The sequence below is a fragment of the uncultured Empedobacter sp. genome, assembly GCF_937930195.1.
Classification (GTDB): Bacteria; Bacteroidota; Bacteroidia; order Flavobacteriales; family Weeksellaceae; genus Empedobacter; species Empedobacter stercoris.
Map to the genome: position 1 here is coordinate 1 of NZ_CALGVK010000078.1, position 57671 is coordinate 57671.

The 57671-nt window shown below is 31.3% G+C and carries 54 protein-coding genes (1 of these 54 running past the window's edge); 34 read left to right on the forward strand and 20 right to left on the reverse strand.

Annotated features, from left to right (window positions below; genetic code table 11):
• The first annotated feature begins 92 nt into the window (after positions 1-92).
• The 4 genes from Q0616_RS04785 to Q0616_RS04800 all read left to right on the forward strand — a co-directional run bounded on the left by Q0616_RS04785 (position 93) and on the right by Q0616_RS04800 (position 5472).
• Positions 93-1502, forward strand: a complete 1410-nt coding sequence (locus Q0616_RS04785; RefSeq protein ID WP_298775497.1) for an aldehyde dehydrogenase family protein — start codon at positions 93-95, stop codon at positions 1500-1502.
• A gap of 77 nt (positions 1503-1579) precedes the next feature.
• Positions 1580-1987 carry an Rrf2 family transcriptional regulator gene (locus tag Q0616_RS04790; protein WP_225541888.1) on the forward strand — a complete coding sequence of 136 codons (408 nt, stop codon included), beginning with the start codon at positions 1580-1582 and terminating at the stop codon, positions 1985-1987.
• 111 nt (positions 1988-2098) lie between these two features.
• Positions 2099-3406 carry a tRNA lysidine(34) synthetase TilS gene (gene tilS / locus Q0616_RS04795; RefSeq protein ID WP_260543251.1) on the forward strand — a complete coding sequence of 436 codons (1308 nt, stop codon included), beginning with the start codon at positions 2099-2101 and terminating at the stop codon, positions 3404-3406.
• Positions 3400-5472, forward strand: a complete 2073-nt coding sequence (locus Q0616_RS04800) for a cytochrome c biogenesis protein CcdA (RefSeq protein ID WP_298775502.1) — start codon at positions 3400-3402, stop codon at positions 5470-5472. The genes tilS and Q0616_RS04800 overlap by 7 nt, the downstream gene beginning before the upstream one ends.
• A 52-nt stretch (positions 5473-5524) precedes the next feature.
• On the opposite strand, the gene Q0616_RS04805 is transcribed toward Q0616_RS04800, so the two are convergent.
• From Q0616_RS04805 to Q0616_RS04820, 4 genes are all read right to left on the reverse strand, one after another.
• Positions 5525-6136 carry a hypothetical protein gene (locus Q0616_RS04805; protein ID WP_284583728.1) on the reverse strand — a complete coding sequence of 204 codons (612 nt, stop codon included), beginning with the start codon at positions 6134-6136 and terminating at the stop codon, positions 5525-5527.
• A 104-nt stretch (positions 6137-6240) separates the two neighbouring features.
• Complete coding sequence (locus Q0616_RS04810) at positions 6241-6996, reverse strand: DUF4241 domain-containing protein (protein ID WP_284583727.1); 756 nt, start codon at positions 6994-6996, stop codon at positions 6241-6243.
• A gap of 69 nt (positions 6997-7065) precedes the next feature.
• On the reverse strand, positions 7066-7665 hold the full coding sequence (locus tag Q0616_RS04815; RefSeq protein WP_260543244.1) for a hypothetical protein: 600 nt from the start codon (positions 7663-7665) through the stop codon (positions 7066-7068).
• Complete coding sequence (locus tag Q0616_RS04820) at positions 7658-8233, reverse strand: Crp/Fnr family transcriptional regulator (protein ID WP_260543243.1); 576 nt, start codon at positions 8231-8233, stop codon at positions 7658-7660. Before Q0616_RS04820 ends, Q0616_RS04815 begins: the two co-directional genes overlap by 8 nt.
• 108 nt (positions 8234-8341) lie before the next feature.
• Here Q0616_RS04820 and Q0616_RS04825 point away from each other — a divergent pair, with 108 nt between their 5' ends.
• From Q0616_RS04825 to Q0616_RS04835, 3 genes are all read left to right on the forward strand, one after another.
• On the forward strand, positions 8342-8749 hold the full coding sequence (locus Q0616_RS04825) for an Rrf2 family transcriptional regulator (protein ID WP_171622038.1): 408 nt from the start codon (positions 8342-8344) through the stop codon (positions 8747-8749).
• Between the two features lie 67 nt (positions 8750-8816).
• Complete coding sequence (locus Q0616_RS04830) at positions 8817-9473, forward strand: NAD(P)-dependent oxidoreductase (RefSeq protein WP_260543242.1); 657 nt, start codon at positions 8817-8819, stop codon at positions 9471-9473.
• Between the two features lie 222 nt (positions 9474-9695).
• Positions 9696-9998, forward strand: coding sequence for a hypothetical protein (locus tag Q0616_RS04835; protein WP_171622040.1), 303 nt, complete (start codon positions 9696-9698; stop codon positions 9996-9998).
• A 59-nt stretch (positions 9999-10057) separates the two neighbouring features.
• Here Q0616_RS04835 and Q0616_RS04840 read toward each other — a convergent pair whose 3' ends face one another.
• Positions 10058-10423: a methylglyoxal synthase gene (locus tag Q0616_RS04840; protein ID WP_171622041.1), complete on the reverse strand. Its 366-nt coding sequence runs from the start codon at positions 10421-10423 to the stop codon at positions 10058-10060.
• 100 nt (positions 10424-10523) lie between these two features.
• Between Q0616_RS04840 and Q0616_RS04845 the strand changes: the two genes are divergently transcribed.
• Positions 10524-11573, forward strand: a complete 1050-nt coding sequence (locus Q0616_RS04845; protein ID WP_188319992.1) for a 2Fe-2S iron-sulfur cluster-binding protein — start codon at positions 10524-10526, stop codon at positions 11571-11573.
• 60 nt (positions 11574-11633) lie between these two features.
• Here the strand turns inward: Q0616_RS04845 and Q0616_RS04850 are convergent, their stop codons facing one another.
• The gene (locus tag Q0616_RS04850; RefSeq protein WP_225539446.1) at positions 11634-12956 is read right to left on the reverse strand and encodes a solute carrier family 23 protein; all 1323 of its coding nucleotides are present in this window, start codon (positions 12954-12956) and stop codon (positions 11634-11636) included.
• A 148-nt stretch (positions 12957-13104) separates the two neighbouring features.
• Here Q0616_RS04850 and Q0616_RS04855 point away from each other — a divergent pair, with 148 nt between their 5' ends.
• The 3 genes from Q0616_RS04855 to Q0616_RS04865 all read left to right on the forward strand — a co-directional run bounded on the left by Q0616_RS04855 (position 13105) and on the right by Q0616_RS04865 (position 14515).
• The gene (locus Q0616_RS04855) at positions 13105-13326 is read left to right on the forward strand and encodes a hypothetical protein (protein ID WP_188320204.1); all 222 of its coding nucleotides are present in this window, start codon (positions 13105-13107) and stop codon (positions 13324-13326) included.
• Between the two features lie 158 nt (positions 13327-13484).
• Positions 13485-14045 carry a hypothetical protein gene (locus Q0616_RS04860; RefSeq protein WP_171622045.1) on the forward strand — a complete coding sequence of 187 codons (561 nt, stop codon included), beginning with the start codon at positions 13485-13487 and terminating at the stop codon, positions 14043-14045.
• On the forward strand, positions 14045-14515 hold the full coding sequence (locus tag Q0616_RS04865; RefSeq protein WP_188319994.1) for a hypothetical protein: 471 nt from the start codon (positions 14045-14047) through the stop codon (positions 14513-14515). Before Q0616_RS04860 ends, Q0616_RS04865 begins: the two co-directional genes overlap by 1 nt.
• Before the next feature lie 45 nt (positions 14516-14560).
• Here the strand turns inward: Q0616_RS04865 and Q0616_RS04870 are convergent, their stop codons facing one another.
• Entirely contained in the window at positions 14561-15133 is a 573-nt protein-coding gene (locus Q0616_RS04870; protein WP_171622047.1) for a TMEM175 family protein, read from the reverse strand.
• 137 nt (positions 15134-15270) lie between these two features.
• Here Q0616_RS04870 and Q0616_RS04875 point away from each other — a divergent pair, with 137 nt between their 5' ends.
• Complete coding sequence (locus Q0616_RS04875) at positions 15271-15822, forward strand: DUF1697 domain-containing protein (RefSeq protein WP_286496764.1); 552 nt, start codon at positions 15271-15273, stop codon at positions 15820-15822.
• A 71-nt stretch (positions 15823-15893) separates the two neighbouring features.
• Here Q0616_RS04875 and Q0616_RS04880 read toward each other — a convergent pair whose 3' ends face one another.
• Positions 15894-16454: a TlpA disulfide reductase family protein gene (locus Q0616_RS04880; RefSeq protein WP_171622049.1), complete on the reverse strand. Its 561-nt coding sequence runs from the start codon at positions 16452-16454 to the stop codon at positions 15894-15896.
• Positions 16455-16522: 68 nt separating this feature from the next.
• A complete protein-coding gene (locus Q0616_RS04885) occupies positions 16523-17116 on the reverse strand; it encodes a thioredoxin family protein (RefSeq protein WP_286496763.1) in 594 nt (197 codons plus the stop codon).
• A 111-nt stretch (positions 17117-17227) separates the two neighbouring features.
• Here Q0616_RS04885 and recG point away from each other — a divergent pair, with 111 nt between their 5' ends.
• The 4 genes from recG to Q0616_RS04905 all read left to right on the forward strand — a co-directional run bounded on the left by recG (position 17228) and on the right by Q0616_RS04905 (position 22033).
• Positions 17228-19333: an ATP-dependent DNA helicase RecG gene (gene recG, locus Q0616_RS04890; RefSeq protein WP_298775513.1), complete on the forward strand. Its 2106-nt coding sequence runs from the start codon at positions 17228-17230 to the stop codon at positions 19331-19333.
• Positions 19334-19514: 181 nt separating this feature from the next.
• Entirely contained in the window at positions 19515-19679 is a 165-nt protein-coding gene (locus Q0616_RS04895) for a hypothetical protein (protein WP_188319997.1), read from the forward strand.
• 251 nt (positions 19680-19930) lie between these two features.
• A complete protein-coding gene (locus Q0616_RS04900; protein ID WP_260543223.1) occupies positions 19931-21454 on the forward strand; it encodes a catalase in 1524 nt (507 codons plus the stop codon).
• A gap of 60 nt (positions 21455-21514) precedes the next feature.
• Positions 21515-22033, forward strand: coding sequence for an ankyrin repeat domain-containing protein (locus tag Q0616_RS04905; protein WP_260543221.1), 519 nt, complete (start codon positions 21515-21517; stop codon positions 22031-22033).
• Positions 22034-22106: 73 nt separating this feature from the next.
• On the opposite strand, the gene Q0616_RS04910 is transcribed toward Q0616_RS04905, so the two are convergent.
• Positions 22107-24014, reverse strand: coding sequence for an AMP-binding protein (locus Q0616_RS04910; RefSeq protein ID WP_298775516.1), 1908 nt, complete (start codon positions 24012-24014; stop codon positions 22107-22109).
• Between the two features lie 372 nt (positions 24015-24386).
• Here Q0616_RS04910 and Q0616_RS04915 point away from each other — a divergent pair, with 372 nt between their 5' ends.
• The 4 genes from Q0616_RS04915 (at position 24387) to ctlX (ending at position 29719) form a co-directional block, all read left to right on the forward strand.
• Entirely contained in the window at positions 24387-26618 is a 2232-nt protein-coding gene (locus Q0616_RS04915; protein WP_225539454.1) for a RelA/SpoT family protein, read from the forward strand.
• A gap of 190 nt (positions 26619-26808) precedes the next feature.
• On the forward strand, positions 26809-27786 hold the full coding sequence (locus tag Q0616_RS04920) for an amidohydrolase family protein (RefSeq protein ID WP_188320001.1): 978 nt from the start codon (positions 26809-26811) through the stop codon (positions 27784-27786).
• A gap of 78 nt (positions 27787-27864) precedes the next feature.
• Positions 27865-28779: a dimethylarginine dimethylaminohydrolase family protein gene (locus Q0616_RS04925; protein WP_171622058.1), complete on the forward strand. Its 915-nt coding sequence runs from the start codon at positions 27865-27867 to the stop codon at positions 28777-28779.
• Position 28780: 1 nt separating this feature from the next.
• Positions 28781-29719, forward strand: coding sequence for a citrulline utilization hydrolase CtlX (gene ctlX, locus Q0616_RS04930; protein WP_284583717.1), 939 nt, complete (start codon positions 28781-28783; stop codon positions 29717-29719).
• A gap of 31 nt (positions 29720-29750) precedes the next feature.
• Here the strand turns inward: ctlX and Q0616_RS04935 are convergent, their stop codons facing one another.
• From Q0616_RS04935 to Q0616_RS04950, 4 genes are all read right to left on the reverse strand, one after another.
• The gene (locus tag Q0616_RS04935; RefSeq protein WP_260543214.1) at positions 29751-30512 is read right to left on the reverse strand and encodes a TIGR03915 family putative DNA repair protein; all 762 of its coding nucleotides are present in this window, start codon (positions 30510-30512) and stop codon (positions 29751-29753) included.
• Complete coding sequence (locus Q0616_RS04940) at positions 30512-31777, reverse strand: putative DNA modification/repair radical SAM protein (RefSeq protein ID WP_298775520.1); 1266 nt, start codon at positions 31775-31777, stop codon at positions 30512-30514. The genes Q0616_RS04935 and Q0616_RS04940 overlap by 1 nt, the downstream gene beginning before the upstream one ends.
• A 69-nt stretch (positions 31778-31846) precedes the next feature.
• Complete coding sequence (locus Q0616_RS04945) at positions 31847-32275, reverse strand: hypothetical protein (RefSeq protein ID WP_188320004.1); 429 nt, start codon at positions 32273-32275, stop codon at positions 31847-31849.
• 93 nt (positions 32276-32368) lie between these two features.
• The gene (locus Q0616_RS04950) at positions 32369-33187 is read right to left on the reverse strand and encodes a hypothetical protein (RefSeq protein ID WP_286496761.1); all 819 of its coding nucleotides are present in this window, start codon (positions 33185-33187) and stop codon (positions 32369-32371) included.
• A gap of 125 nt (positions 33188-33312) precedes the next feature.
• Here Q0616_RS04950 and Q0616_RS04955 point away from each other — a divergent pair, with 125 nt between their 5' ends.
• The 7 genes from Q0616_RS04955 to Q0616_RS04985 all read left to right on the forward strand — a co-directional run bounded on the left by Q0616_RS04955 (position 33313) and on the right by Q0616_RS04985 (position 41901).
• Positions 33313-33726: a DoxX family protein gene (locus Q0616_RS04955; RefSeq protein ID WP_171622064.1), complete on the forward strand. Its 414-nt coding sequence runs from the start codon at positions 33313-33315 to the stop codon at positions 33724-33726.
• Positions 33723-34424, forward strand: a complete 702-nt coding sequence (gene def / locus Q0616_RS04960) for a peptide deformylase (protein WP_286483914.1) — start codon at positions 33723-33725, stop codon at positions 34422-34424. Before Q0616_RS04955 ends, def begins: the two co-directional genes overlap by 4 nt.
• A 78-nt stretch (positions 34425-34502) precedes the next feature.
• A complete protein-coding gene (locus tag Q0616_RS04965) occupies positions 34503-35288 on the forward strand; it encodes an alpha/beta hydrolase (RefSeq protein WP_171622066.1) in 786 nt (261 codons plus the stop codon).
• Between the two features lie 296 nt (positions 35289-35584).
• The gene (locus tag Q0616_RS04970) at positions 35585-36079 is read left to right on the forward strand and encodes a hypothetical protein (RefSeq protein WP_171622067.1); all 495 of its coding nucleotides are present in this window, start codon (positions 35585-35587) and stop codon (positions 36077-36079) included.
• Positions 36080-36086: 7 nt separating this feature from the next.
• Entirely contained in the window at positions 36087-37325 is a 1239-nt protein-coding gene (locus Q0616_RS04975) for an efflux RND transporter periplasmic adaptor subunit (RefSeq protein WP_260543202.1), read from the forward strand.
• 11 nt (positions 37326-37336) lie between these two features.
• Positions 37337-40492 carry an efflux RND transporter permease subunit gene (locus Q0616_RS04980; protein ID WP_298775528.1) on the forward strand — a complete coding sequence of 1052 codons (3156 nt, stop codon included), beginning with the start codon at positions 37337-37339 and terminating at the stop codon, positions 40490-40492.
• Positions 40493-40494: 2 nt separating this feature from the next.
• Positions 40495-41901: an efflux transporter outer membrane subunit gene (locus Q0616_RS04985; protein ID WP_171622070.1), complete on the forward strand. Its 1407-nt coding sequence runs from the start codon at positions 40495-40497 to the stop codon at positions 41899-41901.
• 63 nt (positions 41902-41964) lie between these two features.
• Here the strand turns inward: Q0616_RS04985 and Q0616_RS04990 are convergent, their stop codons facing one another.
• From Q0616_RS04990 to Q0616_RS05015, 6 genes are all read right to left on the reverse strand, one after another.
• On the reverse strand, positions 41965-42318 hold the full coding sequence (locus tag Q0616_RS04990; RefSeq protein WP_171622071.1) for a hypothetical protein: 354 nt from the start codon (positions 42316-42318) through the stop codon (positions 41965-41967).
• Between the two features lie 21 nt (positions 42319-42339).
• Positions 42340-44028, reverse strand: a complete 1689-nt coding sequence (locus Q0616_RS04995) for an RluA family pseudouridine synthase (protein WP_298775531.1) — start codon at positions 44026-44028, stop codon at positions 42340-42342.
• Between the two features lie 98 nt (positions 44029-44126).
• The gene (locus tag Q0616_RS05000; protein ID WP_225539465.1) at positions 44127-44954 is read right to left on the reverse strand and encodes a hypothetical protein; all 828 of its coding nucleotides are present in this window, start codon (positions 44952-44954) and stop codon (positions 44127-44129) included.
• 110 nt (positions 44955-45064) lie between these two features.
• A complete protein-coding gene (locus Q0616_RS05005; protein WP_286496754.1) occupies positions 45065-45826 on the reverse strand; it encodes a hypothetical protein in 762 nt (253 codons plus the stop codon).
• Positions 45827-45833: 7 nt separating this feature from the next.
• Positions 45834-46721, reverse strand: a complete 888-nt coding sequence (locus Q0616_RS05010; RefSeq protein WP_260543189.1) for a glycosyltransferase family 2 protein — start codon at positions 46719-46721, stop codon at positions 45834-45836.
• Positions 46681-47214 (reverse strand): class I SAM-dependent methyltransferase, encoded by a 534-nt coding sequence (locus Q0616_RS05015; protein ID WP_260543187.1) that lies wholly within the window; start codon positions 47212-47214, stop codon positions 46681-46683. Before Q0616_RS05015 ends, Q0616_RS05010 begins: the two co-directional genes overlap by 41 nt.
• 89 nt (positions 47215-47303) lie before the next feature.
• On the opposite strand from Q0616_RS05015, the gene Q0616_RS05020 reads away from it, so the two are divergent.
• From Q0616_RS05020 to Q0616_RS05050, 7 genes are all read left to right on the forward strand, one after another.
• Positions 47304-47702, forward strand: a complete 399-nt coding sequence (locus tag Q0616_RS05020; protein ID WP_284583705.1) for a hypothetical protein — start codon at positions 47304-47306, stop codon at positions 47700-47702.
• A 60-nt stretch (positions 47703-47762) separates the two neighbouring features.
• The gene (locus tag Q0616_RS05025; RefSeq protein ID WP_171622077.1) at positions 47763-47921 is read left to right on the forward strand and encodes a lmo0937 family membrane protein; all 159 of its coding nucleotides are present in this window, start codon (positions 47763-47765) and stop codon (positions 47919-47921) included.
• A gap of 131 nt (positions 47922-48052) precedes the next feature.
• Entirely contained in the window at positions 48053-49657 is a 1605-nt protein-coding gene (locus Q0616_RS05030; RefSeq protein ID WP_260543183.1) for a histidine kinase, read from the forward strand.
• A gap of 157 nt (positions 49658-49814) precedes the next feature.
• Entirely contained in the window at positions 49815-52337 is a 2523-nt protein-coding gene (locus Q0616_RS05035; RefSeq protein ID WP_260544539.1) for a zinc-dependent metalloprotease, read from the forward strand.
• A gap of 9 nt (positions 52338-52346) precedes the next feature.
• Entirely contained in the window at positions 52347-55688 is a 3342-nt protein-coding gene (locus tag Q0616_RS05040; protein ID WP_298775536.1) for a SusC/RagA family TonB-linked outer membrane protein, read from the forward strand.
• 13 nt (positions 55689-55701) lie between these two features.
• A complete protein-coding gene (locus Q0616_RS05045) occupies positions 55702-57021 on the forward strand; it encodes a RagB/SusD family nutrient uptake outer membrane protein (RefSeq protein ID WP_260543179.1) in 1320 nt (439 codons plus the stop codon).
• A 56-nt stretch (positions 57022-57077) separates the two neighbouring features.
• A protein-coding gene (locus Q0616_RS05050) for a LytTR family DNA-binding domain-containing protein (RefSeq protein ID WP_260543178.1) crosses the window boundary here: on the forward strand, positions 57078-57671 show its 5' portion. Its footprint extends 168 nt past the window's final position; 594 of the gene's 762 nt are visible here — the first part of the coding sequence; its start codon is at positions 57078-57080; its stop codon lies off the right edge, out of view.

Consider the following 57671-nt stretch of genomic DNA (forward strand, 5'->3'; position numbering starts at 1 on the left):
ATGATTTAATTTGAGTTGCACTTATTTGTTGAACTTAAATAAACTTAAATTCCAAAAAAAATCATTAAATTAACATTTCTAAAATGTTTAAAATGTCTGATTTTAAAACGGAAATTGATAAGATTTACGAACTGCAATTCAAGAATAAATCAACTATTCGAAATTTAACTATTGCTCAACGCAAAGTATTTTTGCTAAAATTAGAACAATCAATTCTTAATCACCGAATTGAAATTGAGCAAGCATTGTTTATTGATTTAAGAAAATCAAAAGTTGAATCAGATTCAACTGAAATTTTCCCTGTTTTATCAGAAATTAGGTTATTTCGAAAAAAGTTGAATCGCTGGTCGAAAATAAAATCTGTTTCTAATAATCTTCTTTTTTTTGGTTCGAAAGCAAAAATTCAGCCCGAAGCTTTAGGTAATTGTTTGATTATTTCGCCATGGAATTATCCTTTTCAGTTATGTTTACTACATCTTGTAGCATGTATTTCAGCTGGAAACACAGCCATATTGAAGCCTTCAGAATTTTGTCCAAATGTTTCTAAACTACTTGATAAAATTATATCCGAAGTTTTTGAACAAAATCATGTTGCAGTTATTGAAGGGCAAGTTGATGAAACCACCTATTTATTAGCCAAAAAATTTGACCATATTCATTTTACAGGATCTCCGAAAGTTGGTAAAATTGTAATGCAAGCAGGAGCTAAGCATCTTTCTTCTGTGACATTAGAATTAGGAGGTAAATCGCCTTTGATTATTGATGGTTCAATTCCGATGCAAGAAGTGGTAGAGAAAGTTGTTTGGGGTAAATTGATCAATTTGGGACAGACTTGCATTGCGCCAGATTATATAGTGATTAAAGAAGAGTTCAGCGATCAATTTGTAGATGCTTTTATTACACATGTCGAAAATATTTTTGGAAAAAATCCTTCTCAATCAGAGGATTTGGCTCGAATAGTAAATCTTCAAAATTACAATCGATTAAAAAATTTGATCACCGATGCTTTAGAAAAAGGTGCGAAATGCCCGTTTGGAAATGAATATAAAGAGGATGAACTATACATTAAACCAACTTTATTAATTGATATACCGAAAGATGCTTTAATAGAAAATGAAGAAATTTTTGGTCCAATACTTCCTATCTATACATTTAAAGAGATTAATGAAGTAATTGAGTATATTAATTTGAAAGAAAAGCCTTTAGCTTTATATTTATTTTCTAATAACTTGGTTTTTATTGAAGAAGTTAAAAATCAAACATCTTCAGGATCTGTCGTAATAAATGAAACTTTAGTTCATATTTTACATCCGAATTTACCATTTGGAGGAGTTAATCATTCAGGAATTGGTGCGTCAACTGGTTATGAAGGGTTTAAAGATTTTTCACACATGAAGCCAGTCTTACACGTAAATCGTATTTTATCGCCATCCAAATTTCTTAATTATCCGTATACTTCTACAACCCAAAAGGTAATTGATTTTTTGATGAAATATTTTTAAAATCATTTCAACCGTTTTAATCTTATATTTGTTTTATACAACTATCAACGTTATTTTTGTAATTAAATCATATAAAATTGTTATCAAAAAAAACAAAATACGGACTAAAAGCGATGGCTCATTTGGCCAGACAAGAAAGTAGTAAGCCAGTATTGATTGGGCAAATTTCTGAAAAGGAAGTTATCCCTAAAAAATTCTTGGAAGCAATTTTATTGGATTTAAAAAAAATGGGATTTGTCAATTCAAAACAAGGAAAAGGTGGTGGCTATTATTTAGCAAAAGAAGCAAAGGATATTAGTTTAGCCTCTTTGATTCGTGTTTTAGAAGGTCCAATTGCGCTTTTACCCTGTGTTAGTAAAAATTATTACGAAAAATGCGACGATTGCCCCAACGAAGGCGTTTGCACTTTGAATAAGGTAATGGTAGAATTAAGAGATTCGACATTAGAAATCCTTGAAAATAAATCATTAGAAAGTTTAAAATAAATTTTGCCTGAAATTTTTCAGGTTTTTTTTATTGGTAAATTTTATAAGAACAAGGAAAAATAGTGTAACACTATTTCAGGAATAATTTCTAATTTCGAACATTTGTATTTCATGAAAAATAAATCCATTCAACAAGAGTTTAACTTACTTTTAAATCAACACGATTTTAACACACATGGCTATCTATTAGCTGTAAGTGGGGGAGTTGATAGTATGATTTTGTTGGATTTATTTCGTCAAACTTCTGCAAATTTTCAAGTGGCTCATTGTAATTTTCAATTGCGTGGAGTAGATGCAGATAAAGATGAGGCATTAGTGAGAGAATATTGTGGAAAATTGAATATTCCCTTTCATTCGGTTCGTTTTGACGTTGCAGCTTATCAAAAAACAGGTAATTATTCGGTAGAAATGGCTTGCCGAAATTTGCGTTATGATTGGTTTGAGCAAGTTCAGCAACAAAATCATTTGGATATTTTGGTTACCGCGCATCATTTGGATGATAATATCGAAACGTTTTTGATTAATCTATCTCGTGGAACAGGTTTGAAAGGTTTGATTGGAATGCAAACTGATAATGGAAAAATATTCCGTCCGCTTTTAAACTTTACAAAAAATGAGTTGTTAGTATATGCAGAAGCAAATGAAATTAGTTGGCGAGAAGATTACACAAATGCGACAGATGAATATACCAGAAATAAAATTCGTCATCATATTACACCTGTTTTAAAAGAACTTCATCCTCAGTTTGATGAGAATTTTTTGGCAAGTTTAAGTCATATCAATGATAATTATCAAATTATACAAAATAAAGTAGAAGAAGTCAGAACTGATTTATTTTCAGGAGATAATCCAATAAAGATTGAAATTAATCCATTAAAATCACTTCAACCTTTAGAAACTTTTTTGTATTATTTATTCGAAAAATATGGTTTTTATTCGAGTAAAGAACTTCTGAAATTTTTGGATGCGGAAACGGGAAGTGAAATAAAATCAACAACTTATCGATTGGTTAAAAATCGAGAGAATTTGTTGCTTCAACCAATAGAAGAAGAAAATGAAGACGAAATAACAATTTTTGATGATTTAATTGAAATCAATTCGTTAAATTTGAAGTTCGTGAAATCGATAAATCCACACGAAAACGCTACAGAAATAGTAGACTTTACATCAATTTTGTTTCCACTTAAACTAAGAAAAGTGAAAGAGGGAGATTTCTTTTATCCAATCGGAATGAATGGACAAAAAAAACTGATGAGTAAGTTTATGAAAGATTTGAAACTCTCTAAGTTAGAAAAAGAGAAGGTATGGTTGCTTTGTGACCAAAAAGATCAAATTATTTGGGTGGTGAACCATCGTTTGGATGAACGTTTCAAAACAACAGAAACAAGTAAAAACTTTTTAAACATTACAGTATGTTAAAGAAACTTTGGATACTTTTTTTGTTTCCAATTTTAGTCAACGCACAATTATTTAGTCCTGCAAAATGGTCGAGTTCGGTGAAGGAGGTTGGACAAAATGAGTTTGAAATTGAGGTAACAGGAAAAATTGATAAAGGTTGGCACCTTTATTCATCAAAACATCCTGATGGAGGAATAGGAATTCCAGCAAGTGCAGCATTTAAACCAGCTGCCAATGCAAAATTAGTTGGTGGAGTACGAGAAATAGGAAAACGTATCGATAAATACAGCCAGATTTTTGAACAAGATGAAAAGTATTTTGAGAACCAAGTAAAATTTGTTCAGAAAGTAAAAGTTACAGGTGATAAACCTGTAAATATTTCGTACACAATCGAATTTCAGATGTGTGATGCCGAACGTTGTTTGCCACCAGATGAAACAAGTGGTAGCGTAAAATTAACGCCAACTGCACAAGTTGAAGAAACAAAAGAGGAGTTAAAAATAGAAGAAACTGTAGCTGAAATAAAAGATACAGTAGTTGAAAAAGAAATTGTACAAGACACTATTGAAGTTGATTCTGTAGCAGCTGTTCCTGCAACTCAAGATAGTATCAAAAAGGTAGATGAGTCTTTATTAGCAGATAACGAAAAACATGATAATGGATTAATAAAAATCTTTTCATTAGGATTTTTAGGAGGTTTAGCAGCTTTGTTAATGCCTTGTATTTTCCCAATGATTCCTTTAACTGTAAGTATGTTTACGAAACAAAGTAAATCGAAAGGTGAAGGGGTTGGAAAAGCATTTATTTATGGTTTATCCATTATTGTTATTTATGTTGCATTAGGATTATTAGCAACAGTAATTTTTGGCCCATCGGTACTAAATGAAATGTCAACAAATCCATGGGTAAACTTAGCTTTCTTTGTTATTTTCATTGTGTTTGCTATTTCATTTTTCGGAGCTTTCGAATTGACATTACCAAGTAAATGGGTAAATGCAGCTGATAAAGGAGCTGATAAAGGAGGATTAATCGGAATTTTCTTTATGGCGTTTACTTTAGCATTGGTTTCATTCTCTTGTACAGGACCAATTATTGGATCATTATTAGTACAAGCAACGCAAGGAGGAAATTATTATTCATTAATTGTAGGAATGCTTGGGTTCTCTTTGGCTTTAGCCATTCCATTTACATTATTTGCAATGTTCCCAGGATGGTTAAATTCGATGCCAAAATCTGGAGGATGGTTAAATACAATCAAAGTATCGTTAGGGTTTATTGAATTAGCCTTTGCTTTAAAATTCTTATCAAACGCAGATTTGGTATGGCAAATGAATTGGTTACCAAGAGAAATTTTCTTAGCATTTTGGATTGCAATTTTTATCTTCTTAGGTTTATATTTATTAGGTAAATTTAGATTAGAATTAGATTCGCCTGTGCAAACGATTGGCGTGCCAAGAATGTTGTTTGCATTATTATCGATAACTTTTGCAATTTATATGATTCCAGGTTTATGGGGAGGTCCATTAAAATTGTTAAGTGGATTAACGCCACCAATGACCTATTCTGAATCGCCACGTGGTTTCCACGAAGGTGTAGGAGGTGGACAAGCGACTGCTAAATTTGATGATCCAAATATGGTTGCTGGACCTCATGGAATTCCTGCTTTCAAAGATTTTGAACAAGGAGCTGCATACGCAACAAAAGTTAACAAACCAATTTTGTTAGATTTTACGGGACATGCTTGTGCAAATTGTCGTAAAGTTGAAGAACGTGTTTGGAGCGATGAGCGTGTGAAAAAGATGTTGACTGAAGATTTTGTTTTAGTTTCGTTATACGTTGATGAGCAAACTCCTTTACCCGAAAATGAACAAGTTTTTTCAAAACATTTAAATAATAGAACTTTAAAAACAGTTGGTAATAAATGGACAGCTTTCGAGATTGAACATTTTAATGCCAATGCACAACCATACTATATTGTGGTTGACAAAGATTTGAATCGTTATTCTAAACCATTAGAAGCAGAGCTTGATATAGAAGTTTACTTGAAATGGTTACAAGATGGTATTGTAAAATATAAATCGAAATAATTATCTTTTATATACAGATAAAAACTCCCGCATTTGCGGGAGTTTTTTGTTTTTACTCAATTTGTTCCAATAAATACCAATTATCTTTCAATTTTTGAGAGATTTTATATTCATTTTTAAAATCGTAAGTATTTTTATTCTCTGTATTTTTAGTGTAAAATAGTTTATTATAGTTGCGCAAACTATATGTTTTTGTTTTAAGTTTCTGATTAAAATAATAACCAACTATTTGATTGTTATTATAAAAGTTGTATTTCTTTTTTGAATCAATAAATAATTTAGACAACATCGGATTATTGTTTATCGGTAAACTATCTGTTTGTACGACATTATTTTCTATGTATTGAACTTTGATTGAATAAGAATTATTGTATTTATAGAAATTAACTTTTGCAGGAAAATGCTCGTAATTTTTAATAAAACTTTTATAATCATCCAGAATTTTTGATTTAAGAACTCTTATATATTCAATTGTATCAGTATTAAGATAAAAATAATAAGTTGTTTGATTATTGAATACATATGTTTTTCCTCTTAATTCATAATTCATGTCAAATAAATTTTCATTAGCTTCAATTGCTTGAATTGTTTTTTGATAATCAACTTTCTTAGAACAACTTATTGTTCCTATAATAAGTAAATTGAAAAATAGGAGTTTTTTCATTCAGTTTAAATATGAGATATAATAGTTTAAGATACATATTTTTAAATAAAAAAAATCCCTCAATTTCTTGAAGGATTTTAAATATTATTTGATCGAAAAATCTATTACAACCATTCGTCATCATCTTCTGAATCTTCTAATTCAGCATCGATGAATTGGATGTAAAATGCAACAATTTCTCCTTTTCCATTGTATCCAAAATAAGCAGGATAGATTCCTTCTCCGAAACCAGCCTGAAAAATTGGTGATTTAAATTCTGTTGTTGGAATTGTCCAATTGATCCAATCTCCTTCTTCTGATTGATATTTAGGATTATTTTTAGCATTTTCTACGAATAATGCGTTAAAATAATCATCGTATAAATTAGCATCACCTTTACTTTCGAACTCATCGATAAATTTTACAAAAGAATCTTTTGCTTCTGCATCAACAATAGTCGCTAAACCACTTTCGATTGAGAAACCAAAGTATTCTCCTTCTTGTAATTCTTCAATCAACTCGATTCCTTTCATTGCTTCTTCATAACGAACAGGTTTTTCGTCTGTAAAAGCAACTTTTACACAACCAATTAAGTTTTCAACATCACCATCGTCTTCAAATTTTACAATGCTTGCAGTGACAGGAAAATTACCTTTTGGTGTTTCAAGGAAATAAGGATCTTTATCCATTGATAAATATTCTCCCAAAGGATCATTCACAAAAATCTTTCCTGAAGGCAAAGACACTTCTCCCAAATCAATTTGGTCAATCTCAACTCCACCAATTTCTTTATCGGTAAAATATTTTTCTAAGTCGTTAGGAGCCAAAGTAAATTCTCTTTTAGATTCCCAAGTTTTTAACCATTCTGCTGTTGGTTGCATATTTTTTTATTTTAAAGTGGTACAAAATTACAATAAATAATGATAGCGAGAGAATAGAGGTTGATTTAATTATCTCAATTTCTTTTTCAATTCGTTTTTATCGATGTCATATTCTAAATGCATAATCGAAATTAAATCTTCTTCGGAAAGTAGATTATTTTTGTAATAATTGATTAAAAAAGGCTCTATTTTCGAAAATTCTGATAACGAATTTTGTTTGAAATAAACTTCAATGAATTGTTTGTCTTTGGTTTTTAATGTTATCAAATTACTAATTCCGTGCGAACCTTCTGGGGTTTCAAATTCACCAAATGATTTTACTGCTTTTCCTTTATAATCATCATTATCAATTACAATGGAAAATAAATCCTTAACAGCAAAAAATTGATCTTTTACTGAAATTCCATCTTTTGAGAAAGTAAGTTTTCCATCAAAATTACCTTTTAATTCTGTTGATGGTTTTTTGAAATAACCATTCCAATAGGCCACAACTGTTGCCAAAAGTCCAATAAAAATGTAATAATACGTTTGATTTTTAAAAACTTTCAATTCTAAAAAAACAAAGCTGATTACCGTAACAACAAGAAAAGATAGAATCAATTTTACAATTTGCTTGTTGTTTTTTTTCGGTTTTTCGGGTACAAAAATTTCAAAACTATAATTATCCATGTGCAATTTCTTTACGAACTCTACTTAAACTCTCGGGCGTGATTCCTAAATAAGAGGCAATCATCCATTGGGGGATGCGAGAAAGTTGGTTGGGGTATAAACGCATAAACTCTAAATAGCGCGTTTTTGCTGAAGCACCAAGTAATAAATTGATGCGGTCTTGTAAACTACGTACATGATTCTGAATCAATTTGTTTTGTGCAGCTAAATAATTTGGGTTCAAACTAATAATTAGTTCATTCAATTTTTCATTTAACAATATCACTGTCGAGTCTTCAATTGCTTGAATGTAAAACTTAGATTTTTGTTTACAGAAAGCGCTGTTTCGATCGCTTACAATCCAATTTTCTGTTCCAAATTGTAGTAGATGTTCTTTCCCATTATCATCAATTGTGTAAGAACGAATAACACCCGATTCAACAAAATAATAGTCTTCAGAATATACACCTGGCTCTAAAATAAACTCATTTTTTTTGTATTCTTTTACAACCAATTCATTTTCTATTTTTGACCATTGTTCTTCGGTTAAATCAATGATTGTTGATAAATGTTTTTTATAATTTTCCATACATATAGCAGTATGTTTACAAATTTAGCAGAATTTAATCAATAATAATGTATCAAAATTTGTTACATTTAAAATAAAAGATTACTTTTGAAGTATTAAATCATTAAAATGAATAATTTAAGATTCGCAACAGCTATACATATTTTAGTCTTGGCCGAAAAATTTCAGGGGCAATTAATTACTTCTGATTTTATTGCAGGAAGTATCAATGTAAATCCAGTTGTTGTACGTCGTGAAATTAGGTTTTTGAAAGAAGCAGGTTATATCAATTCGAAGAAAGGGAAAGAAGGTGGAATTTTTTTAACGAAAAATGCAGCCGATATTTTACTTGGAGATGTTTATAAAATTGTAAATCACGAAAATATTTTCGGAAAAATGAATCAAACAAATCCTGAATGTCCAATTGGAAAACAAATGAACGCAAATCTTGAAGTTTTATTTAATAAAGCGGAATCTGACTTAATAAAAACATTAAATCATAAAACATTAAAAGAGTTTTCTGATGATTTTCAGTAAATTTTTTTTGAATTTAATTGTAACAATATTAATTACAATATATAATTAATCAAACAAATTATAAAAAATGAAAGTAGCAGTAATTGGAGCAACAGGTTTTGTAGGCTCACACATTGTAGAAGAGTTAGTGGATAGAAATCAATCTATTAAAGCATTTGCAAGAAATACAGATAAAGTTTTGGATAGCAAAAATGTAGCAAAAGTTGCCTTAGACGTAAATGATGTACAAGCTTTGTCTACAGACCTGAAAGGGGCGGATGTAGTTGTAAGTGCATTTAATGCTGGGTGGTCAAATCCATCTATTTATGAAGATTATATAAAAGGAGCAAAAGCAATTGAAGAGGCAACGAAGTTAGCAGGCGTAAAACGGTTGATAGTGATTGGTGGTGCAGGAAGTTTATATGTGAATGACGAAAAAGAAGTACAAATTGTAGACGCTCCTGGTTTTCCAGAAGAAATCAAGCAAGGAGCTTTGGCTGCAAGAGATTATTACAATATCCTAAAACAAGATAATGAATTGGATTGGACGATGTTTTCTCCAGCACCAGAAATGCATCAGGGAACATCAGGAGAGCGAAAAGGAAAATATAGAGTTGGAAAAGATGTGCCTGTTTTTAATGAAGAAGGGCGTAGTGTTTTGTCTGTAGAAGATGTGGCGGTTGTCATTGCAGATGAAATAGAAAATGCGAAGTACATTAAAGAAAGATTTACTGCAGCCTACTAAGGGTGTGGTAAATGATAAATAATATCAAATTTTTAGGACAAAAAGATTTTTTTTGGTACGATTTGTGAAAAATACAAATCAAATGCAAGAATAATGAAATTGTCAATAGCAATAGGATGTTTACTCTTAAGTGTAGGTTTCGTTCTTTTATGCTCTTTCTTAAATCTTGAAATATTTTTTAACCTACTACTTGGAATAATATTTTTATTATGTAGTTTGTTAATGGGGTACTTAGGATTTAATTTTTTGTTCGATTATCTAAATCGCACAAGATTATTAAAAAAAGGTTTAAAAGTTAAAGCTCATATTATAGAAATTAAAAGAAGCTTATTAGGCGAAAATCATTTACCAGATTATGTTGTAGAAGTTTTTTACACACATCCTAACACAGAAAAAATTTATTATACAGAGTTCGAATATTTTGGTGATGTAAATGCGAACGAACGATTAAAAAAAGGAAAAGATGTTGATATTTTGATCGATCCGCAGAATCCAGAAAATATTTACTTCAAAAATGTCATATAAAAGGAACTAAATTTTTAGTTCCTTTTATTATTTTCTAATTATTACTGATTAAAAATATTTTATTTTAAATGATCCAATAACATTTCGGCAGTAGCAGGGTTTGTAGCTAAAGGAATATTGTGTACATCACACAACCTCAATAACATATTAACGTCTGGTTCGTGAGGATGTTTTCCCATTGGATCTCTAAAAAAGAAAACCATATTTGTTTTTCCTTCTACAACACGAGCTGCAATCTGTGCATCACCACCTAAAGGTCCAGAAAGATAGCGTGTCACTTTCAATCCCGTTTGTTCAGCGTATTTACCTGTTGTTCCAGTTGCTATAAAAGCTATGTTGTTTTTATTTAACGCTTCTTTATGTTTCATTAAAAAATTTACCATTTCGGCTTTTTTACCGTCATGAGCGATCAATGCTATTTCCATATATTTTTTCTATTTAATCTAAAATCTTACTTTTGTACAAATTTAGCAGAACAATCTTAAATATTGAGTTGTTTTGAGAATTATAAATAGTAAAACGACTATGAAATTTAATTTATTAACGGTAAAAGAAATTGTAAAATTAACAGCAGATTCGGTTCAAATTACATTTGATGTTCCTGATGAATTGCAAGATCAATACAACTTTTTACCTGGACAATATATCACACTAAACATAAACGGAGAACGAAGAGATTACTCTTTATGTGCTTCTCCAAATGATAAAAAATGGAGTATAGGGGTAAAATCTCAACCAAACGGAAAAGTTTCGAATTATCTTTTCAATGATTTAAAAGTTGGAGATCAATTAGAAGTTTCGACACCAAGTGGTCGCTTTACAATTCCTACAAAACCCAACGAAAAACGTACATTATTGGCTTTTACTGCAGGTAGTGGAATTACACCAATTATGAGTATGTTAGAGTTTACGTTGCAAACAGAGGAGTGGGTGAACTTCCACATTTTTTATGTGAATAGAGACGAAAATTCGATTATGTTCAAAGAGCGTTTGACGGAATTGAAACAAAAGTATCCAAACAACGTTTTTATTCATCATTTTTTCACAAGACAAGAACAAGAAAATTTCATTTACAACGGACGAATTGATGAGAAAAAATTTGATTTAATCTTGAATCAAATCATCGATATCAATGAAGTTGATGAAGCAATGGTTTGTGGACCTGAGGAAATGATTTTGACTTTAGCTAAGAAAATAAACGAAGCGGGAATTATCGAAAAACATATTCATTTTGAAATGTTTAATCCATCTGTTAAAACAGAAGATATTTTTACTAAACACGATGAAGGTCCTCAAACGGTTCAAGTTACAGTAACACTCGATGGTGAAACATCTGAAGTGACTTGGGATAGAGGAAAAAATTTGGTTGATACCATGTTAGATGCTGGTATTGACGCACCTTATTCTTGTAAAGGAGGTGTTTGTTCTTCTTGTATGTGTAAGGTGACAGAAGGCGAAGTGCATATTGGAGACAACTATGTATTAACGGATTCTGATTACGAAGAAGGAATAACATTAGCGTGTATTTCTCGACCAAAATCGGCTACTTTATCAATTGATTTTGATGATGTTTAGAAATAAGATTAATAAAAAAATGGCGAAACAGTAATGTTCGCCATTTTTTTTATGATTTGATTAATCTTCTTCATCAAACATTTCTTTGAATGTTATAATCTCTCTTCCTGGAAGGATTAAATTTAATGCAACACCAATGATAGACGCCAAAGCCATTCCTTCTAACGAAAATAAATCTCCAATATGAATTGCTGCTCCTCCAATTCCAATGATTAGAATAACAGAAGATATGATTAAGTTTCGTTTAACCTTGAAATCTACTTTATTTTCAATCAACATTCTCAAACCACTCGAAGCGATAATTCCGAATAATAAAATGGAAACTCCACCCATTACAGGTGTTGGAATTGTGCTTAATAGAGCTGAAATTTTTCCGCAAAATCCAAATAAAATAGCAAAACAGGCAGCGCCAACAAATACATAAATACTAAATGCTCTTGTTATAGCCAAAACGCCAATGTTTTCACCATATGTTGTATTAGGAGGTCCGCCCAAACACGCAGCAATCATCGTCGCAACTCCATCTCCTAACATCGATTTGTCTAAACCAGGATCATCAATCAAATCTTTGTTAACTACTTTACTTAAGACTAATTGATGTCCAATGTGTTCAGCAATAGGTACAATTGCAACGGGAATCATCAGGAAAATAACATACCAAGATAGTGTAGGAGTATAATTGATAAATGGAATAGTAAAATCTGGAACCATAAACCATTTCGCTTGTAAAACAGGTTCTAAATTAACTACTCCCATTGCAATAGCAAAAAGATATCCACCAATAATCCCAACTAAAATAGGGATAACACTTAAAAATCCTCTACTAAAAATTGCGGTGATCACCGTAATAATCAATGTAACAAAACCAATGGTAACATATGTTAAATCATATTCTCCAGTAGGATTATTTGTCACCATTTTAATCGCTGTTGAAGCCAATCCCAGACCAATAACCATAATAACTGGACCTACGACAATTGGTGGTAAAAGTTTCATCAGCCACTTTGTACCTGCTGTTGCGATGATAAGCGAGACAATGGAATAAGTAACTCCGACTAAAAAACTTCCGACTAAAAAGCTACCTACTGCAATACCACTTTCAGGATTTGCTTCTAACGCTTTCATTGCTATAATTGGATTGATAAACGCGAATGAAGAACCCAAATAAGAAGGAACTTTTCCTCTTGTTATAAGGATGAAAACCAATGTTCCTATTCCGCTCGAAATTAATGCAATTGCAGGCGACATTCCTGTTAAGGCAGGAACTAATACTGTAGCTCCGAACATTGCAAAAAGATGTTGTATACTCAATAATATTCCTTGTCCTAACTTCGGTTTTTCGTCGATCGCTAAGACAATTTTTTGGTCATTTTGTTGACTCATTTTAAAAGAAATTGAAATTGTTTTTGTTTGAGTGCAAAAGTAGTTCAAAACGATTAATTAGTTGTGAAATCATATAACTATTTCACCTAATAATATAAATGGTATGCCGCAATTTAGTTCGAAATTTGTGAGTGTAAATCAATGAATGATGAAGACAAAAGAATTAAAATTCAAAACAAATATAAATTGCAACGGTTGTCTAAATAAAGTAAAGCCTTACTTAGATCAATTACAAGATTTAGAATCTTGGGAGGTTGACACGAATAATCCTGATAAAATTTTAACAGTTAAAGGTGTACAAATAACTGAAGAAGAAATTATTGATACAATCGAAGAAGTTGGTTTTAATGCAGAATTAATTAAAGAATAAAGGTTTTTAGGTAGAACGACTTATTTTTTGTGATAATTTAAGTCAATGTAATCCCAATCATTTACGAATGATTTGGGATTTTTTAATACAAAATAATTAATAAAATTATTCTATTTTTTTCATAATGAGTCATTAACTTTGCAGCTTCAAAATTTGAAATGAACAGTAAACGCATCATAAAATTCGTTACCATTCTGATTATTTTTATTATTCAGTTTTTATTTCTATTCTCGATTATAAACGAGCGTATAGAACATGATCTTGTACCGTATATTATTGTTGCAATTTGTCTGCTTTTGCTGATTGTTTACCGCAAATTTCCTTTGCATCATCACGAATATTCCTTTGATCGAAAAACATTGGTTTTATGGATCCCAATCGCTGCAATAATTACCTATTTAATGAATAATAAATTAGGCTTAGGTGCAGTTTTTTCTGCGGGAATTATTGGTACTTTAGGTTCCTTTTTAACGAAGCTAAATCCACGTTCTGATTATTTAAAACAAGTTGCAGGACCTATTTATTGTGGAGCTTTTATTGGAATGACTTCCTTGGATGTTGAATATGTTTATTGGATGATTATTACAGCAGGAATTTTTACTGCGTTGTTATTTTTTGCCACAAAATCATTATTTGTTGGTGTAGGTGGAAAACTTGGTACTTTAGCTTTTATTGGCGTTTTATTGAGTATGTTATTGTTTAAATTAATCTTAGGCTAATGATTATTGAATTTTTAATATTAATGATGTGTTCCATTATTGCATCGTTGACAACTTTTGAATTAAACATTCGTTTTAAGCAAGGTCCAGTTCGTTCATCTGCGGTGATAGCGATGATTATTGGTGGTTTTTTCTACTTTTTTCCAACCATTTTGCCTCAATTTTACACGGACAATATACCTCTTTACGTAATTGGTGGAACGTTCATCGGAATGGTTTCTTCGACAATTAATATCAGTTATTTTTCGTTGATTTTTTCGCCCATGTTATTTGCTATTTTATTGCATTACACGAGTCAAATTTTTAATGGTTATGGAGGTGCATTAGGCACAACAGCGTGTATTGCGTTGATGTGTACAATGGCTTTTCCTATCATCACAAAAAACAAAAAAGTAACCTATGGTTATCGCTTGTTACGTGTTATGTTTAAGAAGAGAAAACGTAAAAAAGTAATTAAATTAAAAGTTTAATATAGTTCATTTAATTGCTTTATAATTAATAATATATGTTTATAATTATTTCATTGATTTTTCTATTCTTCTGTCTGGGATTAACCAAATTAAAGCAATAATACCGTACACAACTATTCCAAATTCTGGTTGAATAAAAGCTAAAACAATACCTAAAATATAGCCAATACTTGATCCTTTTTCTTTTAGATTTTGACTTACCGATTTACCAATAATAGATTCTTTTCCTTCTTGTTTTATAGCTGTTTTTTCGATGAGCATAAAGGCAAGGCTACTCATTAATAATACAAAACCATAAAATATAACTGGAAATCTTGAATGAAAGTTTTCGCCCATCCAACCCGTTGAAACAGGTAATAAAGAGAGCCAAAAAAGTAAGTGTAAATTACTCCAAAGAATTCCACCATTCACTTTCTCGATTGCTTGAAAAAGATGGTGATGATTATTCCAATAGATTCCGACATAAATGAAACTAAATAAATAGTTTAAAAATTTAGGTAAATATGGTTTTAAACTCATTAAATCATCACCAATAGGAACTTTTAAATCCAATACCATAATGGTAATAATGATAGCAAGAACGCCATCACTAAAGGCTTCTAATCGATTGGTTGTCATACTTTTTAATTTAATCTAATATATTAATTGTTAATCATAAAATAACATGTTTAATTTATTTTTTTGTTGTTGTAATTCTAAAATTTAGGTTTATATTTAATTCTAAATGAACTAATTTAGTGTCAACAAAGTAGGTTATGAATACATTTATTGTGATTCTAAGAGGAATCAACGTTAGCGGAAAAAAAATCATCAAAATGGATGTTTTAACGAAGCTTTTAGAAGCTTTATCTTTTGTGAATGTGACAACTTATGTTCAAAGTGGTAATGCGGTTTTTTCTTCAAACTTGACCAATCTCAAAGAAATAGCAGATTTAATTCATGATAAAATTGCTGAATCACTTGCTTTTGAAGTTCCAGTCTTAATTCTTACCATAGATAAATTAAAACGTATCATAGAGGAAAATCCTTTTCTTCACGATTCTACACTCGATAAAGAGTTTTTATATTATACTTTTTTGGGAAATCAACCAGCAGAATTTGATAAGGAGAAAATTGAACATATAAAAGCCGAAGATGAACAATACGAAATCAAGAATGAAGTGGTTTATTTGTACTGTCCATTTGGATATGGAAAAACAAAATTGACCAATAATTTTTTCGAAAATTTACTACAAGTAAGCGCAACAACAAGAAATTATAATACCGCAACTTCTTTATTACAACTTGCTTCGATGAGAGAAAATTAGAAAAAGAATGACAATAAAAAAACGTCATTAATAATTAAATTAATGACGCTTTATATGTTTTTAGAATGAAATTATTCTGCAACTAATTGATCTAACAGATCATTAATTTCTTTATCGTTCCAATCTCTTGTTTTTGTTTCTTTTAATACAACTTCTCCTTTTTTATTTAAGATGTAAGTAGTTGGAAAAACTTTCGGTAACATATTATTTGATATTGGACTATTTGGCTCATAAACGGGCATTGTATAATTATTTTTTTCCAAAAATGGATTAAAAACTTTCGGTTTATCTTGAATTGTAACCAGTACAAATTTAACTTTTTGTCCTTTTGCCTCATATAATTTCTGAATAGTTGGCATTTCTGCAACACAAGGAGGGCACCAACTTCCCCAAAAGTTTAGAAAAACGACTTCCCCACTTTTTTTGAAATCAAGCAAGTTAGTATTTGTTGCTCCATTATATCCAATCAAATCAATATCATAATCACTTTCTGATAATTCTACATCAGCACCAGCAATGTGGCTATTATCTTCCATTTTATTTTTAAAAAATGTACCAACCGGTGTAAACATTATAGCAACTAAAGCAACTACTACAACGATAGCAAAAATAATTTGTTTATTTCCTTTCATATTTTTTTAAAAAAAATCTTACACAAAGATGCAAACAATTAACAAGTTGAACAAATTGAAAAACCTGATTAATTCGCGATATTTTCGTCGATTAAATCTAAAATTTCATTTACAATATCTTCTCCTTTATTTTTATTGTAGAAATGTTGTAAGTCTTCGTGAAACTCATCTGCCGAATATTTATCAGGATTATTTTTAAAACGAGCTAACATTTCCATTCCAGCTTTTGGACGAGGGCCAAAACGAAAAGCTTCTTCATTATCCTCATTTACACCAATAATAATTGGAATAGAAGCAGCTCCATTTGTTTTGTATTTTTCCATTAAATCCATATTCTCATCTCTGAAAATATAATGTGTAGAAACGTTTAAGGCATTTGCAAATCGCTCTACAACTGGTAAAATTTGAGAAGCATCACCACACCATCCCTCTGTAATAATTAATAATTTAAAATTATTTGCAGTCGATTTTATACGTGTTTCTTGAGCAGGATTTAATTTAAACGTTTTATAAACTCTATTCATACGTTGTAATCCCAACGCATAATATTGCACATATTCTTTCGGATCATCGTTTTCGATTTCATTTTCTAACTCATCTTCTACACGTGTGATATAATCTTCGTACGTTAAACCCTTGTTGATGTATTCTTCTAATTTCATTTGTTTATTATTTTATACAAATATAAAGTAATTTTACGAGCTTATTTTGTAACATAGATGACATAGTTTGTCGTTAAAATTTGGTAAATTGCGACTTTCTAAAGTAGAAAAATGTATCAAAATCCATTAAAGAAAACCATAGAATATTTGAAGGGAGCTGGTCCTGAGCGTGCTAAAACACTGCAAAGTGAATTCAGAATTTTTAGATACGAAGATTTGATACAACATTTTCCTTTTCGTTATGTTGATAAATCGAAATTTTATAAAATTTCTGAAATTTCATCTACAGCTGCCGAAATTCAATTAAAAGGCAAAATTGTTCAGTTAGAAGAAATAAATCAAGGTAAAGTAAAGCGTTTAGTTGGGAAGTTTCAGGATGGAACAGGAACGTTGGAATTGGTTTGGTTCAAGGTTTCATCTTGGCAAAAAGAGAAACTAAAAAATGATCTTTTCAAAGAAGTTGTGCTTTATGGGAAACCAAATTTATTCAATAACAATCTTAGTATTACGCATCCTGAGATAGAATTAGTTGAAGATGCTAAGAATATTCCACTTGGTTTATTTCCTATTTATCCAAGCACAGAAAAATTAACGAAAAAAGGAATTACAAATCGAGTTCTTCAGAAAATGATGATGAACCTTTTTGCTGAAAAAATCGATATTCCTGAAAATTTACCTCAAAATGTAATTGATCATTATAAATTAGTTGGACGAAATGAAGCCTTAAAAGCGATTCATTTTCCAAAGGATTTAACAGAATTAAATGCTGCTATTCGACGTTTAAAATTTGAAGAATTTTTCTTTTTAAATTTAGCTAATCTTTTTCAAAAAGCAGTTAATAAACAAAAGAATAGAAGTAATCCTTTTCCAGAAATTGGTCATTATTTCAATAGGTTTTACAACGAATATTTACCTTTTGAACTGACAAATGCTCAAAAAAGAGTGGTTAAAGAAATTCGCTCTGATCTTCGTCAACCTGCACAAATGAATCGTTTATTGCAAGGAGATGTAGGTTCAGGAAAAACAATGGTTGCATTGTTAACGATGTTGATCGCAGTAGATAATGGCTATCAAGCTGCTTTAATTGCGCCAACCGAAATTTTGGCACAACAACATTATGAAAGTATTACAGAATTATTGAACGGCTTAGATGTTTCTGTTGAATTGTTAACAGGTTCGGTCACGAAAAAAAGGCGTCAACCAATTCTTGAGAATTTAGAAAATGGAAATCTAAAAATCATTATCGGAACACATGCCTTATTAGAAGATAACGTTATTTTTCAGAATTTAGGATTAGCGATTATTGATGAGCAACATCGTTTTGGTGTGGCTCAACGTGCTAAATTTTGGCGTAAAGCTAAACTTCCACCTCACATTCTAGTGATGACAGCAACGCCAATTCCTCGGACATTATCTATGACAATGTATGGCGATTTAGATGTTTCTGTGATCGATGAGTTACCAAAAGGTAGAAAGCCAATAAAGACTCTTCATAAAACAGATGCGCATCGGTTAAGTGTTTTTAAATTTATAAAAGATGAAATTGCCAAAGGTCGTCAAATATATGTTGTTTATCCGTTAATTGAAGAGTCTGCAAAATTAGAGTTAAAAGATTTGATGGATGGTTACGAAAGTATTTCGCGTGCTTTTCCTTTACCAGAATATGGAATTAGTATAGTACATGGAAGGCAAAAGCCTGCTGATAAAGAATTTGAAATGAATCGTTTCAAAAATCATGAAACACAAATATTAGTTGCAACAACTGTGATAGAGGTGGGTGTTAATGTGCCTAATGCTTCGGTAATGATTATCGAAAATTCTGAACGATTTGGACTTTCTCAACTGCATCAACTTCGTGGACGTGTAGGGCGAGGTGCAGAGCAATCCTATTGTATTTTGATGACAGGAGGAAAACTGAATGACGTTTCAAAACGTCGCATTCAAACGATGTGTCAAACCAATGATGGGTTTCAGGTAGCAGAAGTAGATTTGGAACTACGAGGTCCAGGCGATATGATGGGAACGCAACAAAGTGGTGTTCTAAATCTTAAAATTGCTGATTTGTCAAAAGATAAAGAAGTGTTGTATGCAGCAAGAAAATGTGTTGAAATTATCTTAAATCAAGACGCAACTTTGTCATCACCAATTTATCAAAATACAAAAAAATATTTTATCGAAAATCATAAAGATAAAGTAGGTTGGAGTCAAATTTCTTAAAATTTAACATTAAATAAATAGGTAAAAATTTTTTTGGTATAATATGTGATGTTTTAAAAATGAATTTATAAATATCGCGTATAATAGGAAACTTTTAATTTTATTAAGCATGTTAAAATGAATTAACAAAATAATTATTTTTTAACATAATATTAGCGTCAACCAAAAACACACACAGATTATGATGTACACAAATTTAGAACTTATTAGAACTCCGCAAGGGGTAGAGGTTGAAGGAAACTCATTATGGAAGTTTAATCAACATTTGAATGTGATGATTTTGATCGCTAATGAATCAATAAAAATAAAACCAACAGTTTCGTTTCAACGTTTCAGAAAATATTAATCCATATAATAGGTAAACCGCTGTATAGCGGTTTTTTTTATGAATTTTATAAATCAACAGTTCTGGTATAGTATTAATTTATTAATCTATTGTAAAATAATATATCTACGATTTGAGTTGACTAATTTGTTGAGGCTTAATTATTATAAAAATTAATTATATCTAATAGATTTTATAGATTTGATTTATAGTTTGACTGGTTATAGTTTTGTGGTGTCTTAAAATAATAAATAAAGATTAAAACTATAATTATGATCAAAAGAAGTTTCGTACTAGGATTAGCTTTTCTATCTACTGTTGCATTTTCACAACAATTAACTACAAATACAGGGGCTCCTGTTGGAGATAATCAAAACTCTAAAACATTAGGCAATAACGGGCAAGTTTTATTAGAAGATATTCATCTCATTGAAAAATTAGCAGCTTTTGACCGAGAGCGTATTCCAGAACGTGTTGTTCATGCGAGAGGAGCTGGAGCTTTTGGTGAATTTGTAGCAGAACAAGATTTTTCTGAGGTTACTATGGCAGATTTCTTATCACAAGCAGGAAAAAAAACACCATTATTTGTACGTTTTTCAACGGTAACTCATCAACAAGGTTCACCAGAAACCTACCGTGATCCACGTGGTTTTGCAGTGAAATTTTATACGGAGCAAGGTAACTACGATTTAGTTGGAAATAATTTACCAGTTTTCTTTATTCGTGATGCGATTAAATTTCCAGATATGGTACACGCTTTCAAACCTTCTCCATTAACAAACGGTGCTTCTGACCCTAATCGCGTATTTGATTTCTTTTCTAATCTTCCAGAATCGACACATATGTTAACCTGGTTATTTTCTGATTACGGAATACCTGCGAATTACCGTCAGATGGAAGGGAACGGTGTGCATGCTTACAAATGGGTAAATAATAAAGGTGAAGTGACGTATGTAAAATACAAATGGAAGCCTCAACAAGAAGTGAAGAACTTAACACAGCAAGAAGCGAACGAAATTCAATCTACAGCTATTGAACATGCAACGTTGGATCTGCATCAAGAAATTGAGAAAGGAAATTTTCCAAAATGGGATTTATATGTTCAAATGTTAAAAAGAGAAGATTTTGAACGTTTAGATTTCAATCCTGTTGATGTCACAAAAGTCTGGCCAGAATCTATAGCTAAATTAATTAAAGTTGGAACAATGACGTTGAAAGAGAATCCGACAAATTATTTTCAACAAGTAGAGCAAGCTGCTTTTGCGCCTGCTACATTAGTACCAGGTATCGAAGCATCGGAAGATAAATTGTTACAAGGTCGATTATTTTCTTACACAGATACACAGCGTCACCGTTTAACAGGGAATTTTCAACAAATCCCTGTAAATGCAGCAAAAACTCAAGTCAAAACATACAACCAAGATGGTTATATGTCATTACGTGAACAAAAAGGTGATGTAAATTATCAACCATCGACAAATGTTCCTGAAGTGGTAGATAACGCAAAATTCAATTATTCAAAATCAGTTTTTCCTGCAGGAACGACAACTACTCAGCATGTGATTGATAAAGAAAATAACTTTGCACAAGCAGGTGATTTGTATCAATCTTTTTCTAAGAAGGATCAAGAAAATTTAATTAAAAATTTATCAGGAGCATTAAATACAGTGAAAAATAAAGTTATCGTTCACAAAATGATTGCCCATTTTTATCAAGCAAATAATGAATATGGTACACGTTTAATGAAAGCAACCAATACTTCTATAAATGATGTAAAACAATACTTACCAAAATAATAAATTAATGGATTGGAGTCGATTGGTTTTGACTCCATGACTTTCTGAAAAATAAAATATATGAAAAGATTATTCTTAGCATTCGTCTTTTTTCTAACAACTTACACAGTAATTGCACAAGATTTATATACTGCGTCAAGAGAGAATGATATTGCATTAATCGAACAATTAATTACAAAAGGTGCAGATGTTAATCAGGCTAATGATAGAGGTTTTACTCCTTTGATTTTAGCGGTTTATAATGACAACAAGGAAGCGGTTTTGTCCTTGTTAAAAAATGGAGCGAATCCAAATGCTCAGGATAAATCGGGTAACAATGCCTTGATGGGAGCTGCGTTTAAAGGTTATCAAGAAATGGTAGATGTTTTATTAGCTCACCAAGCAGATGTAAACCAAGTTAATTTTAATGGAGCTACTTCATTAATTTTTGCAGTTACGTTTGGTAGAAATGATATTGCTAAAAAGTTGATTGAAAAAGGTGCAGATCTTAATATTAAAGACTTTAATGGAAGGACAGCAAAAGATCATGCGTTATTGCAAGAAAATAAAGAAATGATCGAATTGTTAACAACAATGTAATCAATAAGTTTAATTCATAAAAAAAGCAGTAATCCAGAGATCACTGCTTTTTGAATAGTGAATGGAAAAAAAATTATGAATTTGTAGAAGTAAAGGCTGCGCCGATACTTCTTCTTGTGAATTCATGTATTAACTCGTCTAAAACAGACGCGTCTTCTATTGTAGAAGGAATTGTAAATGGTGTTCCATCTGCAATTTGAGTTAAAGTTTTACGCAAAATCTTACCACTTCGAGTTTTTGGTAAGCGATCAACTTTAATCGTTGTTTTATAGCATGCTATTCCTCCAATTTCTTTACGTAACAAAGCAATTAAATCTTTTTCAATTTCTTCTTCAGTTTTTGTTGCGTTTTCTTTTGTAACAATAAATCCGATTGGAACTTGACCTTTCAATTCATCTTTTATTCCAACAACAGCACATTCCGTTACATCAGGATGAGAAGAAACTAATTCTTCCATTGTAGCTGTGCTTAATCTGTGTCCTGCAACATTTATAATATCATCTGTTCGACCAGTGATAAAGACAAATCCATTTTCGTCTTTGTAACCACCATCTCCTGTTAGATAATGATCAGGAAATTGTTGAAAATATCCTTTAATAAATCGGTGTTCGTTTCGCCATAAACTTGCCATACATCCAGGAGGAAGTGGAAGTTTGATTACAATAGGCCCTTCTTCATTTACATCATTTTCGATTCCTTCCTCGTTTACGATTTTGATGTTGTATCCAAAAACAGGAAGTCCTGCAGCGCCAGGTTCTGGCATTATTTCTTGTAATCCTGCACATATACCTAACATTGGCCATCCACTTTCTGTTTGCCACCAATGATCAATAACGGGACGTTTCGAAATTTCTTTTAACCAATAATATGTAGAAGTATCGCATCGTTCTCCAGCTAAAAACAGACGTTTTAAACTCGTTGTATCATATTGTTGAAATAATTTTCCTTCTGGATCCTCTTTTCGTATTGCACGAATTGCTGTTGGAGCAGTAAATACATTTTTTATTTTGTATTCTTCAACCATTCGCCAAAACGCACCAGCATCTGGAGTTTTGATAGGTTTACCTTCATATATAACAGTTGTTACGCCATAAATCAAAGGAGCATATACAATATAAGAATGTCCAACAACCCATCCGATATCACTTGCTGTAAGAATCGTGTCACCAGGTTCTAAATCATAAAAATATTTCATGGTTGAATTTAGAGCGGTTGCGTAGCCACCTGTATCACGAACAACACCTTTAGGAGTTGAAGTTGTACCAGATGTATACAGAATATATAATGGATGTGTACTCGGAACTTCTATTGGTTCTACAGGTTCGTGTTTATACATTTCATCGTATGTATGTACATTAGCTGCAGATAAATCGTCGCTGTGATTTGGACGTTCGAAAATGATAATATCTTTTGGTTTATATATCGTTAAATTAATAGCTTCATCAATTAAAGGTTTGTAATTGATTTGACGGTTAACTTCTACACCATAAGAAGATGAAATAATGACATCTGGTTGAGCGTCATCAATTCTAATCGCTAATTCTGGAGCAGCAAAACCTCCGAATACCACCGAATGTATTACACCAATTCTTGAACATGCCAACATAGCTACAATAGCTTCAGGTATCATCGGCATATAAATAATGGCTGTATCGCCTTTCGTTAGTCCTAATGAAGTTAATCCACCTGCAAAACGACTAACTTTATCTAATAATTCGTTGTATGTTATTTTCTGTTTAACTCCAGTTACGGGTGAATCATATATTAACGCATTTTGTTCGCCACGACCAGCTTTAATATTTTCCTCTAAAGCCAAACGGCTCATGTTGATTTTTCCATCTAGAAACCATGAATAATAGCCATTTTCATTTTTTCTTAAAATTTCTTCAGGGTAAGTTGACCAAGCCAATTTGTAAGCTTCCTTTTTCCAAAAGAGTTCGGGTTCTTCAATACTTTTTGAGTATAAAGTTTTGTAATCCATTTGTGTGTGTGTTGTGTTTTATTTGTTGCGGTAAATTACGAATTGTTTTTATTTGATAAATTGTTATTTGATTAATTATTTTAAGACATAGAAAATATTTGTATTTTTAATAAATTTTAAGACGTTTGAATGAGTAAATGTTAAAAACATCAGTTAAAAATCGTTAATTCTTATCAAATTGATAGTGTGTCAAATACACATTAAAAATCAATTCAATGTTATTTTCTTAAATTTACAATTTAAATAAACAAAATAACAGATGTATAAATAGAAAATATCGTATATTTATTTGAATAAAAGCGGATAAATAAAGGTTTGACTAACTTTTTTAACAATAATATAAAATACTAATTTTACCATAAATATAGATAAATGACGCCTCACGTTATTACAAATGAACAATTAGAAAAAGAGAACATCGAAATAACAAGACGTTATAAAGAGATGCTTCAAAATACATATGTCACGCTGTCCGATGACGATAAAAAATTAGTTCGCAAAGCATTTGATTTGGCTGTTGATGCGCATAAAGATCAACGCAGAAAAACTGGAGAACCTTATATTTATCATCCAATAGCTGTTGCGAAAATAGTTGCTGACGAAATTGGACTTGGAGCAACCTCTATTGCTGCTGCCTTAATGCATGATGTTGTAGAAGATACTGATTATACTTTAGAAGATATTGAGAAACTTTTTGGGAAAAAGATTGCTAAAATTATTGATGGATTAACAAAAATAGCAGTTTTAAATAAACAAGATGTTTCCATTCAATCAGAAAATTACAAAAAGCTTTTATTGACTTTGTCAGAAGATGTTCGTGTTATTTTGATTAAAATCGCAGATCGTCTCCACAATATGCGTACACTTGAAAGTATGCGAGAAGATAAACAGTTAAAAATTGCTTCTGAAACGATTTTTATTTATGCACCTTTAGCACATAGAATGGGATTGTATAACATCAAATCTGAATTAGAAGATTTGAGTTTAAAATACACCAAACCAGATGCATACTACAATATTGAGCATAAATTAACTGAAACTGAAGCAGAAAGAAAAAAATACATTGATGATTTTTGTAAATTAATCTCAGAAAAATTAGAAGCCGAAGGGCTGGAGTTTGAGATTAAAGGGCGTTCAAAATCGATTAATTCTATTTATAGAAAGACAATAAATCAAGGAATCCCTTTCGAAGAGGTGTTTGATTTATTTGCTATTCGTGTCATTTATCGTTCGGATAGAAAAAATGAAAAATTCTTAGCTTGGAAAATCTATTCTTTAATTACGGATATATTTATACCAAATCCTAAACGTATGCGCGATTGGATTTCTCAACCAAAAACAACAGGTTACGAGTCGCTTCACGTGACTGTGATGGGACCACAAGCACGTTGGGTTGAAGTTCAGATTCGTTCCGAAAGAATGGATGAAGTAGCAGAGATGGGGATTGCTGCACATTATAAATACAAAGAAAATGTCTCAAACGATGAAACGAAAGTAGATGAATGGATTCACCAAGTTCGTGAAATGTTAGAGCAAGAAGATACAAAAGATGCAATTGAATTTATGGACAATTTCAAATTCAATTTGTATTCAAAAGAAATCTATGTTTTTACGCCAAAAGGAGATTTGCATTCGCTACCAAAAGGAGCAAGCTCGTTAGACTTCGCCTACTCAATTCACTCGAATGTTGGTGATCACTGTTTGGGAGCAAAAGTCAATGGAAAATTGTATCCTTTATCGCATCAATTACAAAGTGGAGATCAGGTAGAAATTATTACTTCGACGCAACAAAAACCAAAATTAGAATGGTTAGATTATGTCGTAACAAGTAAAGCGAGAAGTAAAATTAAAGCTTCTTTAAATTCGGATAAACGAAAAATTGCCGATGAAGGAAAAGAAATTATTCAACGTAAATTGAGACACTTAAAGGTTGATTTTAACGAAAATACAGTTAATCAGTTACAGCAATACTTTAAGTTAGGTTCAAGTATGGATGTATTTTATAATGTTGCTATGGGAATTATAGACAACAATGATTTACGTAAGTTTGCAGAACGAAATTCTGGTTTTACTGGTTTAATTAATCGATTTAGAAAATCAACATTCAATACAACGAAGAAAGAAGATATTCCTGTTGATAAAACAAAATTAGATAGTCTTGTTTTTGGAAACGATGAGGAACGTTTAGATTATGAATTAGCAAGCTGTTGTAATCCAATTGCAGGAGATAAAGTATATGGATTTATTACCGTTTCGAAAGGGATAAAAGTACATAAAGTTGATTGTCCTAACTCTGTTTCGTTACAAGCAAATTATGCTTATAGAATTATTAAGGCTAAATGGATTGATTCTTCTCAACAAGAATTTAAAGCACTGATTGAACTTCAAGGATTAGATCGTTCGGGAATGGTAAGTGATATTACATTGGTGATTTCGAAAAATAATTCCTTGAATATGCACAGTATTAATTTGTCTGAAGATGCAGGTATTTTTGATGGAAAAATTACAGTTTCTGTTAAAAATAAAGCAGAATTAGAAAAAATTATGATGGAATTAAAGAATATCGAGGGAATTCAATCTGTTAAGAGAACATATAAAAATTAGTTTTAGTCGAAATTAATCCAAATCGTTAAGATAGAAAGAGTAAAACAAAAAATCCAACTTAATGTTGGATTTTTTTATTTGCTGAGGTTACTAACAAAGGCACAAAGTTACACAAATCTTTTTGATAAAATCGCTTCATTTCTGTTGAATAATCTTGTTAATTTTACATCCCGAAAACAAACAACTCACGATGAACAGACAAAACTACAATCCGATCGAAGAAGTACTTGAAAGAATCAAAGAAAAAGGAGGTTGGGTTAATACACATTCACATTTAGACAGAGCTTATTCGTTAACTTCGGACACTTTCGCTTTATCAAATTCATATTTAAAAGAAAAATGGCACTTAGTTGATGACATGAAACGTAATTCATCTGTTGATGACATTTATTTCCGTATGGAAAAAGCGATTAACTTTATGTTAGAGCAAGGTTGTCAAGCAATTGGTTCTTTTATTGATGCAGATGAAGTGATCGAAGATCGTAGTATTCAAGCCGCTCAACGCTTAAAAGATAATTACGGGAAAGACATCGAAATGCGTTTTGCAAATCAAGTGTTGAAAGGTGTTATTGAACCAAAAGCACGCGAATGGTTTGACATGTCTTCTGATTTTGTGGATATTATCGGTGGTTTACCAGCCAAGGATTTTGGTAGAGAAGAAGAGCATTTAGATATTTTATTATCTACAGCAAAGGCAAAAAACAAATTGGTTCATGTACATGTCGATCAGTTTAATACCGATGAAGAGATTGAAACAGAGCAGTTAGCATTGAAAACAATAGAACACGGAATGCAAGGAAAAGTTTCAGCAGTGCACTCTATATCTGTTGCAGCGCATCCCCGAAAATACCGTTATGAGTTATATGATTTAATCAAAAAAGCAGATATGCACATTGTATCTTGTCCAACTGCTTGGATAGATCACAATCGTACAGAGCGTTTAGCACCTTCTCATAATTCAATTACGCCTGTTGATGAAATGATTCCAAGAGGAATTAATGTTGCATTTGGAACAGATAATATCAATGATATTTACAAACCTTTCTCTGACGGACATTTACTTACAGAATTGCGTGTAATGTTAGAATCTTGTCACTTCTATGATGTGGAACAACTTTCGAATATTGCAACAGTAAATGGCTTGAAAGCTTTAGGAATTAAAAAATAAAATGTATATTTATACAGAAATTAAATCTCGCTAATTGCGGGATTTTTTTTGAAAAAAAATAAAAAAACCACAAAAAATATGCGATTAAATGTACAGAATGAAACGGCACAGCTACAAACTGTAGTTTTGGGTCGAGCTGAATCTAATGGAGTTAATCCAACACTTGATCAAACTTTCGATGCAAAATCTTATGAAACTGTAAAAAATAATGATTATCCCAAAGAAGAAAAATTGATTGAGGAGATGTCAGAATTTGAACAAGTTTTAAAAAAATATGAAGTAGAAGTTTTACGTCCAACTTTAATAGAAAATTGTAATCAAGTTTTTTCTCGTGATGTCGGATTTGTGATTGAAGATGAATTTTTTATAGCGAATATTATTCCAGATCGTTTTGAAGAATTGCAAGCTTATCGCGATATTAAACGTTTGTTTAAAGGGAATAAAATCAATGCTTTACCTGAAGAAGTATATGTAGAAGGTGGAGATGTTATTTTGTATAACGATTATATTTTTGTCGGAACTTACAAACAAGCTGATTTTAAACAATTCAAAACTGGACGTACAAATGTTCAATTTGTAGAGTATATCAAAGCTAAATTTCCAAATAAGAAAGTCTTAGATTTCGAATTGAAAAAGAATGACCAAGATCCGTACGAAGGTATTTTGCATTTAGATTGCACGTTTAATCCTGTTGGAAAAGACAAAGCAATTATTTACAAAGACGGATTCTTATTTGAACATGAATATCAGCAAATAGTTGATATTTTTGGAAAAGAAAATCTTTTCGAAGTAACGAAAGAAGAAATGTATTGGATGAATCCAAATGTTTTTTCTATTTCTCCTGAAGTAGTCGTTTCTGAGAAAAATTTTACGCGTTTAAATGATCATTTAGAAAATGTATGGAATATAAAAGTTGAACGGATTAATTACCGAGAAGTCTCTAAAATGGGAGGTTTATTAAGATGTTCGACTATGCCTTTAATCCGAAAATAACATGAAACAAAAACAATATACATCAACTATTTTAATGGTTGAACCGACAGCTTTTTACTACAATCCAGAAACAGCTGTTAACAATTATTTTCAAACCGAAACAACAGAATCGCACGAAGATATTCAGAAAGAAGCTTTGTCAGAATTCCAAGGAATGGTTTCGGCTTTACGCTCAAAAGGTGTTAATGTCATTACGATAAAAGATACCGCTTCACCACATACGCCAGATTCGATTTTTCCAAACAATTGGATTTCTTTTCACGATAACGGAAATGTTGTCTTATATCCAATGTTTGCAAAAAATAGAAGAGAAGAACGTCGCGAAGAAGATGTATTGAGCTTATTAGAAGAGAAAGGATTTCACATCGAAGATGTGATTGATTTTACATCCGCTGAAGAGGATGAGATTTTCTTAGAAGGAACAGGAAGTATTATTCTTGATCGCGAAAATGAATTGGCTTATGCTTGTGTTTCTCAACGTACAGATGAGGATTTGTTAATTGAATTTTGTGAGGAATTAGAATATACACCAGTTATTTTTCAAGCCAATCAAACAGTAAACGATGAGCGTAAACCTATTTATCACACTAATGTAATGATGTGTATAGCAGATAAATATGCGATTATTTGTTTGGATTCTATCGATGATAAGAAAGAAAAGAAAGCGGTTTGCGAGTATATTTTAGAATCTGGAAAAGAGATTATTCCAATTACAGAAACGCAAATGCATCAATTTGCTGGAAATATGTTGCAAGTTGGTGGTTTAGGACAATCATATTTGGTAATGTCGCAGACAGCTTATAATTCATTAACAGAAGATCAAATTTCTAAGATTGAAAACTATAATCCAATTTTACCTGTTAAGATTGATTTGATTGAAAAATTAGGAGGAGGAAGCGCTCGATGTATGATGGCAGAGGTATTCTTACCAAAAAAATAAATAGTTAAAAGGCTACAATTTGTAGCCTTTTTTAATTATACTCAGTTAAATTTTTCCAAAATCGCTTTGGCATCAATTGCATCTGTAATTTCGAGTTTTTTCTCGCCTCAATCGTTGTCGAATGAAAATAGGATTTCCATAATTCTTGGTACAAATTTTCATCCACATCAATGTATTCGGTAGGTAATGTTGTAGATTTTGGAGTGAAATTTAATTGTATTTGATGAACTTGTTTTGAATTTTTATCATAGTAAATTCCATATTTTCGAATCCTATCGTAAATAATCCAATTTTGATCCGCATACCTTTTTCTAAAATGATGGATAATCAAAGGTAAAATATTGTATTTGGGTTCTGTTTTAGCAAAAAACAAATCTTGATTAATCTTTTCAAAACGGATAAACGCTTCATGATGATGCTTTTCGCGATGAACTGAACGATACATTTTCATTACATAAAGCACAAACTCATTTCCGTAATTTAATTGTATTGCAGCTGATTCATTAATTATTAAACAACAATAATGAAAGAGTTTTTCAAACGCTTCTTTTTCTTCTGACAAAAAAACGGCTTGTAAAGCTTTGTAACTTGTTGAATTTAATTTATTTTTTAAGCTTTTATGAACCCTTTCCGCTTTTTGTTCATCTGTAATTACTATATATTCATCGTCGAACATCGATGGTAAAAAATCCCTTTGCGAAACAATTTTTATTTGCTGAGGTTTTCGAACATAATAATCAAAAATTAATGTCAAAAATCCTTCGAAACTATTATCAAAAACATAGCGTTCCATTAGTCGAAAAGATTTAATTGATTAGGTTGATTTTTAAGGTATTTACTTTTACTCGTACTCAATATTCGATGTTTAATCTGAGATCCAAGTAAATCCTTTTGTTGGTATTGATCATCAGCGCATGTCATAAAAAATTTAGCCCGGTTATAAGCAATTCCTAATTTTTTTAATTGATAAGCATAAATTTTTCCAAATCTTCGAGCAGTAATTATTTTCTTTGCTGATTGAACACCAATTCCTTGAATTCGTAGAATTAAATGATAATCTGCGGTATTAATATCAATCGGATAAAGATGTAAATTTCTTAAGGCATAACTTAATTTTGGATCAATATCCGTATCGAGATGTGGATTTTGTTGATTTAAAATTTCTTTGACATCAAACTGATAAAAACGCATCAACCAATCTGTTTGATAAAGTCGATTTTCTCTAAGCAATGGTGGTTGAGTACCAATAGAAGGTAGCATCTTATCATTGTGATTGATTGGAATGAATCCTGAATAATAGACACGTTTAAGTTTGAAATTATTGTAATATTGATTAGCCGTATACATAATTTCCATATCATTTTCGGGTGTCGCACCAATCACCATTTGTGTAGATTGTCCAGCGGGCACAAATGTTGGGGTTGACTTTATTAATTTTCGTTCTGCATTATATTCAGTCATTTGTTGTTGAATAAAGGCCAAAGGTTTTTTTACATCTTCGTGCGATTTTTCAGGTGCAACTAATTGAAGACCTTTTTCAGTTGGCATCTCCAAATTAATTGACATTCTATCAGCATACAATCCTGCTTCTTTTAATAACTCGTCACTTGCGCCAGGAATAGTTTTAAGATGAATGTAGCCATTAAAATTTTCTTCTAAACGTAATTTTTTTGCTATCAAAAGCAAACGTTCCATTGTGAAATCAGCATTTTTGAAGATTCCAGAACTTAAGAATAATCCTTCTATGTAATTTCGTCTATAAAAGTTAATAGTTAAATCTACCACTTCTTGTACAGTAAAAGCAGCTCGTTTTACATCATTACTTTTTCGAGACACACAAAATGCACAATCGTAAATACAGTGATTGGTCAACAGAATTTTTAATAATGATACACAGCGACCATCTTCTGTAAAAGAATGACAAATGCCAGATTGAGAAGCATTTCCTAATCCATTGCTTGTGTTTTTCCGTTTACTTCCACTCGATGAGCATGAAACATCATATTTTGCTGCATCAGCTAAAATACTCAACTTTTCATTAATCCGATCAAAATTCATTTTATTCAGCTTTTTGCAAAAAAAATAATTTAAACAGACATAAGATGTCGTTTAAATTAACATTACAAATTATTCGTATTCCAAATTTATTAATAGTTCAGTTTTTAAACGGCTAATAAAATTGCAATCCAATTCGGATAAAAGAATATCAATTAATTGAGACAAAAAATCTCGATGAATAAAGTTGAAAATAAACGTTTTTTCGTTGGTATAGAAATAAAAATCGTATCGTCTAAAATAACCTGAAATAGATATAACTTCAAGCGTTATCAATTCTTCAGGACGAAAATAGTCACTTAATTTAGCACGATAATCTTGAATTTTCCGCACTGAATTAGTTGTAGAATCGACATATTCTAAATTCAAATCTTCGATTTCGTCACTATAAAATTGTATTGCAAATTCATTTTTAGGATAATCATTTATGTACAAGTTGAAACGATTATCTTTTTGATACAATTGAAATAGTCGATTAAATTCTTGCACATTTTTTATCATAATAAAACGAGATAAATGGTTGATTAGAATAAAGTTAATAACATTTAGTTAAATAATCAAATAAAAAAGAGCCAAATTTATTGACTCTTTGTGTTATTCGTAACGAATTGTTCTTGTTGTGTTTGAAATTGGTTGATCAAAATTTTTCACGTATTGTGTTCTTTTTTTCCAATTTTTGTGATTATCATATTGGTATTTGATTGTCGAAATCTGCTTAACTTTTCCAGTTTCATCTAACGTTACTTCTTCTGTCATGTTATTGTTGTCGTCAAATTTTCGGAGATATTTATTGACAGCTTTGTTATCTTTATCTAAATAAATTTCTTCAATCGGATTGCCTTTAGCATCGTTTTTATAATCTAATGTATAAGATCCTTGGTTATATTTTACCTGTGTTTTAACTAAAAAACCATTTTGATACAAATGATTTTTTTCGATAAAAATATCATTATCCTCCAATAAGTTCGATTCGTGTTCGTAAGTAATGTTTTGATTCTGATCTAATTTGTATTCTATTTTTACAACATTAACATCATTTTCACTTTTTGTCACAATGTAACCTTCGGGCGTATATTCGTAATCAAAGTTAAAAATCAAACTTTCATCCGTATTTTTTAATTCTCTCGAAGCTAATTTGTTGGTGTCGTTGTAATTAAAAGATTCTGAAAAAGATACATTTCCTTCTTCATCAAAATAATCACGTTTAGTTGGATTTCCTGCTGTATTGTAGGTTGATTTTGTATAATATTCTTGATCGTATCCTTCGATATGCATCATTCGAATTCGTGCTTTTTGCATAGATTCCTCAATGAAAATAGGATTTCCAAAGACGTCATTTTGTACTAATTCAGATTTTTGTGCAAAAGCAAAATTCGAAAATAGTAAAGCGATTAATGAAATATTTTTTAACATAATATTGTATTATTTAGTTCTTAGTGATTAAAGTTGATTCAAAATTAATAGAAAAATCTTGATTTCTTGACCTATTTAAATGTCAACGTAAAAACAAGAACTTATATTTGAAAAAAAAATATTAAATGAGCACAAAATTTAAATTATTAGGAAGTCAACCTGCTTTTATAGATGTATCCTTGTTATTCATTCGTTTGGCTGCTGGTGGATTTATGTTTACGCATGGTTTTGGAAAATTACAAAAATTAGTCAATGGAAATTTTGAATTTGGAGATCCAATAGGATTAGGTCCAGAAATTTCGTTAGGATTAACTGTTTTTGCAGAAATATTATGTGCATTTTTAGTTTTGGTTGGACTTTTTACACGTTTAGCATCAATTCCATTAATTATTACCATGTTGGTAGCTGTTTTTATTGTACATGCTGACGATGATTTTGGTAAAAAAGAATTAGGTTTATTCTATTTAATTAATTATTTCGTTTTATTTTTATCAGGTGCAGGAAAATATTCGTTGGATCGATTAATTCTAAAAAAATGATAAAAATAATTACGTTTGGTTTATTGATTTGTTCAACTGCATTATTTGCTCAATCTAAAAATATGAAGAATAAAACCTATAAACCTTTGACTGGAGCTGAAGTTACTTTAGTAAAAGAAAAAAAATCGTACGAAACATTTCGAGTTTTATTAACAACTTCTGATGAAGATCTTACTGTGTTGAAAGCCCAATCTATTGACATAGATCCCAAAGATCCAAATATTAAACTATTGGCGGATCGTATGTATGCGACTGTGCAAGACGAGGCAAGTAAAGGTGTTGGGATTGCGGCACCACAAATTGGCATAAATAGAAATGCCGTTTGGGTACAACGTTTTGATAAAGAGGGTGAACCTTTTGAGTTTATCATCAATCCAAAAATTACGTGGTATTCGGATATTGTTCGTTATGGAAGAGAAGGTTGTTTGTCGATTCCAGATATTTTTGGAAAAGTACATAGAAGTTTAGTTCTTCGATTAGAATATTTTGATTTGGATGGGAATTTTCATGATGAAACAGTAGAAGGTTTTACTGCTGTAATTTTTCAACATGAATACGATCATTTAATCGGAACATTGTTTACAGATCGAATCAAAGAGCAAAAAAAGCTGAATTATGTAAAAGCAGAAGTCATGAACGATGTTTTTTATTTAAAGAAAACATCAACAGACGTTGACACAGAAGATGATGAAGATTAAAAATATCTTAAAGTTATCAAAAGTATTATGCTTAGCATAGTTTTTAGTTTAATTTTGCAGTTCTAAATTACGTATAAATTGTTAGCACACACTACATATACTCATCCCACAAGTGCAGAATGGGTCACTTTTGTTCATGGAGCAGGAGGAAGTTCAACTATTTGGTTTAAACAAATTCGTGAATTTCGTAAGCATTTTAATGTTGTTCTTTTGGATTTGAGAGGACATGGTCGTTCGAAAAATAACCTTAAATCGCTTTTTGAAAAACGCTATACGTTCGAATCTGTAGCGAAAGATGTGATTGATGTATTGGATCATTTAAAAATTAAACAAACACATTTTGTTGGAATGTCTTTGGGAACAATTGTTATTAGACAGTTGGCAGAAGATTATTCAGAACGTTTCAAATCGATGATCATGGGTGGAGCAATCATGAAGATGAATTATCAAAGTCGCTTTTTAATGACCGTTGGTAATATGTTCAAACATATGATTCCGTATTTAGTTTTGTACCGTATTTTCGCTTTTGCCATTATGCCGAGAAGTGCACACAAAGAATCGCGCAATTTATTTATTAATGAAGCGAAGAAACTCTATCAAAAAGAATTTCTAAAGTGGTTCAAACTAACAGCAGATATCAATCCGTTGTTAAAATGGTTTAGAGAAGTAGAGCTTAATATCCCTACACTTTATATTATGGGATCAGAAGATCATATGTTTTTACCATCAATTGAAAACTTAATAAAATCACACACCAAAAACTCTGAATTGATTGTCATTGAGGATTGTGGACATGTTGTGAATGTTGATCAACCTCAGATTTTTAACGAAAAAGTTATTGCGTATATTAATACGATTAAATAAAAATAAAAGCTTCAACTCAGTTGAAGCTTTTATTTATTTAACAACTTTTTATACTCCAATTTCAAAATCCAATTAATTTGTATTTAGTGTAAACTCAACAATTTATATATAAACCCAATCATTTTATAATATGTTCATTTCTAATTGATTTGGTCTGTTTTTTGGTGAAGGAAAATAGTTAGGTTGTTTTTTAAAAATTTTAATTTATTGTTAAATTTTTTAAAAAAATACAGTTAGTTCTGTTTTAACCGAACTAACTTATATATATTTGCACGGTTTTATAGACTAAACACATTATGAATATAGATAATCATGCAGGTAACATGGACTTATTCTGTAGTTTTAGTGCTTTTTTAGAGAAAACGTATAAGTTTCCTCCTTTAACAGCCAAATTGCAGGCATATATGGTTTTAGAATCAACTGAAGAAGGATTTACTTTTGAAGAACTTTTAGAGGTTTTCAATGTTAGTAAGAGTTCTTTGTCTAATTCGATTAATTACTTGCTATCGATGAAACATATTGAATATATAAACAAGATTAATTCTCGTAAAAGATATTTTAGATTAAATTTTAATTATTTGATAGAGAAGTTAGATTTTTTATATGATATGATTTCACAGGATATTGTTTTTACAGATCGTATAAAAGAACATAAAATGTTAAATAACTCGCTTTCGAAAAATATTGAAAACAGGGTAATTGATATTTATTTAGATCATTTAAATCAGACGAAGTCTTTGTTAGGCGAAACAATAGAAAAAATTAATAAAATTCAACTAGAAAATAAGTAAAAGTAATATGAAAAACGTTAACGTTATGATGGTTGGTGCTTTGGCTATTGCGCTAAGTTCTTGTGGTAAAAAGGACAATGCAGGAGCACAAGCACAAGGTCCGACACCTTATCCAGTTGTTGATGTACCAACAAGAGTGGTGACAAGTTATGATGAATATCCGACAAATATTGAAGGAGTTGTGAATAACGAGGTCCGTGCGAAAATTCAAGGATACATTACAGAAGTTTATGTTGATGAAGGTCAATACGTACAAGCTGGTCAACCTTTGTTTAGATTAGAAACAAATGTATTAACTCAAAACGCTGATGCTGCAAGATCAGGAGTTGGAGCAGCGCAAGCGAGTGTAAAGTCAGCACAAGCAAATGTAAATGCAGCACAAGCAAATGTAAATGCAGCGCAAGTGGAAGTGGATAAATTAACTCCTCTTGTTCAGAAAAATATTATAAGTAATGTACAATTAGAAACAGCAAAAGCAAATTTAGCAAAAGCTCAGGCAAGTTATAATCAAGCTTTGGCAGCTGTGGGACAAGCTCAAGCAGGTGTTACACAAGCTCAAGCAAATTATAAAGGTGCTCAAGCAAATGTAGATTATTCTGTTGTACGCGCTCCAATAAGTGGAGTATTAGGTTCTATTAACTTCCGTCAAGGAACATTAGTAGGTCCATCAGATCCAACAGCAATTACTACAGTTTCTAACACCTCTAAAGTTTATGCTTACTTTTCGATGAATGAAAAAGAGTATTTAAATTTTATTTCTAAATCTGAAGGAGCAACTTTAAAAGAGAAATTAGATAAAATTCCTGCTGTAGATTTAGTTTTAGCTAACGGAGAAATTTATCCTGAAAAAGGTAAGATTCAAACTGTTACAGGACAAATCAATCCTACTACTGGTACGATAGATTTCCGTGTATCTTTTAACAATGCGGCAAAAATATTAGCGAATGGTAATTCAGGACGTATCCGTGTTCCAAAAACTTATGTTGATGTATTGGTTGTGCCAGAAGCTGCAACGTTTGAACAGCAAGGTATGACTTATGTTTACAAAGTAACAAAAGATACAGCTTACGCAACTCCAATTACTGTTGTAGAAAGAGCGAATAATATTGCAGTTGTAAAAGATGGAGTGAAAAAAGGTGATAAAGTTGTTGCACAAGGTGTAGGTAAATTGAGAGATAAGACTGCCGTTAAACCAATGCCAGCAAACTTTGATACAATCGTAAATTCTACAAAAACAGTATTCTAATTGGATAAATTATGTTAAAAACCTTTATTGAAAGACCCGTACTGTCTACGGTTATTTCTATTATCATACTTATATTGGGTATTCTGGGGCTTATTGCGCTACCAGTTACTCAATATCCAGACATTGCGCCAGCTACTGTAAAAATTTCTGCTTCATATCCTGGAGCGAATGCGAAAACAGTAATGGAGTCTGTAATTATTCCGATCGAGGAACAGGTGAATGGGGTTGAAGGAATGGATTATATTCAATCTACAGCTTCTAACAATGGATCTGCATCTATTGATGTAGTTTTCAAGCCTGGTGTTGATGGGGATATCGCGCAAGTAAACGTTCAAAATCGTGTTGCACGTGCTACACCTTTATTACCTTCAGAGGTAACTCGTTCTGGTGTTGTTACACAAAAGCAACAAACTTCGGCATTGATGTTTACATCTTTCTATTCAACTAATCCTAAGTATGACGAAATATACTTACAAAATTACTTGAATATTAATATTATTCCTGCGTTAAAACGTGTAAATGGTGTAGGTGATGCTCAAGTTTTTGGAGCGATGACTTATTCTATGCGTATTTGGTTAGATCCTTCTCGTATGGCAAGTTATGGCTTGATACCTTCAGATGTTTCTGCTGCACTATCTCAAGAATCTCTTGAAGCTGCTGCTGGATCTTTAGGTGAAAATTCTGGACAATCTTTCCAATATACGATTACCTATTCTGGACGTTATAAAACAGAAGATCAGTATCGTAATATCATCATTAAATCTTTACCTAATGGAGAAGTTTTAAAATTAAAAGATGTTGCGAATGTAGAATTTGGTGCTCAATCTTATGCTGGACGTTCGACTATGAATGGAGATCCTTCTGCAGTTTTTGCTGTATACCAAACGCCAGGATCGAATGCCCAAGAAATTATTGTTAACTTAAGAGAAGAGTTAAAGAAAGCTGAATCTCAATTACCAGAAGGAATAAGTTATACTATTTTGATGGATACTAATACATTCTTAGATGCGTCTATCGAGAAAGTAGTTACTACGATGATCGAGGCATTTATCTTAGTATTTATCGTGGTATATATTTTCTTACAAGATTTCCGTTCTACATTAGTTCCGTTAATTGCGGTTCCTGTGTCTATTATTGGTACATTCTTCTTCCTTAATGTAGCAGGATTCTCGTTAAACTTATTAACGTTATTCGCATTAACGCTCGCCATAGGTATTGTGGTGGATGACGCGATTGTAGTGGTGGAAGCCGTTCACGCTCGTATGGAAACACACCACGAAACTCCGATGGATGCTACTAAAAATGCGATGGATGAAATTTCTGGTGCCATTGTATCGATTACATTAGTTATGTGTGCCGTATTCGTTCCAGTAACATTTATATCCGGCCCTACAGGAGTTTTCTATAAACAGTTTGGTATAACCTTAATTGTAGCGATTTTAATTTCTGCCGTAAATGCCTTGACATTATCCCCAGCATTATGTGCGTTATTCTTAAAACCACATCAAGAAGGAGAAGTAAAACGTAATTTTGTTCAACGTTTCTTCGATGCATTTAATGCAGCGTTTGATCGTATGACACATAAATACGGAAATTCATTCAAGTTTTTAGTTAAACACAAATGGATTTCTTTTATCATTATTATTGCAAGTGCTGTAGGAATTTATGGTATAGGAAAAATGATGCCAACTGGATTCGTTCCTGCTGAGGATAATGGATTCATTATTGGTAATATCGAATTACCTGCAGGTGCTTCTATGGACCGTGTGTATGAAGTTGAGAAACAATTCCAAGAAAAAATTAAAAATATTCCAGGAATTGATAAAGCGACTATTATTTCGGGTAACTCTATTATTTCAGGTGCAGGTTCTAACTACGGTATGATGTTCGTTAAATTGAAATCATTCGAAGAACGTACAACCCCAGATTTATCTATTCAAGCAATTATTGGGCAATTATTTGGTGCAGCTGCACAAATTCCTGATGCACAGATGATTTTCTTCCAACCACCAGCAATTCCAGGTTTTGGTATGTCTTCTGGTTTCGAATTAAAATTATTAGATAAAACAGGTGGAGATATTGCTGATTTTGATAAAGTTTCAAAAGAATACATTGGAGCATTAATGCAACGTCCAGAAATTCAGTATGCACAAACTTCATTCAATACGAACTTCCCTCAATATGAAATTGATGTTAATATTGAAAGAGCAAAACAATCAGGAGTTTCTGTAAGTTCAATTTTCTCAACATTACAAGGTTACATTGGAGGTTTATATGCAGCAGACTTTACACGTTTTGGTAAACAATACCGTGTGTATATTCAGTCTTCTCCAGATGATCGTATCAATGAAATGAGTTTAAATAAAATGTTTGTGAAAACATCAACAGGAGCTATGGCACCCGTATCACAATTTGTTTCATTGAAACGTGTATATGGTCCTAATTCTGTAAACCGTTACAATTTATTTACATCTGCTAACATTACAGGAGCTGTAAATCCAGGTTTCTCTACGGGAGATGCGATTTCAGCAATTAATCAAGTAACAGAACAAACATTGTCAACTTCTTATGGAACTGACTTTACAGGTTTAACACGTGAAGAGATTAATTCTGGTAATCAAACTGCAATGATTTTTGCATTATGTATTGTTTTCGTATACTTTATTTTATCTGCTCAATATGAGTCTTACGTTTTACCACTTTCAGTTTTATTATCTGTTCCATGTGGTGTGATGGGAGCTTATTTATCTCAATTGTTAGCGGGATTAGAAAATAATATTTATTTCCAAATTGCCTTAGTCATGTTGGTTGGTTTATTAGCCAAGAATGCCATTCTGATTGTAGAGTTCGCTTTACAAAGACGTGCGCATGGAATGACAATTGTACAAGCGGCAATTGATGGAGCAAAAGCTCGTTTACGTCCAATTTTAATGACATCTTTTGCCTTTATTTTAGGTTTAATGCCATTAGTATTTGCGACAGGAGTTTCTTCTGCAGGTAACCGTTCAGTTGCAACTGGTGCTGCATTCGGATTATTAATTGGTACAGTTTTAGGTATTTTCGTAATTCCTATTTTGTTTATTGTTTTCCAAACATTACAAGAAAAAATTAAGCCAATGAAATTTGATCGTCCACAAGAAGAAATTGAACATAATAATTCAATCTAATTATGAAAAAGTACAGAATTTTAAATATTACTTTAATCGCAGCTGGATTGTTTGCTGTTCAATCTTGTTTCGTAGCAAAAGACTATAACCGTCCTGAAGCTGTTGTAAATGAAGCAAACTTCAGAACAGATGTTATTGCAAAAGACAGTGCAAATGTTGCAACTGTTTCTTGGAAACAAATTTTTACAGATTCGCAATTACAAGCTTTGATTAATCAAGGTTTACAAAATAATTTAGACATACGTTCGGCTCTGCAAAATATTGCAGTAGCTGAGGCGTATGCCAAACAAGGTAAAGCGGGTTATTTACCAACTTTATCTGTTGGACCAAAATACTCTTTTACAGAAAGTTCTAAAAATACACCATTTGGTGCAATGATGACGGACAGAAGTCAAAATCAATACGAGCTTTCAGGTAATTTAAGTTGGGAAGCAGATATTTGGGGTAAAATCAGAAGTAATCAACGTGCATCTGCTGCAACTTATTTGCAAACTATAGAAGCACACAAAGCGGTTAAAACTCAAATTGTAGCATCTATTGCGAATGCTTATTATAATTTATTAGCATTAGATGAGCAAAAAAGAATTTTAGACAAAACGTTGATCAACCGCGAACAAAGTTTAGAAACAACAAAAGCTTTAAAAGAAGCTGGTAGTGTAACAGAAGTTGCTGTTAATCAAACAGAAGCTCAGTTGTATAGCGTGAAATCTATGTTGGTTGATGTTGAAAACGGAATTAAATTAAACGAAAATGTGATGAGTATTTTGTTAGGAACAAATCCTCAATCAATTAATCGTACAAATTTAGCTTCTCAACAAGTTAACCAAACTTTATCAGTTGGTGTGCCAGCGCAATTGTTAGAAAATCGTCCTGATATCAAAGCTGCAGAGTTTGGATTGATGAATGCTTTTGAGAATGTAAATATAGCAAACGCAAGTTTTTATCCTTCTTTAACTATATCAGCAACAGGTGGTGTACAAGGAATTGATATTGATAAATTATTTAATGCGCAATCATTATTTGCATCTGTTATTGGAGGCTTAACGCAACCACTTTTACAACAACGTAGATTACGTACACAAAAAGAAGTAGCTTTAGCGAATCAAGAAAATGCTTTAATTAATTATAAAAGTAAAATCTTGAACGCAAGTAAAGAGGTTTCTGATGCATTGTATACGTATGATGCGGCGACTAAGAAAGTTGAATATAAACAGAAAGAATATCAATTATATAATCAAGCAATTACCTATTCTGAAGAATTGTTAAACTACGGTATGGCAAATTATTTAGAAGTAATTACTGCAAGAGACAATGGATTGAATGCAGAGTTGAATGTAGTTGATGCGAAGTTAACGTCTTTATCATCAATGGTCGAGTTGTATCGTGCTGTTGGAGGTGGATGGCAATAAACTTATCTATCTAATCATAAAAAAACCACTTCAATCGAAGTGGTTTTTTTGTACATTATTTTTTTATTCTGTTTTTAATATCGAATCAAAAAATTCTTGTGAATCGTTATCAAAAGTTGGTTTTTGTAATAATAATTGAGAGATTTTTACAATCTTATCAAAATCTTGTTGTGTAAAGTATTCACCAAAATGTTCGTTACAAAAATCACCTATATTTCCTAAAACAACATTTACTTCTCCTTCGCTTAACTCTCCTTTTTGTTTCCAACGTTCACGAAACAAACTTGCAGCTAAATAAGAAGAAATATCAATCAAATCATCTATTGAGATATTAGATCCATTACGCAATTTAGCCATAATCATGGTGTCCATATCACGATAAATCACTTCTCGTATTGTCAATTCTTTATTTTCCATTGTATATATTCTTTCACAAAATTAAATATTAAAATTTGGATCCACTTGGAATTTCATCACTTCTTTTGTTTTAGGATGTGTAAATTCTAATGTCTCTGCATGAAGATGCAATCGATTTGCTTTTTTCCCGTACAAATCATCGCCAATAATTGGAGCGTTTAGTCCTAAAATGTGCGAGGCATGCATGCGTAATTGATGTGTTCGTCCTGTAATTGGATAAAAATAAATCAACGTTTTGTTCGCTTTTCTTTCGATAACTTCATATTTCGTTTGTGCAGTTTTTCCATTTTCATAGCACACCATTTGACGTGGTCTATCATCCAGATCTACACGTAACGGTAAATCTATATATCCAGAAGGATGCTCAACAATTCCATCTAAAAGTGCAATATATCGTTTTGTAACTTTACGTTTTATGAATTGTTGTTGTAAGTGTTTATGACTTTCTTTATTTAATGCTAACACCAAAATACCAGAAGTAGACATATCCAAACGATGTACAATTATCGGTCCTGTTGCATGTGGAAATTGTTGTTGAATTCTTATATAAACAGAATCTTTGATTTCTATTCCAGGAACAGAAAGAAATTCTTCAGGCTTATTAATGACAGCTATATCTTCGTCTTGGTACAAAATTTCTAATTCTTTAACAGTAGTATTTTGTTTTAATAATAAATTTTCGTTCAAATCAATTCCTGTTAACATATGTCCCAAAATAGGTTCGCATTTACCCGTGCAAGCAGGATAAAATTGACCATGTTTTCTCACTTCAGATTTAGGCGAATCTCCCCACCAAAATTCAGCCATACAAATTGGATCTAAATTATTTTGAAATGCATATTGCAATAATTTCGGTGCAGCGCATTCACCAGCCGCAGCAGGAGGTTGTTGAAAAACAGATGTAGAAAAGATATCCAATAAACTTTTTTCTTGCTTAAACTTATTCAAGAACTGATATTGGTTAAATAATTGATTTTGAAGCGAATTAGATTTTAATTTTCGTTCTTCTTTTAATGCGTTTATTTCCTCTTCAAATGTTTTAATTTGATTTGAAAATTGATTTCGTTCAAGTTCAATTTGTTCGTTTAGAACTCTAAATTCATATTTATCGCGCAAACTTTGTTTGATTAAATCATCTTCAAAAAGTTGTATTTCATCTTGAGATAAAGTTGAAGAAATATTTTCGCGTTGTTTTTTACGATCTTTTTTATTTGATTTTAAAAGTTGTTTTCCTTCATTAATTCTTGCTGTTGCATTCAATTCAAATTCATGAAAATCATTTTTCAATTGAAGAAATTTTTCATTTGATTCTAACTTTTCTAAAATTCGATTTATCTCATTTAAGCGTTCTTCTTGTTCCAAGAAAAATCCATTTTTGTTTAACATATCAAAAACTGGTGGAACGAAAAGTTTATGTTGATTGGTATTGGCTAATTTTCCTGAAACAGCAGCTATATAACCAATTTCATCTTTACTATTTCGAACAACCAAAACACCAAACATTTTACCAATTGGAGTAGAAGAGTGGTTTTTTTCTTTTTCTAAACCAAAATTATGTTCAAAATCGGTTTGGTTTTCTAAATAGTCTTGAACTTCTTGACATGCTAATTTCGCAATTTCAGTAGGTTCATAATAAAATGGATAATCAAACTTAGTGGGTAGTTCGTAAGTTGAGATTGGTTGCTTAAAATATTGAAAGTAGTTGGACATTTTATTTTTTGAAATCCTTGCAAAGGTACATGATAAGCAATAAATTTTGAAATGATATTTATAAATCATAAAAGAGCTTGATTTTCAAGCTCTTTTATTTAATCATCTATGGTATCTTTTTGAATAACTTTTGTGTTGTTAGGGACTTTTCCGTACAAAAAGTCGAGGTAAATTTTGCTGTATGAATTAAATAATTGAAGTAATTTAAAATAATTAACATCATTCAATTCTATTTTAGATTCAGTATTTGTCAGTGCGTTATCTATGAAATCTCTGATTTTAAATTTCGGAATTTTTAAATCATTTATAAAATAATCTTCGCCAAAATAATTTTTTATTTTTGTGATTTTATCATATTTACTTTCGTAATCTATCAATGCTTTTCGTTGTTTAGCTTTTCCTGTAAACACATCGTACAAACGACCAATATCCAAACGAGTTAGTGAAATATCACCATCTAATAGACCCGCTCTTAAAGCAGAAGTATCCTTTATTGGCTTGATGTCTGGATTTACACCAAGACTTTTGTAAAGGTTTGTAACTACATCTTGTTTTTTTCCATTTTTGACATCTTTTTCAAGAATTCCAGTTAGTTTTTGACCGATAAAAGCAGTGTTTAATTGAATGGTTTGCACCGCCAAATGCACAACAATAGTGGGTTTACTAAATAGATTAGGTTTTAAAATAATCAATCGATTTTCATACCAATCAGATTGTATTTTCAAGGTGTCATTTACTTGTGCTTGAATAAGGAAAGTGCCTGTGAAATTCGAAATCGTAGTATGGTTTGTACGCAGATTTGTCACATAAATTCCTTCGGCAGTATCATCAGAATCATCGATAATAATATTTCCTTGTATCCACTTTTCTTGTGCAAAAATGAACTGTGAAAACAATAAAATTAGAATGGTAAATAGTGATTTCAATTGTTTAGTATTATTACGTTTAATTATTTGCACGAATATAAGTCTAAAAAAATATAGCGATTAACGTGTTAACATTTATTGGCGAAACTTTAATATGGTATTGTGAATAATTAGTTTTTAGATTGATTTAATTCAGTCAAATATTCTTTTGCATAAGATTCTAAATCAATCATAATTGTTCCGAATTGTCTGCTCAAAACTTTGTCTTGAAGTGGATAACGTGCGTTAACATAATATAAAAATTCTTCAATTTTGTAAGAAGGTATATTCAATTGATTGGTGTAAAATTCAGTTGGGTAATAGTTTTTAACCTCTTGAATAAGAGATAGTTTTGTTTCGTAATTACGAACACGACGTTGTTCGCGGTAAAAACCATTCATATGACCAATTAATCGAACAGGATTTAAAACATCCATCGGTTTGAATTTTGCAATATCTCTTTTAGGTTCTAAATCTCTTAATCGTTGATCAAGCCCCATTTTATCATACATATCTGTTTTATTGTCTTTGTGATATTTAGGTTGCAAAGGTCCTTTACCGATAGTTGCACCTGATAATTCGATAATTTCAATATCCAAATGAGCTTGTAAAAATCCTTTGTCGTAGATATTTTGATTCACAACGATTTTTCTTGGAACTAAAAAATCAGCTTCAAACAAAATCGTATCACCCACATTTGCTTGTATTGAATAATAACCTGAAGAACTTGTATAAGTTTTACTTTCAGATGTTATATTTTCGACACGAGCTCCAGAAATAGGAGAGATATATTCGTTACCTTCATCAACCACGACCGAACCAGTAATCAGTTTGCTTTGTGCAAAATTGATCAAAGGCAAAGTGATAAGAAGATATGTAAACCAATAGCGCATTTTAGTTTTAACCTTTTATTTTTTGTTTCATTTTAGACCAACGATAATTTCGAATAAATTTTTCTTGTTCACGATTGACCATTTTTTTTGTTCCATTAGATTTTGCTTCAAAAAAACCTTTCATATAATAGAGAATATACGATGGTTTCTTTTTACGCAACGCCAATTTTGTGCCAGCAATTGTGGTAATCCAAAAACCATAACCTAAAGCATAATAAGCTGCTCCTTGTTTGTAAAGTGCTGATTTATTATAACTTGCACCAGTAGGTTTTAGATGTTTTATATGTAATGATTCGTCTGTCACAACTTTCCAACCATAATATTTACACAATAACTCATCTACAGTGTCCCAACCCATATGGGCACGTAAACCTCCAATTTTTTCATAACATTTTTTTCGATAAGCTTTAAATGCACCGCGAATATGGTCCTTATCGGTTAGATTTTCTAAAACCCATTCTCCATTTTTTTCGATGTACGCAAAACCACCTGCCATAGCAACTTCTTCATCTTGATTGAAATGGTGTAAAATTGTTTCGAAATAATGATTTGGAATATCTAAATCTGCATCCAATTTAACAATAATATCGTAATTCGGATCAATTTGTTCATAACCTTTTAGAAATGCTTGAATGACTTTACTGCCTGGTTGATGTTCTCCTTTCGAAAGAATATTTCTTAACTTTATAAAAGGATACTTGGCTGTAAATTCTTCTACAATTTGTTGTGTTTTATCGGTTGAATGATCATTCACAACAATTACTTCATACGGTAAAATTGTTTGATTAACGATAGATTGTAATGTTATTGCAATAAAATCTTCTTCGTTATGTGCAGGTATAACAATTGAGTAGTTAGAAAGTAAAGTCTTTTTTTCGTTCTGCGTAAATAGCATAATATCTTGGTGTAATTCTTCTTAATAAGGGTCTAATTCCCAGTTTATTTGATGGATGTGTCCATTTGTGACGATGAATAACTGTCCATCCAGCTTTTTCCATTAACATATCAAATTGCCAATCTTCAAATTCATGGTAATGTACATCTCTTGGGTCATTTTGACTACGATAAGCAGATGAAAACCATAAACGCATTGGGATAGATGCTAATAGTTTATCACCAGGTAAGTTTCTTAAAACTTCCATCGGATTAACTAAATGCTCTAAAATTTCTAAAGCTGTGACAAAGTTAGCATCATAATTTTGCAAATCTTTATAATAATAATCTAAATCATCACCATTTGTATTTTTTACATCAAAACCATTTTCAAGCATTACTTCAGAAAAAGGATTTTTAATTCCTAAATCTAAGATTTTGTCAGTAGGTGCAGCAAACTGTTTCAGTAAAGCTAATGTCTCGTTATATCTTTTTTGCGGATAAACCTTATACATTGTGTTAGTTGTTTTCGGATGATAAATGTAATCATCTATTTTAATATTGTTCGTTTCTATTTTAAAATATTTTATTGCAAATTTGCCAAATGAAAACGATCGGATATTATCGATTACGAAATAAAAACAAAATAGAAGGTTATGCGAAAGAAATGAATGGAGTAACCTATTTTAAGGGATACAATGAATTTACTTGGCATGAAACATCTTTACCCTTTGATACAATTGATATCGGAATAGATGTGTTGGATAAACGGAATCGACGATTATTTACAAATGATATTGTGTTGTATAAAGTTTCTTGTAAACCTTTTTTACGTTCGGGTTTTGTTGCATACGAACCCAATAAAAGAGAGTTTGGAATTATAGATCAACAGAGTTTTCACTTTACCCCATTTTATATTGATAATTTATGCCTATTCGACAAGGATAAATTAGAAGTAATTTCACATTTGTTTACAAAAAAAGAAGTTAGTAAAGGTTTGTAAATGGTTTTTGGAACGTTTTTAGATAGTTAAAAGATAAAAACCATCTAAAAATCACAAATTATGGGAAATCTTGTTTATACAATTGCTATCATCCTACTTATTCTTTGGGCAATTGGTTATTTCGGATTTGGAGAAGCAGTAGGAAGTTTTATCCATATTCTATTGGTATTAGCCGTTATTGCAATCTTGTATCGATTGATAACAGGTCGAAAACCTTAAATTTTCTCCCGCAAGGGAGAAAATTTACTATATATTATGTTGTCAATTAGTTGATAATTATATTTTTATGATATTTATTCTCTTATTTTTTTGATAAACTAACTTCGCTTAATTTTACAAAAAAAATAGGTTTGTCTTACCCTTCCCAAGTTCAATTATCCAATAAATCAATTTATGTTATAGCATTAATTGTAAGTGTTATAGCCGTAATAGCGCTAGTTATATTAAGTTTTTTAATCAACAATGAAAGTCAAAAAAGTAATGACGATTTTGTAATTAAAGGATTTCATCGGAAATATGAAGCGATTGAATTCGAGTTTAAGAATATCGAAGAATACCAAGAGGTATTAAAAAGGGTGGTTCAAAAAACAAATGATTCAAATGTTGCAGATCATTTTTCTGTTCTGAATGAATTAAACTCGAATCGAAAATTAATTCGTTACGATTGGTTTGTAAATACTGCAGCAAAAGACGAAAAATTAATAAATTATCAACATCTTTCGAAAATTCTTAATCAACCAGATCTTGATACATATGAATTAATCGATCATTCTAAAAATCAATTTATAGATAATTTTTTGATTGATTATAAAGATACTTTGTATTGGGTAAATTATGATTCACTTCAATTGCAAAATGGTGCAAATATGTATTATGGAACTACAATTAATTTGTATGATTTATATAACTTCTTTACCAATGTCGATGTTACTTCTTCTAATTATATGTATGTTTTTAACAAAGATGGAATTTGTTTGACGCATCCAAATGAAGCTTTTATTGGGAAAAATATTTTTGAATTTACAGATATTCTTCCAATAGATACAATAACAAGTACATTAGATACTGATTTTCCACAAGATAAATATACTCTTAATGATGCAACATCTGAGTTTATAAAGAATACTACAATTAAGCGATTTATAAAACCTTTGCACACCAAGAATTTTGATGGATATATTGTTGTGAATCATCTTAAATACATAATTGATGAGAAAGTCGAGAAAACTAAATTTTATATCAGTTTTATATTTTTAGGAACTGTTTTTTTAATTGTAATTATCTTTCTGTTGTTCAATAAAATAACGTCAAAGGCTTATCGTGAAAAAGCGGCTGTTATTGAAGAAAAAAATAGGTTGTTAATCGAAAACGAAAAGATTAAAAATATCAATACCTTTACGCAATTACAACAATTAAAGAATCAGATCAACCCTCATTTTCTCTTTAATTCACTGAACTCACTTTATATGTTAATCGGAATTAACAAAGAGAATGCAAAGAAATTCACGATGAATCTTTCTAAAATCTACCGTTATTTAATCGTTCCGCCAAAGGAAAATATTGTAGCAGTAAAGAAAGAATTAGATTTTATTGCGCAGTATATGGATTTACATAAAAGTAGATTTTCGGAAGAATTGATTTTCGATTTGCAACTTGAAGATGCAAAAAGTTTAGAGAAAAATATTCCGTATTTGGCCTTACAAATTGCTGTAGAGAATGCAATAAAACACAATATTGCGACAATAGATCAGCCTTTGACCATAACTATTTTAGTGAAATCAGATTTAATACTTGTTAAAAATACTTTTCAGAAAAAATCAAAAGTTTTAGAGAATGAAAAGTTTGGATTAAATTATTTACAAAAAATCTATCATTTTTATCAAGTTGATAATTTTTCGACTAAAGTAGAAAACAATGAATTTATTTGTTTTTTACCTTATATCACACCAAAATAACCACTCACTCCAAAAAAACAACCACTCACTCCAAAAAACTATTATGATCAAAAAACTGCGATTAAGTTTATGCCATAATTAATGATAATTTAACGTTTGAATGAGTCAGAATAAGGAAAGAAAGAATTATAAATTAGCGCTATATCTAAGTTTGGCAATGTCTTCAGCTGTTGTTTACGGACAAAAAAAAGAGGATACAAAAACGGATAAAGAAAAAATAGAGAAAAAGGATTCGACTATAACGAAAGTTAAAAAAATCGATGAATTAATAAAGAAAGGAACCTATAAGAAAGGATTATTCAATACGATTCAAGTTAAGACTGACATCTATTTTGAAATTCCAGATAGTTTATTTGGTCGTCAATTTTTAGTCGTCAATAAATTGTCTCAAGTTCCGATGGAAGTAAACGAAGCGGGCTTGAACAAAGGAATGAATTATGAAAATAAGGTAATTTCTTTTTATCATGATAAAGTAGCAAAAAAAGTCTGGGTAAAAACGTTAGTTCCACAAGTTTCTTCTCCTAAAAATGATGCCATTACAGCTTCTGTAAAAGATAATTTTTCAGAATCTATTATAGAGGTTTTTGATATTGAAGCTCAAAATAACGATTCGACAGCTGTTGCAATTAAAGTAAATAAAATTTTTGATGGAAATCAAAAAAGTTTTAATGATGTATTAACGAACATAGGTTTAGGTGGTTCGGTAAAGGCAAATCTATCATATGTGGAAAATGTGAAAACGTTTCCAGAAAACATTGTGGTTAAATCTCAATTAACAACAAGTGTGAATGAAGGGGGGGTAGATTTAGCCGTTACCTTAGGTGTGACGAGTAATATTGTTTTGCTTTCAACAACTCCCATGCAACCCAGGTTAGCTGATAATCGTGTAGGCTATTTCACAGAAAAACACTGGTTTTTTAATGATGCTCAACACAAAATGGAAGATCAACGCTTTATTACAAAATGGCGTTTGGAACCAAAAGATGAGGACAGAGAAAAGTACTTGAAAGGCGAATTAGTTGAACCTAAGAAACCCATCATTTATTACATCGATCCATCAACACCAAAACAATGGCGCCAAAAAATTATTGCAGGTGTACACGATTGGCAAGTTGCTTTTGAGCAAGCAGGTTTCAAAAATGCAATTATTGCAAAAGAACCTACTGCAGATGACAAAGATTTTGATATTGATGATGTTCGTTATTCAGTAATTACGTATGCAGCTTCACCAAAATCAAATGCAATGGGACCTTCAGTGGTTGATCCGCGTAGTGGAGAAATTTTAGAGGCTGATATTATTTGGTGGCACAATGTAATGACTTCTTTGCATGATTGGATGCGTATTCAAACTGGTCCAATTGATCCAAAAGCAAGAGGAAATAAATTTAGTGACGAACACATGGGAGAAGCAATTCGTTTTGTGTCTTCTCATGAAGTAGGGCATACATTTGGTCTGAAACATAATATGGGTTCTTCATTTTCTTATCCAGTAGAGTCTTTACGATCGAAAGAGTTTACAGATAAAATGGGTGGAACTGCACCATCTATTATGGATTATGCGCGTTATAATTATGTAGCACAACCAGAAGACGGCGTTACTGCGATTACACCAAAAATTGGATTGTATGATAAATACGCAATCGAATGGGGATATCGTTGGTTCCCAAATCAAGAAACTGAAAAAGTAGCTCTTCGTAAAATGATTGAAAAACATGAAGACGATCCCATGTATTTTTATGGTGAACAACAAAGCTATTTAAGTACTATAGATCCACGTTCTCAGTCAGAAGATTTAGGTAATGATGCTGTTTTGGCAAGTGAATATGGTATGAAAAATCTAAAACGTGTTTCAGAAAATATTTTGAAATGGACGTATGAAGATGGAAAAAGTTATATCAATACAGGAAAATTATATTACCAAACTATCGGACAATGGGATTTATATTCAAATCATGTTTTAGCAAATGTTGGTGGAATTTATCTGAACAATACTTATTTCGGAATTGATAAAAAAGCATACGAGCCAGTTTCAGCAGCTATGCAACGTAAAGCGGTGAATTATCTAAACGAAAACGTGATTAACTTACCAAAGTGGTTATTCTTCAATGATATTTTAGAGAAAACATATGCCATCAAAAATTCGCCAATGGGACCTTACGAGCAAACGCCGTATACATTAGCAAGAGAAATGCAATATGGATTGATTTATAATTTATTTACAGATGATCGTTTATTGCGTATGTTAGAAAATGAATTGAATCACCAAGAACTAAAATCAAACGAAAAAATATATACCGTTGAAAACTTATTTGATCAAGTAAGAAGTGCAGCTTTTGATAAAAAATCAAGCTTAACGATTCTTGAAAGAATGACTCAAAAAAATTATGTTGATGCATTGATTGTTTCAACAAACAAATTATTTGAGAAAACAACTGTAGTAGGACTTACAATTGACCAAAACCTACAAGTACCAACTATCTGTAATTATTTAGACGAAGAAAAAATGGCACGTAATATCAACTATTCTTCTATGAAAAGAGTGTCGGAAGTGACGACTTATAAAAGAGCAGAATTACAACGCGTGTTAGCTTTGTTAAACAAGAAAAAGAATAATGGAGATGCGTCTACAAAAGCGCATTATGCTGATTTAATCATCCGTATTAAAGAGGCTTTAAAGTAAGATATAGACATGAAAAAGACACTCATTCTTTTGCCACTTTTTGCGGCAAGTATTGCATTTTCTCAAGAAAAGAGAGTGATTACAGGTTCGGTTCAAGACGAAAAATCGTTGGTTGGAATCGCTGGTGCGTCTGTTAAAATTGAAGCGCAATCAATTTCAACTAAAACAGATCAAAAAGGAATTATAGAAAGTGTAACAGTTGGGACTGTTACAGATGAAGAAGGTTTCTTTTCATTAGAAGTTCCTGCAAATACTAAATCTGTTTTAATTAGTTATTTAGGTTATGATTCTAAATTAATTGAACTTTCAACAGATTTAACGACGTATCATGTTAGTTTAAAATTAACTTCTGGTGAATTTATTTCTGAGAATAATGACCTGAAAGAAGTTGTCGTAACAGGGTACCAAAAAATCGAAAAACGTAAGTTAACATCAGCTATATCAACTGTAAAAATGGATGATATACAACAAGCTGGTGTAGCAAGTGTTGATCAATTATTAAGTGGACAAATAGCTGGTGTAGCAGTAGCTACAGAAACTGGTTCACCTGGATCTCCAAGTAAAATTAGAATTCGTGGAACAGCTTCTCTTTCAGGTCCTCAAGATCCGTTATGGGTGATTGATGGTTTGCCATTAGAAGGAAATGATGTGCCAAATTTTAGTGATAAAGATAATATTGATCAATTACAAAACTTTTCTATCGCTGGATTAAATCCAAACGATATCGAAGATATTACCATTCTTAAAGATGCTGCTGCAACAGCTATTTACGGTGCAAGAGCTGCAAATGGAGTTATTTCGATTACTACAAAACGCGGGAAAAAAGGTGCTATGACGGTTAATTTCTCTGCGAATACATTTGTAACTGCTCGTCCAGATTTTGATCGTTTAAATTTATTAAATGCATCTCAAAAAGTTGATCTAGAATTAATGCTTGCTGGTCGAGACGATTTAACGTATCGAACAGACAAAGGTGAAGTGATGCGTATTTTACAAAAGAATGGTCAACTTGGTGCTTTACGCAATGGTGGTTTTAGTTCTTTAGATCTTACGACTCAAAATCAGATTAATTCTTTACGAAATAACACAACAGATTGGGGGAAATTATTGTATCGCAATGCAATTAATACACAATATGGTTTAAGCATTTCTGGAGGAAATGATCGTTCTGATTATTACTTTTCATTAGGTTATTACGATGAGCAAGGAACAACGATCGGAACAGGTTTTGAGCGTTACAATCTTACCTTAAAAAATAATTATAAACTAAACGATAAACTAGATGTAGGGATATCTATTTTTGCGACATCAAGTGATAAAGAATCTTTTGTAACTGATGCAGATGCATCGATAAATCCGATTAATTATTCGCGTAATGCGAATCCATATTTATCTCCATTTAATGCAGATGGTTCGTATCGTTATGACAACGATATTGATGGATTTGAAGATCGTTCGGTACCATTTAACTTTATCGAAGAGAGGGAGAATACAAATTATACGTTAAGAAATCGTTCGATTAAAGGGATTATAGATCTTAATTATCAATTAGCAAAAGGTTTAAAATTAACATCTCAATTCGGAATTCAGTACGATAGTAACAAAACAGAAAAATACGCCGAACAAGAAACTTATTTTACACGTAAAATGAAAGAAGGAACGCGTTATTATAAATCTGGTGAGTATTTATATTTTTTACCTGATGGAGGAGTTAAACAAAATTGGGATAACGAATTTTTTCAATATAACTGGAAACTTCAAGGTACATATAATACCACAATTAACAATCGTCATGAAATAGACTTGATGGCTGGTACTGAAATTCGTCACACTCAAAATGACACGACTTTAACACGTGCTTTTGGGTACAACAAAACGACGAAAAGTGGAACGCCAATTGTTTTCCCAAATTCAAGTTTTGCGGCTGAAAAACGTTACGAAACGTACAGAGAAATGCCGACTGAAGAAAATGCATATGTTTCAGCATTTGCAACCGCTTCGTACACTTTAGACCGAAAATATACACTTTTTGGAAGTGTTCGTTATGATGGTACGAATTTATTTGGTGTGAACAAAAAATACAAATATTTACCAATTTGGGCAGTTTCTGCTTCTTGGTTAGTTTCAAAAGAATCGTTTATGGAGAATATAGATTTTATTTCGAATCTACGTTTACGTGCTTCTTACGGTTTACAAGGGAATATCGATCGTAATACGTCGCCGTTTTTTATTGGTGATTATAACGATGCAACAATTTTACCAGGTGAAAAAGAAGATATTATCAATGCGATTAATTTACCAAATGATTTGTTACGTTGGGAAAAAACAACCAATACAAATGTTGGGTTAGATTTAGGTCTTTTCAAAAATCGTATCAACCTTGCTGTTGATGTTTACAACCGTAAAGGAACAGATATGATTAGTATGCGCGAAACGCCTTTAGAAACAGGTTTTGAGTACACAATGGTGAATTGGGGAGAGTTAACAAACAAAGGTTTTGAAATTGCTTTAACAACACGTAATATTGATAAACAAAACTTCAAATGGTCGACAACGATTAATTTTGCCCATAATAAAAGTAAAGTTCTGAAGGAACAACAACGCGAAAATAGTTTACTTCCATCGCGTGAAGGTTTACCTGTAAATGCAATTTTTGCTTTAAAAACAGCTGGATTTGACGAATATGGAAATCCAATGTTCTGGAAAGGTGATGAAAAAGTTTCAGCAAAAGATTTCTTTGCTTTATACGATTTATATGCAGACTTTTTACCAGGAGAAATTGTTGATTCAAAATTAACAAGCGAAGAAAAACGTAATTTGTTTACATACATCGGAGATCGCGATCCTAAATTTACTGGAGGGATTATCAATAATTTCAAAATTCACAATTTTGATTTGACAGTTTCAGCCGCTTTCAATTTAAAACAAACGGTGATGAGATCACCTTCTTATCGTGGAATGGAATTGGATCCAGGTCGTAATTATACGCAAGATATTTTCGAGGCAGGTTCTACACTTCCAGGAATTACAAGTCCTATTATGGGCGATAATGATGCTTGGATGGCGAACAAATGGTTTGCAGGAAACAATGCAAACGCCTATAATTTATTAGACATTTGGGCAAAAGAAATTAGTTATTTAAGAATTAGTAGTATACGTGTTGGTTATACTTTACCAAAGAAATACGCTGAAGTTGTAGGTTTCAAAAATGCTCGTTTTAGCTTAGAAGGTCGTAATTTATTTGTATTTAGTAATGGTTACAAAGGTTATTTCGATCCAGAAACTTACGGAAATATTTATGCACAACCAATTGCAAAATCTGTAACTGTAGGTGTTAATGTTTCGTTCTAAATTTTAAAATCAAATGAAAAAAATATTTTTATTATTAAGCATAGTTGCAGTTAGCTTTACAGCAGTTAGTTGCGATAACTATTTGGATATCGAACCAGATGGGAAAGTAATTCCAAAAACGGTAGAAGATTATCGTATGGTGTTAACGAATGCCTACTCAAAATATCCTACGCATAAATCGTTGACAGCTTTGCGTACGGATGAGGTTACATTGAACGAATATTCAAATGACTTTATTTCGTATCGTGAGATTGCGCAATGGAAGGATACAAATCCAGATCAAATTTCAATCCAGTTCCCTTGGGTTAGCTTTTATACAGTGATTTTTTATGCCAATCAAATCATTAATGAAGGACCAAAAACAATGGAAGATTCAGCTGAAAAAGATCAATTACTAGCAGAAGCTTATGCGTTACGTGCTTACGCTTATTTTGATTTGGTTAATTTATACGGTAAACCTTATAATGCAGCTACAGCATCTACAGATAAAGGCGTTCCTTTAAATTTGAAAGTTGATTTAGAAGCAACGCTTAAGCCGTCATCTGTTCAAGAAGTTTACAATCACATTCAGTCTGATTTAGCCCAAGCAACTAAGTTGATGAAAATGGATTCGCAATTAGCAGGATTAAATTATAGATTTTCGAATGCAGCTTTAAATGCTTTAGAAGCAAGAATCGCTTTGTATAAAAATGAATGGCAAAAAGCAATTGATTTTTCTGATGCAACACTAAAAATGAAAGGTGAGTTAGTTGATTTGAACACAACAAAACAAGTTCCTAATCATTATACATCTGTCGAATCTATTTTGGCTTTAGACAATACTTTACACAATGCTGTTCAGTATATGTCGTATGCATCGCCAGAATTATTAAGTAGTTATGATACAGAAAATGATTTACGCTTCTCGCTATATTTTGAGAAAAATGGTTCAAAATATAAAATTATCAAAGGAGGAAATTTAGAATTTAAAACATCTTTTCGTGTAGCTGAATTATATTTTATCAAAGCTGAATCATTTTTGAAATTAAATAATTTAGATCAAGCAAAAGCAACATTGTTTTCAGTTTTACAAAATCGTTATACCTCAACTGGTTTTGCAAAATTACAAACCGAGATTTCGACAATGAATTCTACAGAATTGATGAAGTTTATTTTAGATGAACGATTCAGAGAATTTGCCTTAGAAGGTCAACGTTGGTACGATTTACGTCGTGCAGATCAAAAACAAATTATACATCATATTTCGGATAAAGAATATATTCTACAGCAAAATGATGTTCGTTATACAATAGAAATTCCACAGGCAGCTAAGCTCAATAATCCTCATTTATAACATTTTTAAAACCGTCTTTATTCTAATTTAGACGGTTTTTTTATACTTTTGCATTCATGAGAATTGCAATTGTAGAAGACGAATTATTAGCTGTAACTTATTTGAAAAATTTGTTAGAGGACCAAACCATTGTTGATGTTTCGTCGATAATAATATTACGTTCTAGAAAACAAGCAATAACATTTTTTAAGGAGCACTCGGTTGATCTGATTTTTATGGATATTCATTTGGGTGATGGAAAAAGTTTTGAGATTTTTCAGGAAGTAGAATTGCTTACACCAATTATTTTTATCACAGCTTATGATGAATATGCAATGAAAGTTTTCAAGCATTTTACGATTGATTATATTCTGAAACCGTTTGAAGTAGAGGAGTTACATATCGCTTTGCAAAAATTTAATTCAATCAGGACAAGTTTTGATATTGCACCAACTTTAAAATCGATAACAGTTTTAGAAAATTCTCCCTCTGAAATTATGCATCGTTTTTTGGTCACAAACGGAAACAAATTACGTTCGGTAGAGGAACACGAAATCGCTTATTTTTTTGCTTCAGGAAAACATCTTTTTATGAAAACAAAAGACGAGCAAACTTATATTTACGATGACACCATAAAGGATATTATAAATAAATTAGATGAAACAATGTTC

Bases quoted from the DNA above. Each gene is read 5' to 3' on its own strand.
- Q0616_RS04785 (WP_298775497.1), top strand. From the start codon at position 93: ATGTCTGATTTTAAAACGGAAATTGATAAGATTTACGAACTGCAATTC.
- tilS (WP_260543251.1), top strand. From the start codon at position 2,099: ATGAAAAATAAATCCATTCAACAAGAGTTTAACTTACTTTTAAATCAA.
- Q0616_RS04800 (WP_298775502.1), top strand. From the start codon at position 3,400: ATGTTAAAGAAACTTTGGATACTTTTTTTGTTTCCAATTTTAGTCAAC.
- Q0616_RS04805 (WP_284583728.1), bottom strand. From the start codon at position 6,136: ATGAAAAAACTCCTATTTTTCAATTTACTTATTATAGGAACAATAAGT.
- Q0616_RS04810 (WP_284583727.1), bottom strand. From the start codon at position 6,996: ATGCAACCAACAGCAGAATGGTTAAAAACTTGGGAATCTAAAAGAGAA.
- Q0616_RS04815 (WP_260543244.1), bottom strand. From the start codon at position 7,665: ATGGATAATTATAGTTTTGAAATTTTTGTACCCGAAAAACCGAAAAAA.
- Q0616_RS04820 (WP_260543243.1), bottom strand. From the start codon at position 8,233: ATGGAAAATTATAAAAAACATTTATCAACAATCATTGATTTAACCGAA.
- Q0616_RS04825 (WP_171622038.1), top strand. From the start codon at position 8,342: ATGAATAATTTAAGATTCGCAACAGCTATACATATTTTAGTCTTGGCC.
- Q0616_RS04830 (WP_260543242.1), top strand. From the start codon at position 8,817: ATGAAAGTAGCAGTAATTGGAGCAACAGGTTTTGTAGGCTCACACATT.
- Q0616_RS04835 (WP_171622040.1), top strand. From the start codon at position 9,696: ATGGGGTACTTAGGATTTAATTTTTTGTTCGATTATCTAAATCGCACA.
- Q0616_RS04840 (WP_171622041.1), bottom strand. From the start codon at position 10,423: ATGGAAATAGCATTGATCGCTCATGACGGTAAAAAAGCCGAAATGGTA.
- Q0616_RS04845 (WP_188319992.1), top strand. From the start codon at position 10,524: ATGAAATTTAATTTATTAACGGTAAAAGAAATTGTAAAATTAACAGCA.
- Q0616_RS04850 (WP_225539446.1), bottom strand. From the start codon at position 12,956: ATGAGTCAACAAAATGACCAAAAAATTGTCTTAGCGATCGACGAAAAA.
- Q0616_RS04855 (WP_188320204.1), top strand. From the start codon at position 13,105: ATGAAGACAAAAGAATTAAAATTCAAAACAAATATAAATTGCAACGGT.
- Q0616_RS04860 (WP_171622045.1), top strand. From the start codon at position 13,485: ATGAACAGTAAACGCATCATAAAATTCGTTACCATTCTGATTATTTTT.
- Q0616_RS04865 (WP_188319994.1), top strand. From the start codon at position 14,045: ATGATTATTGAATTTTTAATATTAATGATGTGTTCCATTATTGCATCG.
- Q0616_RS04870 (WP_171622047.1), bottom strand. From the start codon at position 15,133: ATGACAACCAATCGATTAGAAGCCTTTAGTGATGGCGTTCTTGCTATC.
- Q0616_RS04875 (WP_286496764.1), top strand. From the start codon at position 15,271: ATGAATACATTTATTGTGATTCTAAGAGGAATCAACGTTAGCGGAAAA.
- Q0616_RS04880 (WP_171622049.1), bottom strand. From the start codon at position 16,454: ATGAAAGGAAATAAACAAATTATTTTTGCTATCGTTGTAGTAGTTGCT.
- Q0616_RS04885 (WP_286496763.1), bottom strand. From the start codon at position 17,116: ATGAAATTAGAAGAATACATCAACAAGGGTTTAACGTACGAAGATTAT.
- recG (WP_298775513.1), top strand. From the start codon at position 17,228: ATGTATCAAAATCCATTAAAGAAAACCATAGAATATTTGAAGGGAGCT.
- Q0616_RS04895 (WP_188319997.1), top strand. From the start codon at position 19,515: ATGATGTACACAAATTTAGAACTTATTAGAACTCCGCAAGGGGTAGAG.
- Q0616_RS04900 (WP_260543223.1), top strand. From the start codon at position 19,931: ATGATCAAAAGAAGTTTCGTACTAGGATTAGCTTTTCTATCTACTGTT.
- Q0616_RS04905 (WP_260543221.1), top strand. From the start codon at position 21,515: ATGAAAAGATTATTCTTAGCATTCGTCTTTTTTCTAACAACTTACACA.
- Q0616_RS04910 (WP_298775516.1), bottom strand. From the start codon at position 24,014: ATGGATTACAAAACTTTATACTCAAAAAGTATTGAAGAACCCGAACTC.
- Q0616_RS04915 (WP_225539454.1), top strand. From the start codon at position 24,387: ATGACGCCTCACGTTATTACAAATGAACAATTAGAAAAAGAGAACATC.
- Q0616_RS04920 (WP_188320001.1), top strand. From the start codon at position 26,809: ATGAACAGACAAAACTACAATCCGATCGAAGAAGTACTTGAAAGAATC.
- Q0616_RS04925 (WP_171622058.1), top strand. From the start codon at position 27,865: ATGCGATTAAATGTACAGAATGAAACGGCACAGCTACAAACTGTAGTT.
- ctlX (WP_284583717.1), top strand. From the start codon at position 28,781: ATGAAACAAAAACAATATACATCAACTATTTTAATGGTTGAACCGACA.
- Q0616_RS04935 (WP_260543214.1), bottom strand. From the start codon at position 30,512: ATGGAACGCTATGTTTTTGATAATAGTTTCGAAGGATTTTTGACATTA.
- Q0616_RS04940 (WP_298775520.1), bottom strand. From the start codon at position 31,777: ATGAATTTTGATCGGATTAATGAAAAGTTGAGTATTTTAGCTGATGCA.
- Q0616_RS04945 (WP_188320004.1), bottom strand. From the start codon at position 32,275: ATGATAAAAAATGTGCAAGAATTTAATCGACTATTTCAATTGTATCAA.
- Q0616_RS04950 (WP_286496761.1), bottom strand. From the start codon at position 33,187: ATGTTAAAAAATATTTCATTAATCGCTTTACTATTTTCGAATTTTGCT.
- Q0616_RS04955 (WP_171622064.1), top strand. From the start codon at position 33,313: ATGAGCACAAAATTTAAATTATTAGGAAGTCAACCTGCTTTTATAGAT.
- def (WP_286483914.1), top strand. From the start codon at position 33,723: ATGATAAAAATAATTACGTTTGGTTTATTGATTTGTTCAACTGCATTA.
- Q0616_RS04970 (WP_171622067.1), top strand. From the start codon at position 35,585: ATGAATATAGATAATCATGCAGGTAACATGGACTTATTCTGTAGTTTT.
- Q0616_RS04975 (WP_260543202.1), top strand. From the start codon at position 36,087: ATGAAAAACGTTAACGTTATGATGGTTGGTGCTTTGGCTATTGCGCTA.
- Q0616_RS04980 (WP_298775528.1), top strand. From the start codon at position 37,337: ATGTTAAAAACCTTTATTGAAAGACCCGTACTGTCTACGGTTATTTCT.
- Q0616_RS04985 (WP_171622070.1), top strand. From the start codon at position 40,495: ATGAAAAAGTACAGAATTTTAAATATTACTTTAATCGCAGCTGGATTG.
- Q0616_RS04990 (WP_171622071.1), bottom strand. From the start codon at position 42,318: ATGGAAAATAAAGAATTGACAATACGAGAAGTGATTTATCGTGATATG.
- Q0616_RS04995 (WP_298775531.1), bottom strand. From the start codon at position 44,028: ATGTCCAACTACTTTCAATATTTTAAGCAACCAATCTCAACTTACGAA.
- Q0616_RS05005 (WP_286496754.1), bottom strand. From the start codon at position 45,826: ATGCGCTATTGGTTTACATATCTTCTTATCACTTTGCCTTTGATCAAT.
- Q0616_RS05010 (WP_260543189.1), bottom strand. From the start codon at position 46,721: ATGCTATTTACGCAGAACGAAAAAAAGACTTTACTTTCTAACTACTCA.
- Q0616_RS05015 (WP_260543187.1), bottom strand. From the start codon at position 47,214: ATGTATAAGGTTTATCCGCAAAAAAGATATAACGAGACATTAGCTTTA.
- Q0616_RS05020 (WP_284583705.1), top strand. From the start codon at position 47,304: ATGAAAACGATCGGATATTATCGATTACGAAATAAAAACAAAATAGAA.
- Q0616_RS05025 (WP_171622077.1), top strand. From the start codon at position 47,763: ATGGGAAATCTTGTTTATACAATTGCTATCATCCTACTTATTCTTTGG.
- Q0616_RS05035 (WP_260544539.1), top strand. From the start codon at position 49,815: ATGTCTTCAGCTGTTGTTTACGGACAAAAAAAAGAGGATACAAAAACG.
- Q0616_RS05040 (WP_298775536.1), top strand. From the start codon at position 52,347: ATGAAAAAGACACTCATTCTTTTGCCACTTTTTGCGGCAAGTATTGCA.
- Q0616_RS05045 (WP_260543179.1), top strand. From the start codon at position 55,702: ATGAAAAAAATATTTTTATTATTAAGCATAGTTGCAGTTAGCTTTACA.